51 protein-coding genes, 1 tRNA gene and 5 pseudogenes (1 of these 57 only partly in view) are annotated in these 57,198 nt (G+C 56.8%); 33 read left to right on the forward strand and 24 right to left on the reverse strand.

Annotation, left to right across the window (positions count from 1 at the left end):
- Positions 1–103: 103 nt before the first annotated feature.
- From GV764_RS01135 to GV764_RS01155, 5 genes and pseudogenes are all read right to left on the reverse strand, one after another.
- Complete coding sequence (locus GV764_RS01135) at positions 104–520, reverse strand: hypothetical protein (RefSeq protein ID WP_161658722.1); 417 nt, start codon at positions 518–520, stop codon at positions 104–106.
- A gap of 68 nt (positions 521–588) precedes the next feature.
- Positions 589–747 (reverse strand): annotated as a pseudogene (locus GV764_RS22315) (RHS repeat-associated core domain-containing protein); the annotation flags it as partial.
- 28 nt (positions 748–775) lie between these two features.
- On the reverse strand, positions 776–1,084 hold the full coding sequence (locus tag GV764_RS01145; RefSeq protein WP_161658723.1) for an Imm58 family immunity protein: 309 nt from the start codon (positions 1,082–1,084) through the stop codon (positions 776–778).
- Between the two features lie 2 nt (positions 1,085–1,086).
- Entirely contained in the window at positions 1,087–1,347 is a 261-nt protein-coding gene (locus GV764_RS01150; protein ID WP_201743015.1) for a hypothetical protein, read from the reverse strand.
- Positions 1,328–2,752: pseudogene (locus GV764_RS01155) on the reverse strand (DUF6531 domain-containing protein); the annotation flags it as partial. The gene GV764_RS01150 and the pseudogene GV764_RS01155, both read right to left, overlap by 20 nt.
- Positions 2,753–3,314: 562 nt before the next feature.
- Here GV764_RS01155 and lldP point away from each other — a divergent pair.
- Genes lldP through lldD form a run of 3 tightly spaced genes read left to right on the forward strand, consistent with a single transcriptional unit; the run spans position 3,315 to position 6,957 of the window.
- Positions 3,315–4,970: an L-lactate permease gene (gene lldP / locus GV764_RS01160; RefSeq protein ID WP_161658724.1), complete on the forward strand. Its 1,656-nt coding sequence runs from the start codon at positions 3,315–3,317 to the stop codon at positions 4,968–4,970.
- Positions 4,967–5,749: a transcriptional regulator LldR gene (gene lldR, locus GV764_RS01165; RefSeq protein WP_161658725.1), complete on the forward strand. Its 783-nt coding sequence runs from the start codon at positions 4,967–4,969 to the stop codon at positions 5,747–5,749. Before lldP ends, lldR begins: the two co-directional genes overlap by 4 nt.
- Positions 5,749–6,957: an FMN-dependent L-lactate dehydrogenase LldD gene (lldD, locus tag GV764_RS01170; RefSeq protein WP_161658813.1), complete on the forward strand. Its 1,209-nt coding sequence runs from the start codon at positions 5,749–5,751 to the stop codon at positions 6,955–6,957. Before lldR ends, lldD begins: the two co-directional genes overlap by 1 nt.
- A 35-nt stretch (positions 6,958–6,992) precedes the next feature.
- Here lldD and yiiM read toward each other — a convergent pair whose 3' ends face one another.
- Positions 6,993–7,682, reverse strand: coding sequence for a 6-hydroxyaminopurine reductase (gene yiiM, locus GV764_RS01175; RefSeq protein WP_201743016.1), 690 nt, complete (start codon positions 7,680–7,682; stop codon positions 6,993–6,995).
- Between the two features lie 69 nt (positions 7,683–7,751).
- Complete coding sequence (sodA, locus tag GV764_RS01180) at positions 7,752–8,372, reverse strand: superoxide dismutase [Mn] (protein WP_161658727.1); 621 nt, start codon at positions 8,370–8,372, stop codon at positions 7,752–7,754.
- A gap of 285 nt (positions 8,373–8,657) precedes the next feature.
- Between sodA and GV764_RS01185 the strand changes: the two genes are divergently transcribed.
- Positions 8,658–10,079: an L-fucose/L-arabinose isomerase family protein gene (locus tag GV764_RS01185; protein ID WP_161658728.1), complete on the forward strand. Its 1,422-nt coding sequence runs from the start codon at positions 8,658–8,660 to the stop codon at positions 10,077–10,079.
- A gap of 197 nt (positions 10,080–10,276) precedes the next feature.
- Positions 10,277–11,311 carry an L-rhamnose/proton symporter RhaT gene (rhaT, locus tag GV764_RS01190; RefSeq protein ID WP_161658729.1) on the forward strand — a complete coding sequence of 345 codons (1,035 nt, stop codon included), beginning with the start codon at positions 10,277–10,279 and terminating at the stop codon, positions 11,309–11,311.
- On the opposite strand, the gene rhaR is transcribed toward rhaT, so the two are convergent.
- Positions 11,308–12,171: an HTH-type transcriptional activator RhaR gene (rhaR, locus tag GV764_RS01195; RefSeq protein ID WP_161658730.1), complete on the reverse strand. Its 864-nt coding sequence runs from the start codon at positions 12,169–12,171 to the stop codon at positions 11,308–11,310. The two genes, rhaT and rhaR, sit on opposite strands and share 4 nt — an antisense overlap.
- Positions 12,172–12,307: 136 nt before the next feature.
- Positions 12,308–13,144 (reverse strand): HTH-type transcriptional activator RhaS, encoded by an 837-nt coding sequence (gene rhaS, locus GV764_RS01200; protein ID WP_161658731.1) that lies wholly within the window; start codon positions 13,142–13,144, stop codon positions 12,308–12,310.
- 289 nt (positions 13,145–13,433) lie between these two features.
- Here rhaS and rhaB point away from each other — a divergent pair, with 289 nt between their 5' ends.
- Genes rhaB through rhaM form a run of 5 tightly spaced genes read left to right on the forward strand, consistent with a single transcriptional unit; the run spans position 13,434 to position 18,514 of the window.
- The gene (rhaB, locus tag GV764_RS01205; protein ID WP_161658732.1) at positions 13,434–14,903 is read left to right on the forward strand and encodes a rhamnulokinase; all 1,470 of its coding nucleotides are present in this window, start codon (positions 13,434–13,436) and stop codon (positions 14,901–14,903) included.
- Positions 14,900–16,159, forward strand: a complete 1,260-nt coding sequence (rhaA, locus tag GV764_RS01210; RefSeq protein WP_161658733.1) for an L-rhamnose isomerase — start codon at positions 14,900–14,902, stop codon at positions 16,157–16,159. Before rhaB ends, rhaA begins: the two co-directional genes overlap by 4 nt.
- Positions 16,160–16,217: 58 nt before the next feature.
- Entirely contained in the window at positions 16,218–17,042 is an 825-nt protein-coding gene (gene rhaD / locus GV764_RS01215) for a rhamnulose-1-phosphate aldolase (protein WP_161658734.1), read from the forward strand.
- A 12-nt stretch (positions 17,043–17,054) separates the two neighbouring features.
- Positions 17,055–18,203: a lactaldehyde reductase gene (gene fucO / locus GV764_RS01220; protein ID WP_161658735.1), complete on the forward strand. Its 1,149-nt coding sequence runs from the start codon at positions 17,055–17,057 to the stop codon at positions 18,201–18,203.
- Complete coding sequence (gene rhaM, locus GV764_RS01225) at positions 18,200–18,514, forward strand: L-rhamnose mutarotase (RefSeq protein ID WP_161658736.1); 315 nt, start codon at positions 18,200–18,202, stop codon at positions 18,512–18,514. The genes fucO and rhaM overlap by 4 nt, the downstream gene beginning before the upstream one ends.
- Before the next feature lie 33 nt (positions 18,515–18,547).
- Here the strand turns inward: rhaM and GV764_RS01230 are convergent, their stop codons facing one another.
- Positions 18,548–19,096 (reverse strand): helix-turn-helix domain-containing protein, encoded by a 549-nt coding sequence (locus tag GV764_RS01230; RefSeq protein WP_161658737.1) that lies wholly within the window; start codon positions 19,094–19,096, stop codon positions 18,548–18,550.
- 101 nt (positions 19,097–19,197) lie between these two features.
- Between GV764_RS01230 and GV764_RS01235 the strand changes: the two genes are divergently transcribed.
- Complete coding sequence (locus GV764_RS01235) at positions 19,198–19,857, forward strand: AzlC family ABC transporter permease (protein WP_161658738.1); 660 nt, start codon at positions 19,198–19,200, stop codon at positions 19,855–19,857.
- On the forward strand, positions 19,857–20,180 hold the full coding sequence (locus GV764_RS01240) for an AzlD domain-containing protein (protein ID WP_161658739.1): 324 nt from the start codon (positions 19,857–19,859) through the stop codon (positions 20,178–20,180). The genes GV764_RS01235 and GV764_RS01240 overlap by 1 nt, the downstream gene beginning before the upstream one ends.
- 31 nt (positions 20,181–20,211) lie before the next feature.
- Here the strand turns inward: GV764_RS01240 and fdhD are convergent, their stop codons facing one another.
- Positions 20,212–21,042 (reverse strand): formate dehydrogenase accessory sulfurtransferase FdhD, encoded by an 831-nt coding sequence (fdhD, locus tag GV764_RS01245; RefSeq protein WP_161658740.1) that lies wholly within the window; start codon positions 21,040–21,042, stop codon positions 20,212–20,214.
- Between the two features lie 200 nt (positions 21,043–21,242).
- Here fdhD and fdnG point away from each other — a divergent pair, with 200 nt between their 5' ends.
- The 5 genes and pseudogenes from fdnG to GV764_RS01270 form a co-directional block, all read left to right on the forward strand.
- Positions 21,243–24,293: a formate dehydrogenase-N subunit alpha gene (gene fdnG / locus GV764_RS01250; protein ID WP_161658741.1), complete on the forward strand. Its 3,051-nt coding sequence runs from the start codon at positions 21,243–21,245 to the stop codon at positions 24,291–24,293.
- 12 nt (positions 24,294–24,305) lie between these two features.
- Complete coding sequence (gene fdxH, locus GV764_RS01255; protein ID WP_125292846.1) at positions 24,306–25,229, forward strand: formate dehydrogenase subunit beta; 924 nt, start codon at positions 24,306–24,308, stop codon at positions 25,227–25,229.
- Positions 25,226–25,861, forward strand: a complete 636-nt coding sequence (gene fdoI, locus GV764_RS01260; protein WP_002435439.1) for a formate dehydrogenase cytochrome b556 subunit — start codon at positions 25,226–25,228, stop codon at positions 25,859–25,861. The genes fdxH and fdoI overlap by 4 nt, the downstream gene beginning before the upstream one ends.
- Positions 25,858–26,787, forward strand: coding sequence for a formate dehydrogenase accessory protein FdhE (fdhE, locus tag GV764_RS01265; RefSeq protein WP_161658742.1), 930 nt, complete (start codon positions 25,858–25,860; stop codon positions 26,785–26,787). The genes fdoI and fdhE overlap by 4 nt, the downstream gene beginning before the upstream one ends.
- 565 nt (positions 26,788–27,352) lie before the next feature.
- Positions 27,353–27,643, forward strand: a pseudogene (locus GV764_RS01270) (alpha/beta hydrolase fold domain-containing protein); the annotation flags it as partial.
- Between the two features lie 34 nt (positions 27,644–27,677).
- On the opposite strand, the gene yicI reads toward GV764_RS01270, so the two are convergent.
- Together yicI and GV764_RS01280 are read right to left on the reverse strand one after the other, a co-directional pair.
- On the reverse strand, positions 27,678–30,002 hold the full coding sequence (gene yicI / locus GV764_RS01275) for an alpha-xylosidase (protein WP_161658744.1): 2,325 nt from the start codon (positions 30,000–30,002) through the stop codon (positions 27,678–27,680).
- 3 nt (positions 30,003–30,005) lie between these two features.
- On the reverse strand, positions 30,006–31,409 hold the full coding sequence (locus GV764_RS01280) for a glycoside-pentoside-hexuronide family transporter (RefSeq protein WP_161658745.1): 1,404 nt from the start codon (positions 31,407–31,409) through the stop codon (positions 30,006–30,008).
- Positions 31,410–31,699: 290 nt separating this feature from the next.
- Here GV764_RS01280 and GV764_RS01285 point away from each other — a divergent pair.
- A tRNA-Sec gene (locus tag GV764_RS01285) sits at positions 31,700–31,794 on the forward strand.
- Positions 31,795–31,943: 149 nt separating this feature from the next.
- Positions 31,944–32,150: pseudogene (locus GV764_RS01290) on the forward strand (virulence RhuM family protein); the annotation flags it as partial.
- 463 nt (positions 32,151–32,613) lie between these two features.
- Here GV764_RS01290 and GV764_RS01295 read toward each other — a convergent pair.
- Genes GV764_RS01295 through GV764_RS01300 form a run of 3 tightly spaced genes read right to left on the reverse strand, consistent with a single transcriptional unit; the run spans position 32,614 to position 36,294 of the window.
- Positions 32,614–35,196 (reverse strand): EAL domain-containing protein, encoded by a 2,583-nt coding sequence (locus GV764_RS01295; RefSeq protein ID WP_161658746.1) that lies wholly within the window; start codon positions 35,194–35,196, stop codon positions 32,614–32,616.
- Complete coding sequence (locus GV764_RS21930) at positions 35,177–35,317, reverse strand: hypothetical protein (protein WP_201743027.1); 141 nt, start codon at positions 35,315–35,317, stop codon at positions 35,177–35,179. The genes GV764_RS01295 and GV764_RS21930 overlap by 20 nt, the downstream gene beginning before the upstream one ends.
- Before the next feature lie 11 nt (positions 35,318–35,328).
- Positions 35,329–36,294: a diguanylate cyclase domain-containing protein gene (locus tag GV764_RS01300; protein WP_161658747.1), complete on the reverse strand. Its 966-nt coding sequence runs from the start codon at positions 36,292–36,294 to the stop codon at positions 35,329–35,331.
- A gap of 521 nt (positions 36,295–36,815) precedes the next feature.
- Here GV764_RS01300 and GV764_RS01305 point away from each other — a divergent pair.
- On the forward strand, positions 36,816–37,349 hold the full coding sequence (locus tag GV764_RS01305) for a hypothetical protein (RefSeq protein ID WP_161658748.1): 534 nt from the start codon (positions 36,816–36,818) through the stop codon (positions 37,347–37,349).
- 34 nt (positions 37,350–37,383) lie between these two features.
- On the opposite strand, the gene GV764_RS01310 is transcribed toward GV764_RS01305, so the two are convergent.
- Entirely contained in the window at positions 37,384–37,863 is a 480-nt protein-coding gene (locus GV764_RS01310; protein WP_125292856.1) for a YciE/YciF ferroxidase family protein, read from the reverse strand.
- A gap of 221 nt (positions 37,864–38,084) precedes the next feature.
- Entirely contained in the window at positions 38,085–38,252 is a 168-nt protein-coding gene (locus tag GV764_RS01315) for a con-10 family general stress protein (protein WP_125292946.1), read from the reverse strand.
- A 396-nt stretch (positions 38,253–38,648) separates the two neighbouring features.
- Between GV764_RS01315 and GV764_RS01320 the strand changes: the two genes are divergently transcribed.
- The gene (locus tag GV764_RS01320; RefSeq protein ID WP_125292857.1) at positions 38,649–38,897 is read left to right on the forward strand and encodes a ParD-like family protein; all 249 of its coding nucleotides are present in this window, start codon (positions 38,649–38,651) and stop codon (positions 38,895–38,897) included.
- A complete protein-coding gene (gene map / locus GV764_RS01325) occupies positions 38,894–39,676 on the forward strand; it encodes a type I methionyl aminopeptidase (protein WP_161658749.1) in 783 nt (260 codons plus the stop codon). The genes GV764_RS01320 and map overlap by 4 nt, the downstream gene beginning before the upstream one ends.
- 27 nt (positions 39,677–39,703) lie before the next feature.
- On the opposite strand, the gene GV764_RS01330 is transcribed toward map, so the two are convergent.
- The 4 genes from GV764_RS01330 to GV764_RS01345 are packed head-to-tail and all read right to left on the reverse strand — an operon-like array spanning position 39,704 to position 42,809.
- Complete coding sequence (locus tag GV764_RS01330) at positions 39,704–40,333, reverse strand: amino acid ABC transporter permease (RefSeq protein WP_201743020.1); 630 nt, start codon at positions 40,331–40,333, stop codon at positions 39,704–39,706.
- Positions 40,334–40,379: 46 nt separating this feature from the next.
- Positions 40,380–41,159 (reverse strand): amino acid ABC transporter permease, encoded by a 780-nt coding sequence (locus tag GV764_RS01335; protein WP_161658751.1) that lies wholly within the window; start codon positions 41,157–41,159, stop codon positions 40,380–40,382.
- On the reverse strand, positions 41,159–41,977 hold the full coding sequence (locus GV764_RS01340) for an amino acid ABC transporter ATP-binding protein (protein WP_161658752.1): 819 nt from the start codon (positions 41,975–41,977) through the stop codon (positions 41,159–41,161). The genes GV764_RS01335 and GV764_RS01340 overlap by 1 nt, the downstream gene beginning before the upstream one ends.
- Position 41,978: 1 nt before the next feature.
- Entirely contained in the window at positions 41,979–42,809 is an 831-nt protein-coding gene (locus tag GV764_RS01345) for an ABC transporter substrate-binding protein (protein ID WP_161658753.1), read from the reverse strand.
- Between the two features lie 664 nt (positions 42,810–43,473).
- Here GV764_RS01345 and nrfA point away from each other — a divergent pair.
- The 7 genes and pseudogenes from nrfA to GV764_RS22325 all read left to right on the forward strand — a co-directional run bounded on the left by nrfA (position 43,474) and on the right by GV764_RS22325 (position 50,259).
- Entirely contained in the window at positions 43,474–44,919 is a 1,446-nt protein-coding gene (gene nrfA, locus GV764_RS01350) for an ammonia-forming nitrite reductase cytochrome c552 subunit (RefSeq protein WP_161658754.1), read from the forward strand.
- 169 nt (positions 44,920–45,088) lie between these two features.
- Positions 45,089–45,655 (forward strand): cytochrome c nitrite reductase pentaheme subunit, encoded by a 567-nt coding sequence (gene nrfB, locus GV764_RS01355; protein WP_161658755.1) that lies wholly within the window; start codon positions 45,089–45,091, stop codon positions 45,653–45,655.
- A complete protein-coding gene (gene nrfC, locus GV764_RS01360; RefSeq protein ID WP_161658756.1) occupies positions 45,652–46,323 on the forward strand; it encodes a cytochrome c nitrite reductase Fe-S protein in 672 nt (223 codons plus the stop codon). Before nrfB ends, nrfC begins: the two co-directional genes overlap by 4 nt.
- A complete protein-coding gene (gene nrfD, locus GV764_RS01365) occupies positions 46,320–47,270 on the forward strand; it encodes a cytochrome c nitrite reductase subunit NrfD (RefSeq protein WP_161658757.1) in 951 nt (316 codons plus the stop codon). The genes nrfC and nrfD overlap by 4 nt, the downstream gene beginning before the upstream one ends.
- 21 nt (positions 47,271–47,291) lie before the next feature.
- Entirely contained in the window at positions 47,292–49,160 is a 1,869-nt protein-coding gene (locus tag GV764_RS01370) for a heme lyase CcmF/NrfE family subunit (RefSeq protein WP_161658814.1), read from the forward strand.
- Positions 49,153–49,488, forward strand: a pseudogene (gene nrfF, locus GV764_RS22320) (heme lyase NrfEFG subunit NrfF); the annotation flags it as partial. The gene GV764_RS01370 and the pseudogene nrfF, both read left to right, overlap by 8 nt.
- 150 nt (positions 49,489–49,638) lie before the next feature.
- Entirely contained in the window at positions 49,639–50,259 is a 621-nt protein-coding gene (locus tag GV764_RS22325) for a TPR domain-containing protein (RefSeq protein ID WP_476561202.1), read from the forward strand.
- On the opposite strand, the gene hypF is transcribed toward GV764_RS22325, so the two are convergent.
- Positions 50,250–52,487, reverse strand: coding sequence for a carbamoyltransferase HypF (hypF, locus tag GV764_RS01380; protein ID WP_161658759.1), 2,238 nt, complete (start codon positions 52,485–52,487; stop codon positions 50,250–50,252). The two genes, GV764_RS22325 and hypF, sit on opposite strands and share 10 nt — an antisense overlap.
- Entirely contained in the window at positions 52,484–52,825 is a 342-nt protein-coding gene (gene hypA, locus GV764_RS01385; RefSeq protein ID WP_161658760.1) for a hydrogenase maturation nickel metallochaperone HypA, read from the reverse strand. The genes hypF and hypA overlap by 4 nt, the downstream gene beginning before the upstream one ends.
- Before the next feature lie 475 nt (positions 52,826–53,300).
- On the opposite strand from hypA, the gene hybO reads away from it, so the two are divergent.
- The 4 genes in view from hybO to hybC are tightly spaced (each overlapping or abutting the next) and all read left to right on the forward strand, a layout consistent with a single transcriptional unit that may run on beyond the window.
- Positions 53,301–54,431, forward strand: coding sequence for a hydrogenase 2 small subunit (gene hybO / locus GV764_RS01390; protein ID WP_125292870.1), 1,131 nt, complete (start codon positions 53,301–53,303; stop codon positions 54,429–54,431).
- Positions 54,428–55,432 (forward strand): hydrogenase 2 operon protein HybA, encoded by a 1,005-nt coding sequence (gene hybA / locus GV764_RS01395; RefSeq protein WP_161658761.1) that lies wholly within the window; start codon positions 54,428–54,430, stop codon positions 55,430–55,432. Before hybO ends, hybA begins: the two co-directional genes overlap by 4 nt.
- Positions 55,425–56,600 carry a Ni/Fe-hydrogenase cytochrome b subunit gene (gene hybB, locus GV764_RS01400; RefSeq protein WP_161658762.1) on the forward strand — a complete coding sequence of 392 codons (1,176 nt, stop codon included), beginning with the start codon at positions 55,425–55,427 and terminating at the stop codon, positions 56,598–56,600. The genes hybA and hybB overlap by 8 nt, the downstream gene beginning before the upstream one ends.
- Positions 56,597–57,198 carry the 5' end (the start) of a hydrogenase 2 large subunit gene (hybC, locus tag GV764_RS01405; protein WP_161658763.1) on the forward strand. Its footprint extends 1,099 nt past the window's final position, so only the first 602 of its 1,701 coding nucleotides appear in the window; its start codon is at positions 56,597–56,599; its stop codon lies beyond the right edge, outside the window. Before hybB ends, hybC begins: the two co-directional genes overlap by 4 nt.

The raw sequence follows: 57,198 nt of genomic DNA on the forward strand, positions 1-57,198 counted from the left end.
TTGTTTATGTGTTCGATATCACATGTTTTATAAATATCATTAAGCTGTGCTCCATTACATTTTTCTATAAACAAAAATACAAGAGCTATTAAGGCTAGTCTTTTCATAGATTATCCAGCGGCCCATTAACAGGATAAGATATCCCCTTATGATTTTTCCTTATACATTGTTTCAGAGATTTGGCTGCATGTGTTTCGACACCAGTAATCACTCTCTTTTCCTCAGCATTATCATATATTGGATCTATGGTATTTTTCCTTGCCATATAATTCTTGTATGTTTCTGTCGAGAAAGCATATGCATGTGCTATTTCATGACCGAGAGCTAATGCTGGCACCTGCGTCCCATTTTTAAAATCATAGTGTCCACCTTTCGGATTCTCATCACAAAGTAAAGCTGAATGAGGATCCCAATGAATCCTTCCAGTCCAGGGACTAAAAGAGTTATCTTTTCCATTATTGCAACTAACAGTTATTGTTACTTTCTTGTTGTTCTCTAATGCAGTAATGATTTTTGCCATCTCAGTATTTTTTTCAGAAAATTTATCGCAGTATCAAAATCTTTTCTGTCTCCCTCGACCGAAAATTTTAATCCTCGTTGATCACTAAACTGTATAGGATTTAACGGATACTGATACAAGTTCCATCCCCCTGCCAGACCTGTCGGGTCCTGCGTGATATACCGCCCCTGCTCCGGGTTATAGTACCGGTGGCGGTTGTAGTACAGTCCCGATTCCTCATCGTACTGCTACCCTGGCAACCGGCATATAAAAACATTATTCGACATCAACTAAAGAATTATTATTAAAGATAAACTCAGTATTTCCAAGATATACTCCCCCCTCTTTAATTAACAAATCATCGTTTAATCCACTCTTCTTTACATCCTCTATAATAGATATTTTACTTCTCCCTTTAAGTTCATACTTTACTATCAGCTTCAGTTTTAATAGATCGTCATTGCAGCTTTCAAATGATTGATTTGAATAATCTAGGCTAATCGAACGATCAATCCATCCATATAAAAAAAACACATTAGATAATGTAAGCATAAGGATTGTAAATGAAATAATATATTTACGCATTATTATTCCCCACCAGCATTGAAAGCATCATCTGCAAAGCTACGACATTGATTTGGTGAAAATGGATTCCATGCATACTTATCTCTTTTTTCATTATTGGCTATACCATTAATATAATCGTATATTTTTTTCTCATCGACATCTTTACTGCAAGCCAACTCTGCGGCTGTATTTTTCCCAGCTCTTTTCGACAATGCAGACTTAAGATTTTCAAGTGACTTTTTTGTAGGATTACCATCTTTAGCGCACCTTCCGCCCGTCATGGCCCGTCACTTCCGTCACCACCCCCGACGCCACATGCAGGCGGTACTCCGTCTTCCGCCCCGCCGCATCCGTCTGCGCCACCAGACGTCCTGCCGGGTCGTACTGACTGTGCGTTGTGCTGCCGTCTGCAGACTCTTTTTTCACCACCCGCTTCAGGCCACCCTCACCCTCCGTGTGCAGCACCTCCCGCCGCCCCAGGCTGTCCGTGATGGTGACGCGGTTCTTCTCATACCCGTAACGGTAACTCAGCCCCGCCGGGTTCACCTGCTCCGTCACCCGCCCTTCGCTGTCATACACATAGCGCATCGCCGGTCTGCCCGCGTAATGATGGCCCGTCATCCGCCCCGTATGATGCGGATCATACGTGAAGTGGCGCACCTGTACCCCGCCACGGTCGTACACCGCCGCCAGCTCCCCCCGTGGCGTATAGTCGTACCGCGCCAGCATCACCGGCGCCTGCTCCTGCACGGCAACGCCCGGTTCGCTGGCCAGCCACACCTCCGACAGCCGGATACCCTCATCCCTGCCGTACTCCGTGTAAGCGGGCAGTGAGTCAGGGAATACCGGGGAAGGGGAGGAAGAAGGGTTGATGGAGGTCGTGGCGGAGGCAGTCTGCCGCTGCCTCCGCGCGGCTTCCGCACGCTGCGCCTGCGTGCTCAGCACCAGCCGGAACCGCCGCCCCGCGCCGTCCGTGACGCCCGTCACCTGCCCGCTGAATACCCCGGCTGCATCCCGGTGATACGTGAGCGTCCTGCCGTATCCGTCCGCCAGCCCCGTCAGCACCCGGTACGGCGGCAGCGGGGCAGGCAGCACCTCATCTGCCCCCGGCACCCGTTCACTCCACCCCAGTATCCACCACGGACCCTGCGCGCTGTTCGTCGCCAGGTAAATATGCGGACTCAGCCGGATGTCCTCCGGCAGTCGCTCCCACAGTGATGCCAGCGGGCTGCCCTCATTCAGCTTCAGCACCCCGCCGCGCGCCAGCCAGAATGACTCACTGCGGCTGTACGTCACCTCTCCCGGCGTCAGCGGCTCAAAGTGAATGCTCCTGCCGCCGTTATCATTCAGTATCAGTGCATTATCACGCAGTTGTAACCGCATGTCGGCAGCCATCTTCCAGCCGGGACCGTACACCCCCGACGGCGCGGGCGTCTTCGTCCGGTAACTGCTGTACGCGCGGGAAAGGACAAACGGCAGCGGGCCGGGCAGCGCCACATCCGTCTCCCCCGGCAGCACCTTCGCCCCCGGCAGCGGGTTCACCGGCGGGCCGTACGTCACCCCGCCCGGACACACCGAGCAGGCCACGCCCGTTGGCGCACCTATCAGTACCCCCGCCGAACCCTGCACAATATCCAGTCCCCTGCGGGTCATGTCACCCTGCCGCGCCGCCGGTTTTCCGCTCACAATACCTCCATGTATATAGAAAAATATAAAACCCTTGCCGGAAATTTATTATTATCTTGTAATGAAAACACTCTGTGCTAAAACAGTAAATGACAAATGATGTGTAAATAAAGAGAGACCTGCCATAAAAAATAATCATACTAATCAATGAAATACTTTAAATCATCAATAAATTTAATATCAGATAAATTTAATCAATAAGATCGCATCTTAAATTTTTCTACAATGAGTACTTATTCATACTGCTTATAAAATAAAGAATTTGGTCTGCCTTTTTATTTATAAAAATATCTGAGAGATATATTAACCTCTTTCAAATGCTCTTGAAGCGTGAGTAAACCATAAAACTGGCCCAACCAATTCGCAAAAATTTCCCCTCAAAAATCACAAATCAACAAAACACCTGTTACCACCACATTGCATACAAGCAACATTTGGTTAACCATTCATCGACACCAACCCTACATCACACTATTGGTAGGACCACATTTACAAATAACGTGACGCAAAGCCGAGCGGAGACTCCTTGCGTAAGCGTATTTGCGGTCCTCGGGAGAATGGCATGAGCCTCTGGCAACAAAACTACGATCCGGCTGGCAACATTTGGCTTTCCAGCCTTATCGCATCGTTACCGATCCTGTTTTTTTTCTTCGCGCTGATTAAGCTGAAGCTGAAAGGCTATATCGCCGCCTCGTGGACCGTGGCGATCGCGCTGGCGGTTGCGCTGTTCTTCTACAAGATGCCTGCGGATAACGCGTTTGCATCGGTGATTTACGGTTTCTTTTACGGCCTGTGGCCGATTGCCTGGATCATCATCGCGGCGGTGTTTGTATACAAAATTTCGGTGAAAACCGGGCAATTCGACATCATCCGGTCATCAATACTGTCGATTACTCCGGATCAGCGCCTGCAAATGCTGATCGTCGGCTTCTGCTTCGGGGCCTTCCTCGAAGGGGCTGCGGGGTTCGGGGCACCGGTGGCGATTACCGCCGCGCTGCTGGTGGGTCTCGGCTTTAATCCGCTGTATGCCGCCGGACTGTGCCTGATTGTTAACACCGCGCCGGTGGCGTTTGGCGCGATGGGCATCCCGATTCTGGTGGCGGGCCAGGTGACCGGTCTGGACAGCTTTGAAATCGGCCAGATGGTGGGCCGCCAGTTACCGTTCCTGACCATCATCGTGCTGTTCTGGATCATGGGCATTATGGACGGCTGGCGCGGTATTAAAGAGACCTGGCCTGCGGTGATGGTCGCTGGCGGCTCGTTCGCTATCGCCCAGTATCTCAGCTCCAACTTTATCGGCCCGGAACTGCCGGACATCATCTCCTCGCTGGTTTCGCTGGTGTGCCTGACGCTGTTCCTGAAGCGCTGGCAGCCGACGCGCATCTTCCGCTTCGGTGATATGGGCGCATCGGTGGTCGATCAGACTCTGGCTCGTAAAAATTACACCGCTCGCCAGGTGATTCGCGCGTGGTCGCCGTTCCTGTTCCTCACCGCGACCGTCACGCTGTGGAGCATCCCGCCGTTCAAAGCGCTGTTCGCCCCTGGCGGCGCGCTGTACGACATGGTGATTAACGTTTCCGTGCCGTATCTGGATAAACTTGTGGCCCGTATGCCGCCGGTGGTCAGCGCCGCCACGCCATACGCCGCGGTGTACAAATTCGACTGGTTTTCCGCCACCGGCACCGCGATCCTGTTCGCCGGGCTGATCTCTATCGTCTGGCTGAAAATGAAACCCGCTGCCGCCATCAAAACCTTCGGCGAGACGCTGAAAGAACTGGCGCTGCCGATTTACTCCATCGGGATGGTTCTGGCTTTCGCCTTTATCTCCAACTATTCGGGGCTGTCGTCTACGCTTGCCTTAGCGCTGGCGCACACCGGTTCGGCGTTTACTTTCTTCTCGCCATTCCTCGGCTGGCTGGGGGTATTCCTGACCGGGTCGGACACCTCGTCTAACGCCCTGTTCGCCGCGCTTCAGGCCACCGCCGCGCAGCAGATTGGCGTATCGGATGTATTGATGGTCGCCGCCAACACCACCGGCGGGGTCACCGGCAAAATGATTTCGCCGCAGTCCATCGCCATCGCCTGCGCCGCCGTAGGGCTGGTAGGCAAAGAATCGGACCTGTTCCGCTTCACGGTGAAACACAGCCTGATCTTTACCTGCATGGTGGGCGTGATCACCACGCTTCAGGCCTATGTCTTAACCTGGATGATCCCATGACGATAACCACGCTGCGCCTGGCTGACCAACTGGTCGAGCGTATTCAGGCGCTGATCGCGGACCAGCAGCTCGACGGCGGGATGCGCCTGCCGTCCGAGCGCCAGCTGGCGGTGATCCTCGGCGTCTCGCGCAACAGCGTGCGCGAGGCGATACAAATTTTGATTCGCGAAGGCACACTGGTCAGCCGCCGGGGTGGCGGCACTTTTGTGCGCTATCAACTTGAGCCCTGGTCGGAGCAACGCATCGTCCAGCCGATTAAAACGCTGCTGGCGGACGATCCGGGCTATCGCTATGACATTCTGGAAGCCCGCCACGCCATTGAGGCCAGCACCGCCTGGCACGCGGCGTTGCGCGCCACCGAAGCGGATAAAGAGAAACTGCGCTACTGCTTTGACGCCACGCTGAAGTTCACCGAGCGCGATGACCCGGATCTCGCGGCCCAGGCCGACGTGCGTTTCCATCTGGCCGTGGCGGAGGCCTCGCATAACGTGGTACTGCTCCAGACCATGCGCGGCTTTTTCGATCTGCTGCAATCCTCGGTGATGCAGAGCCGCCAGCGCATGTACCTCGAACCGCCGATTTTTTCACAGCTCACCGAACAGCACCGCGAGGTGCTGGACGCCATTTTAGCCGGGGATGCCGAGCGGGCGCGCAAAGCCGTCACCCATCACCTCGGCTTTGTCCACTCCACCATTAAACGTCTTGATGAAGATGTGGCGCGCCAGGCGCGAGTCACCCGCCTGCCCGACATCGACGACAATCCCAGGGAGAACGAATGATGATTATTTCCGCCGCCAGCGACTACCGCGCCGCCGCTCAACGTATCCTGCCACCGTTCCTGTTCCACTACATCGACGGCGGGGCCTACGCCGAATATACCCTGCGCCGCAACGTGGAAGATCTGTCGCAAGTCGCACTGCGCCAGCGGGTGCTGAAAAATATGGCCGATCTGAGCCTCGAAACGACGCTGTTCGACGAAACCCTGTCGATGCCGGTCGCGCTGGCACCGGTCGGGCTGTGCGGCATGTACGCCCGGCGCGGCGAAGTGCAGGCGGCGAAAGCGGCAGATGCCAAAGGAATTCCGTTTACGCTGTCCACCGTATCGGTCTGCCCGATTGAAGAGGTCGCGCCGAAAATTCAGCGTCCGATGTGGTTCCAGCTGTATGTCCTGCGCGATCGCGGGTTTATGCGCAACGCGCTGGAGCGCGCCAAAGCGGCGGGCTGCTCAACGCTGGTGTTTACCGTGGATATGCCGACCCCAGGCGCGCGTTATCGCGACGCGCATTCCGGGATGAGCGGCGCCAACGCGGCGATGCGCCGTTACTGGCAGGCGGCGACCCATCCGCAGTGGGCGTGGGACGTAGGCCTGCACGGCCGCCCGCACGATTTAGGCAATATCTCCGCCTATCTCGGCAAGCCGACCGGGCTGGAAGATTACATCGGCTGGCTGGCGAACAACTTCGACCCGTCGATTTCCTGGAAAGACCTGGAGTGGATCCGCGAATTCTGGGACGGTCCGATGGTGATTAAAGGCATTCTTGACCCGGAAGACGCCAAAGACGCGGTGCGCTTCGGCGCAGACGGGATTGTGGTGTCTAACCACGGCGGCCGCCAGCTGGACGGCGTGCTCTCCTCGGCGCGCGCGCTGCCCGCCATTGCCGATGCGGTGAAAGGCGATATCGCTATTCTGGCCGATAGCGGTATTCGCAGCGGTCTGGATGTGGTGCGGATGATCGCCCTGGGCGCGGATACCGTACTGCTGGGCCGTGCGTATCTCTACGCGCTGGCGACTCACGGCCAGGCGGGCGTGGCGAACCTGCTGAATCTGATTGAGAAAGAGATGCGGGTCGCGATGACCCTGACCGGCGCAAAATCGATTAAAGACATCAGCCGCGATTCGCTGGTGCCTGACCCGGAATTTACCTCGGTGCTGGCGTCGTTGCCGGCCTCCAGCGCCAGCGTGTCGAAGCGCGTGGATGCGGCGTAAACCGGAACTGCCCTCAGGGATGAGGGCGGTATCACTCATGCGCCGGGTTTCGCACTCCCCCACAGCCGACGTGAATAATCCTCGATCTGCCCGGAAATACGGCGCTTCTGCAGGGTTCGGGTCCAACTCACCGATAACCCTGCCGCGCTTAGCAGGCGATGATACTGTTCATCGTCAAACGGCATATGCCAGGCGATAGCGGCGGCGTCGCGGATGCTGACGTCACTGGTGCGGGACGCCAGTTCCAGCGGCGCATCGGCGCTCACAACACCGGCCTGGATCACGCGATATAACCAGCCGGTGCGCGCGGTTTGTTGCATCAGCAGTGACAAATCGCTGATGGCCAAATGAAAATTCACCTTGAAGCACGGCGAGCGCGGCTGGGTGACCTGAATCAGCGCCTCGCCCCAGCGGAATATATCGCCGATAAACACGTTCTCTTCGGTTAACCCGATGGTTGAAATGTTTTCGCCAAACGCCGGGGCGACAAACCGATCCGCCTGCGCCGGGAATTCGCGCGCCCACTGGGCGTAATGCTCGCGGGGATAATGACAAAGCGCGCGATCCGGGCCGCCGTGGATCACTTTTTCCGCCTGCTGATCGCCTTCCAGACCCAGATCGGTCAGGGTTAATGCGCCTTCGACCTGAATCCTGCCGATGGCGCTGGGGCGGCTGCCGGGGTAATCACGCACCTGGCCGATGTAAATATCTGCGGGGTAATGCATCTGCTGCTCCTTATGCGGATACAAAAAAAGCGAGCCTCAGGCTCGCTTTATCACTGCAATATTGCAACCTTATTTTTTGGCAGCAAAACGTGCAGCGGCTTCGTCCCAGTTCACTACTTCCCAGAAGGCTTTGATGTAGTCAGGACGTTTGTTCTGATATTTCAGGTAGTAAGCGTGTTCCCACACGTCCAGGCCCAGGATTGGGAAGCCGGATGCGCCGGAAATTGCTTCACCCATCAGCGGGCTGTCCTGGTTTGCGGTAGAAACCACAGCCAGTTTGTCGCCCTGCAGCACCAGCCACGCCCAGCCGGAGCCGAAACGCGTTGCCGCTGCTTTCTCGAATTCTTCTTTAAATTTTTCCACGGAACCGAAATCGCGCTCGATGGCCGCTTTCAGATCGCCCTGCAGGGTAGTGCCGGTTTTCAGGCCTTTCCAGAACAGGCTGTGGTTAGCGTGGCCGCCTGCGTTGTTGCGCAGTACGGTTTTCTTGTCAGCCGGAACCTGATCCAGTTTAGCGATCAGTTCTTCTACCGGCAGGTTAGCGAATTCCGGCAGGGATTCCAGTGCGGCATTAGCGTTGTTGACGTAAGTCTGGTGGTGTTTGGTGTGATGGATTTCCATCGTTTGCTTATCGAAATGGGGTTCCAGGGCGTCGTAAGCGTAAGGCAGGGATGGCAGTGTATAGCTCATTTTTCATCTCCATTATTGTCGGGCGGCAAACGGACTTTTCAGCACCGGTGTGTTAACGCCGCGTAATCAGTGGGATCATTATAGTTAATTAAATGATATTGAAAATGTTTATCAATGCCGCATTTATTATAAGGTTATTCGCAGCAGGAATAAGCCAGTTTGCGAGGCCCTTCACAGCAATAACGGTTTTTCTGCCAGGTCCTTACTGTTGTGGCAAAAATACGAAGGTAGCGCCCAACCAAACGGGCCATAGTCGATGCTCCTCATGTTTCCTGGAGCAAAAAAATGACGATAAATATCGCACTTTTTGGCATTGGTCTGGACACCTACTGGCCGCAGTTTCACGGTCTCGAACAGCGTCTGACGGGTTATCTGTCGCGCATCCACCAACGCCTTTCCTCCCCTGAACGCCATATCATCAATGGTGGTCTGATCGACAGCGTTGATAAAGCCGACGCCTTCGCGGCTGAACTCAGCAGCCAACCGGTTGATGTCATTTGCCTCTATATCAGTACTTATGCGCTCAGCGCTACGGTGCTGCCGCTGGTACAGCGCATCAACAAGCCGGTGATAATTCTGGCGCTTCAACCCGAACCCGGCCTTCCTTATAGCGCCATTCGCGCCCTTGCCGATCGCGGCGCCCGCACCGGTGAATGGCTGGCGCACTGCCAGGCATGCAGCGCGCCGGAGCTGGCGAACGTATTCAATCGCGCCGGTATTCGCTATCAACTGTTAGTCGGCGCGCTGGAAGGCGACGACGCCGTGTGGCAGGAAACCGACGCGTGGCTTGACGCGGTGAAAGCGCAGCGGGCGCTGGCGGCTACGCAAGTGGGCGTGCTGGGGCATTACTACGACGGCATGGTCGATGTGTACAGCAATATGACCAATCTGTCGGCCCGGCTCGGCGTGCGCTTCAAGCCGCTGGAGATGTGCGAAGTCGCCGAATACCGGGAAAAGGTCACGCCGGCACAAACCCAGGCCAAATGGCAGGAGCTGGAGCAGGCGATGCATATCGATCCGGCCTGCGAACAGACGGAGCTCGATCGCGCGGTGCAGACCGCCTGCGCGCTGGATGCGCTGGTGGAAAATAACCAGCTGGCGGCGCTGGCCTATTACTACGAAGGGCGCAACGGCAACGCCTACGAAAACATTATTACGTCCGTGATCATGGGAACCACGCTGCTCACCGGGCGCGGCATCCCGGTGGCGGGCGAGTACGAAATCAAAAACGTACTGGCGATGAAAATTATGCAGTTGCTGGGTGCCGGCGGTTCGTTCTCCGAGCCCTACGGGATCGAATTCCATGATGATGTGGTGCTGTGGGGCCATGACGGCCCGGCGCATCCGCTCATGGCCGACGGCGAGGTTCGTCTGGTGCCGCTGCCGGTATATCACGGTAAACCCGGCAAGGGCGTGTCGATTCAGATGACGGTCAAGCCCGGCCCGGTAACGTTTCTGTCGGTGGTGGAGGACGCGGATAACCGGGTGATCCTGCAGTATGCCCAAGGCGAAGCCGTAGCGGGCGAAACGCTCGATATCGGCAATACCAATAGCCGCTACCGCTTCCCCGTCAGCGCCCGGGAATTCACTGCCCGCTGGAGTCTTGGCGGCCCGTCGCACCACTGTGCCATTGGCATCGGCCACCAGGGCGCGCTGCTGGAAAAACTCGCCTGGCTGCTGGCCATCCCGGCGGTGAAAATCGCCTGATCCACCCGCCTCCCGGCCTGCGCCGGGAGGAGAAAATTCGAACTGTGATCCCGGTCTTACCCACCCGCTGTTTTTTGCCATTTATGATGTGCGCGCGGCAGTTGCCCGAAGGTAGCGCTTTCCCTGGATCCCTAAACTCGTCGTCATTGGGGGTGTGCTCGAACCCCTGGCCATTCGACAAAATGAGGAATTAAAGAATGAGTAACGCAATAACGATGGGGATCCTCTGGCACCTTATCGGCGCGGCCAGCGCCGCCTGTTTTTACGCCCCTTTTAAGCAGGTAAAAAACTGGTCATGGGAAACCATGTGGTCAGTGGGCGGGTTGGTTTCGTGGATCGTGCTGCCCTGGGCAGTCAGCGCCGCGCTGCTGCCCGACTTCTGGTCCTACTACGGTTCGTTTAGCGCCTCCACGCTGCTGCCGGTATTCCTGTTCGGTGCAATGTGGGGCATCGGTAACATCAACTACGGCCTGACCATGCGCTATCTCGGCATGTCGATGGGCATCGGGATCGCCATCGGTATCACCTTAATCGTCGGCACTCTGATGACGCCCATCCTTAACGGCAAGTTCGGCGTACTGGTCGGGACCCCTGGCGGCCAGATGACGCTGCTCGGTGTGTTTGTGGCGCTGATTGGCGTCGCGATCGTCACCCGTGCGGGCCAGCTCAAAGAGCGCCAGATGGGCATCAAAGCCGAAGAGTTCAACCTCAAAAAGGGGCTGATTCTGGCGGTGATGTGCGGCATTTTCTCTGCCGGGATGTCGTTTGCGATGGATGCGGCCAAACCGATGCATGAAGCCGCTGCGGCGTTAGGCGTCGATCCGCTGTATGTCGCCCTGCCGAGCTACGTGGTAATCATGGGCGGCGGCGCGGTGATTAACCTCGGCTTCTGCTTTATCCGCCTGGCGAAAGTGCAGAACCTGTCGGTCCGCGCAGACTTCTCGCTGGCTAAGCCGTTAATTATCAGCAACGTGCTGTTCTCAATGCTGGCCGGTTTGATGTGGTATTTGCAGTTCTTCTTCTACGCCTGGGGCCATGCCAGAATCCCGGCGCAGTACGACTATATGAGCTGGATGCTGCACATGAGCTTCTATGTACTGTGCGGCGGCCTGGTCGGGCTGATTATGAAAGAGTGGAAATCGGCGGGACGCCGTCCGGTGGGCGTACTGAGCATCGGTTGTGTGGTGATTATCATCGCCGCCAATATCGTTGGTCTGGGGATGGCGAACTAACCCTCCCGCACGTCCTCGCGCTTTAACCATTCATGACACTGCTGACGCCACAACCGTGGCGTCACACCCGTTTCACGGGTAAACACCACCGAAAAATAGTTACTGTCTTCAAAGCCGCAGCGCGAAGCGATATCGCTAATCAGCATCTCAGTATGGCGCAGCAGATATTGCGCCTGGCAGATCCGCAGCTGACGCAAATAATGGCTGATGGTCATCCCGGTTTGCTGGCGGAAGCGCTGGCGTAGCGGGCGCTCCTGCACCTGATGGCGCTGGCAAAATTCCTGCAAATCAAAGGCGTTATTCACGCTGTTATCCAGGGCGGCAATCAGCAAATCCAACACTTCACCCCGATCTGGCGAACCGGCGCTATCCGGCTGATAGCGATGGCGGCGCAGCGTAATGCACAGCTGGAGAAACAGGCTCTCGCTGAGAGTACGCGACAGCGCATCGTCTTTCGGGCTTTCATGTTCGAGCTGGCTGATAATCTGTCGCGCCTGGGCGATGCCCTGGCTGTTCAGCCGCCAGCGCGGGTTAAGTTCCTGCGGCGTCAGTAACGCGTCCCAGTCCACATTGAGCGTGAGCCGTTCCGGGCAGTAGATGATGTTGTGCAGCACCAGATCGTTTACCGACTCATAGCTGTGGCGATCTTCCGCTTTGATATAAAACAGATCGCCGCAGGTGATGCGCCAGGGCCGATCGTTCAGAACGTGTAAACCGTTGCCACGCCACACCATCACCAGTTCGCAAAAATCGTGAGTATGTTCGGCGAACACGTTCTGCGGATAGCGGTCCGCCACCGCCACCGGCTGCATGGGCGAAGCGAAAAAATCGGCTTTTTTGAGGATCAACTGAGCGGCCAATGTTTGCCCCCGGAGTGAGTCAGCTTAGAAGTACGCAAGTCGCCCGCCGCGTAGCCTGTCAGGGCGGCGCGGCGGACCTGGTCGCAATCGGAAATTATTGAATGTCCAGAAGCAAAAAACGGTGATGCTGTTCGCGTTACTGGAGCTGGCGATCGCGGCCCTGTCGAATATCGCGCGGAGAGAAGCAAAACTCACGCTTAAAGAGTGTAGAAAAGTGATTACTGTCGCCGAAACCGCACTGATATGCGATATCCGTGACGCTTTCCTCGCTGTGGCGCAGCAGGTGGCGGGCGCGCATCAAACGCAGCCGATTCAGGTAACGCTGGGGCGTGAGCCCGGTTTGCTGCTTGAGCTGGCGATGCAGAGTACGCAGCGACAGGTCAAACTGTTCGGCCAACGTCTCCCAGCAGACTTCGCTGGCAAAATGCTCCTCCAGCCAGCCGATCATCATATTTAACCGGTTATCTGCGCCCGTCGACGAGTCGGCCAGACTGCCCTTGCGGATCAGAATCAGCAGTTGCATAAACAGGATTTCACGCTGAGCCAGGCTGTGGGTATCGCTGGCGTTTCCTAATATCTCCAGATCGGCCAGTAAATTTTTCACCTGCGCCAGCACCTGCGACGGCACGCGCCAGTGCGACGGGTAAATGCCGTCCTGCTCCTGAGGCAGCAGTTTATCCAGCCCGGCGAGGAAGCTGAACGCGTCAGGCGCGCGATACAGGACGTTGGTCAGGCATAAATTCTCGGTATGTTCGAACAGATGCCTGTCGTGATCGCGCACAAAGCACACCGAGCCGCCGCTCAGGGTATAGGGCTGACCATTAAAGATATGCGCCCCGGTGCCGTGCTCGACAATAACGATTTCATAAAAATCATGGTGATGTTCCGGGAAAGCCGACTGCGGCAAACGAGGCTCAATCGCCACGGTCGCGGCGCTACACGGGAAAAAATCGCTGCATGTTAAGACGGTCATTTTCACCTCCCACCAATGAAATTTCGCTTGATAGTAGATAACCGCCCCCCGCCGCACCTTAACTTTTCGACGCTAAACGGCGCAAATTGTGTTCGTTTTTTAAGAATCCACGGGAAAGATCGGGAATTGCGGCAAGGCTCACAACACGCCTGAAATACAAACTGTGAATTCCCTCACGTTCACCTTTGGCTTCTTGCCAGTGCGGGTTTGACGTTGTCAGTAGCGAGAAGGTGACGCGCCAGGCTTCTTTTTAGACTGATGGGCAATGATTCAGATAAGGATTACCATCATGTCTATTCGACATAGCGTTGCGGTCGACCTGGGCGCCTCAAGCGGCCGCGTGATGCTGGCGCGCTTCGACACCGGCAGCCGCGATCTGCAATTAACAGAGATCCACCGTTTCACCAACGCGCTCATTCGCGACGGGGAGTTTGACTGCTGGGACGTGGACGCGCTGGAAAGCGAAATTCGTTTCGGCCTGCAAAAAGCCTGCGAACAGGGCGTCGCCATCGACAGCATTGGTATTGATACCTGGGGCGTTGACGTGGTGCTGCTGGATGGGCAGGGCCAGCGCGTCGGCCCGGCGGTGGCCTATCGCGACAGCCGCACCGACGGCATTATGCAGCAGGCGTGCGAATCTCTGGGCCGTGAAGAGATCTATCGCCGCACCGGTATTCAGTTTTTGCCCTTTAATACCCTGTACCAGCTGCGCGCGCTGACCCAACAGCAGCCGGAACGGGTGGATAGCGTGGCGCATGCCCTGCTGATGCCTGATTACCTGTGCTATCGCCTGACCGGGGTGATGAACTGGGAATACACCAACGCCACCACGACCCAACTGGTCAATATCAATACGGATAGCTGGGACGAAACGCTGCTGGAATGGGCGGGCGTACCGGCGCGCTGGTTCGGCACACCGAGCCATCCGGGCAGCGTGGTCGGCCATTGGGTGTGCGCCCAGGGGAATGCTATCCCGGTGGTTGCCGTCGCGACCCATGACACCGCCAGCGCCGTCATCGCCGCGCCGCTGGAAGGCAACGACGCCGCGTATCTCTCTTCCGGCACCTGGTCGTTGATGGGCTTTGAGAGCAAAACCCCTTATGCCCACGCCGACGCGCTGGCTGCCAATATCACCAATGAAGGCGGCGCGGAAGGCCGCTACCGGGTGTTAAAAAATATCATGGGGCTGTGGCTGCTCCAGCGCGTCACCAAAGAGCATAACATCACCGATCTGCCCGCGCTGATTGAACAGGCCCGCCAGCTGCCAGCCTGCCGCTGCGTGATCAACCCGAACGACGATCGGTTTATCAATCCGCATAACATGAGCCAGGAAATCCAGGCCGCATGCCGGGAGAGCAATCAGCCCGTCCCGCAAACCGGGGCGGAGCTGGCACGCACTATTTTCGATAGCCTGGCGCTGCTGTATGCCGACGTGCTGCACGAACTGGCGCGGCTGCGCGGCAAACCGTTTACCCGCCTGCATATTGTCGGCGGCGGCAGCCAGAATCATTTTCTCAACCAGCTGTGCGCCGATGCCTGCGGGCTGCCGGTTTCCGCCGGGCCCATCGAGGCCTCGACCCTCGGCAACATCGGCTGCCAGCTGATGGCGCTGGACGATATCTTTGACGTCGACGACTTCCGCCGCGTCATCAAACAGACCCACTCACTCACCACTTTTACGCCCAATCAACATAGCGAAATTGCCCGCGTTGCTGCGCAGTTTCAGCAAACCCATCAAACAAAGGAGCTTTGCGCATGACTACTTCTATTAATCAGGCATGGGAACTGGCTAAACAGCGTTTTGCCGCCGTTGGTGTTGATGCCGAACAGGCTCTTGCGGCCCTCGATCGTCTGCCGGTCTCGATGCACTGCTGGCAGGGCGACGACGTCGCCGGTTTCGAAAACCCGGAAGGTTCTCTGACCGGCGGCATCCAGGCCACCGGCAACTATCCGGGCAAAGCGCGTAACGCCACCGAGCTGCGCGCCGATCTGGAGCAGGCGATGAGCCTGATCCCTGGCCCGAAACGCCTGAATCTGCACGCGATCTATCTGGAATCCGATACGCCGGTAGAGCGCAACGCCATCAAACCGGAACACTTCAAAAACTGGGTGGAATGGGCCAAAAAACAGCACATTGGCCTCGATTTTAACCCGTCCTGCTTCTCGCATCCGCTGAGCGCCGACGGTTTTACCTTGTCCCACGCTAACGATGACATTCGGCAGTTCTGGATCGACCACTGCAAAGCCAGCCGCCGCATTTCCGCTTATTTCGGCGAACAGCTGGGCACCCCGTCAGTCATGAACATCTGGATCCCGGACGGCATGAAAGATGTGCCGGTGGATCGTCTTGGCCCGCGTCAGCGCCTGATCGCCGCGCTGGATGAGGTGATCAGCGAGAAGTTCGACGATGCCCACCATATCGACGCCGTTGAAAGCAAACTGTTCGGCATTGGCGCAGAAAGCTACACCGTCGGCTCCAATGAGTTTTATATGGGCTACGCCGCCAGCCGCCAGACCGCGCTGTGCCTGGACGCAGGCCACTTCCACCCGACCGAAGTCATTTCTGACAAGATTTCCGCCGCCATGCTGTATGTGCCGCGTCTGCTGCTGCACGTCAGCCGCCCGGTGCGCTGGGACAGCGACCACGTAGTGCTGCTGGATGATGAAACCCAGGCCATCGCCAGCGAAATCATTCGCCATGACCTGTTCGACCGCGTGCATATCGGCCTCGACTTCTTCGACGCCTCGATTAACCGCATCGCGGCGTGGGTTATCGGCACACGCAACATGAAAAAAGCCCTGTTGCGCGCCCTGCTGGAACCGACCGATCACCTGCGCAAGCTGGAGCTGAACGGCGATTACACCGCCCGTCTGGCGCTGCTGGAAGAGCAGAAATCCCTGCCGTGGCAGGCGGTGTGGGAAATGTACTGCCAGCGCAACGATACCCCGGCGGGCAGCGAATGGCTGGAAAGCGTCCGCGCCTACGAAGAAAGCGTTCTGCGCAAACGCGCGTAACGCACAACGACTCAGGTTCACAGGGGCCGCTGGCTGGCCCCGTAAAGGAAACAACACTATGCAGACTATTATTCATTCCTGGTTCGTTCAGGGCATGATCAAAGCCACCACCGACGCCTGGCTGAAGGGTTGGGACGAGCGCAACGGCGGTAACTTAACGCTGCGCCTGGATGAGGCGGATATCGCGGATTATCAGGCCGATTTTCACGCACAACCGCGCTATATCGCCCTCAGCCAGCCGATGCCGCTGCTGGCGAACACCCCGTTTATCGTCACCGGATCCGGCAAATTCTTCCGCAACGTGCAACTGGCCCCGGCGGCCAACCTTGGCATCGTTAAAGTCGACAGCGACGGCGCGGGTTATCACATTCTGTGGGGGCTGGAAGAGAGCGCGGTGCCGACCTCTGAGCTTCCGGCGCACTTCCTCTCCCACTGCGAGCGCATCAACGCGACCCAGGGCAAAGACCGCGTGATTATGCACTGCCATGCCACCAACCTGATTGCGCTGACCTATGTGCTGGAAAACCGCACCGACGTCATTACCCGCAAACTGTGGGAAGGCAGCACCGAGTGTTTAGTGGTATTCCCGGATGGCGTGGGCATTCTGCCGTGGATGGTGCCGGGTACAGATGAAATCGGCCAGGCCACCGCGCACGAAATGGGTAAACATTCTCTGGTGCTGTGGCCGTTCCACGGGGTATTCGGCAGCGGACCGACCCTTGATGAAGCCTTCGGCCTGATTGACACCGCCGAGAAATCCGCCGAAATCCTGGTGAAAGTGATCTCCATGGGCGGCATGAAACAAACCATCTCCCGCGATGAACTGATCGCGCTGGGCAAACGCTTTGGCGTTACCCCGCTCGCCAGCGCGCTGGAACTGTAAAGGAAGACAACCATGAGCTTTTTATTAGCATTGCCGAAAATCAGCCTGCATGGCGCAGGTGCGATTGGCGATATGGTCAAACTGATCGCCGGGAAAAAATGGGGCAAAGCGCTGATCGTCACTGACGGGCAGCTGGTGAAAATGGGCCTGCTGGACAGCCTGTTTACCGCGCTGGACGCCCATCAGCTTTCGTACCAGCTGTTCGATAACGTCTTCCCTAATCCGACGGAAGCCCTGGTGCAGCAGGGGTTCGCGGCGTTTAACGAGGCGCAGTGCGATTACATCATCGCTTTCGGCGGCGGCAGCCCGATTGATACCGCCAAAGCGGTGAAGATTCTGACCGCCAATCCGGGGCCATCCACTGCTTACTCCGGCGTCGGCAAAGTGACCCATCCGGGCGTGCCGCTGGTGGCGATTAACACCACCGCCGGAACGGCGGCGGAGATGACCAGCAATGCGGTGATCATCGACAGCGAGCGCCAGGTAAAAGAGGTGATTATCGACCCGAATATCATCCCGGATATCGCCGTAGATGACGCCAGCGTAATGCTGGATATCCCGGCTGCCGTCACCGCCGCAACCGGTATGGACGCCCTGACCCACGCGGTAGAAGCCTATGTCTCGGTGGGCGCGCATCCGCTGACCGACGCCAACGCGCTGGAAGCCATCCGTTTAATCAGCCAGTGGCTGCCGCAGGCGGTGGACAACGGTCACAATCTGCAAGCGCGCGAAATGATGGCGTATGGGCAGTATCTGGCGGGAATGGCGTTTAACAGCGCCGGGCTTGGCCTGGTGCACGCGCTGGCGCATCAGCCAGGCGCGACGCATAACCTGCCGCACGGCGTCTGCAACGCGATCCTGCTGCCGGTGATTGAAAACTTTAACCGCCCGAACGCCGTGGCGCGTTTTGCGCGAATCGCTCAGGCGATGGGCGTGGATATTCACGGATTAACCGACGAGCAAGCCAGCCATCAGGCCATCGAGGCAATCCGCGCGCTGTCTGCCCGCGTCGGCATTCCGTCAGGTTTCGCCGCGCTGGGCGTGACCAAAACGGATATCGAAGGCTGGCTGGATAAAGCGCTCGCCGATCCGTGCGCGCCGTGCAACCCGCGTACCGCCTCCCGTGACGAGGTGCGGGCGCTGTACCTGGAGGCATTATGATCCGCAAAGCCTTTGTGATGCAGGTGAACCCCGATGCCCATGAAGAGTATCAACGCCGCCATTCGCCGATTTGGCCAGAGCTGGAGGCGGTTCTTAAGCAGCACGGTGCTCATCACTATGCTATTTATCTCGATGCACAGCGTAACCTGCTTTTTGCAACCGTAGAGATCGAGTCAGAAGCCCGCTGGAATGCGGTGGCGGAGACCGAGGTATGCCAGCGCTGGTGGAAACACATGCGTGAAGTGATGCCGAGCAACCCGGATAACAGCCCGGTAAGCCAAGAACTAAAAGAAGTGTTTTACCTGAAGTAAGTCAATCAGCCCGGCAAACAAAGCCGGGCTTTTTTAATTCTGTTCCGCCACCAGCAGGGCCTGGGTATCCGGCTCCAGCGCCTTAAAGATGTGCTGGCGATCGGCGGGGTAGCAGATGTAATCCCCCTCGCCCAACTCCTCCGGCGCTTCCGTCAGCCCCACCATCGCGCGCCCCTTCGTCACGATAATATGCTCCACCGACCCCGGCGGATGCGGCTGAGAAATGCGATCGGCTCCCGGCTGCGTCAGCAGCAGATATACGTCGCGCCGCGCTCCAGGCGGGCAGGCGGCCAGCAGGGTCGCCTGATAGTTGGCTTCCCCGGCGATCACTTTCATCCCCTCGCCACGACGGATCACCTGCGTGGCAGGCAACTGCGGCTCCAGCAGGCGGGCAAACGGAATATCCAGCGCCACGCACAACGCCCACAGGGTCTCCAGGCTGGGGTTGCCGTTGCCGGACTCCAGCTGCGACAGGGTGGATTTGGCGATCCCGGCGCGGCGGGCGATTTCCGCCAGCGACAGCCCGGTGCGCAGGCGTTCCCGCACCAGGCTTTTGGCAATAACGCTGATTGGCTGCGTCATAAAGGGCCCCTTGTTCGATAAAACGAACGAATCGTTCATCTTGATAAACTGTTCGGATGCGTTCATTATAATGGATAAACGTTCGATATGGCTAAAGACACATGAAACACGCGTTCTCCTCCCTCAAAGGCGACACCATCAAAGCGATCCTGCTGGTTTGTCTGGCCGTCGGCGTCGTGGGCATGTCCTACGGCTCGCTGGCGATGGCATATGGCTTCCCGATTTGGGTGCCGTTTGTGTTGTCGGTATCGGTTTTAGCGGGCGCGTCGGAATTCCTGTTTATCGGCATCGTCGCCAGCGGCGGCAATCCGCTGGCCGCGGCAGCGGCGGGTTTGCTGGTTAACGCCCGGCATATTCCGTTCGGCGTAACGGTGCGCGATCTGGTGGGTAAACGCGCTGCCAGCTATCTGGGCTGCCATATCATGAATGATGAAAGCGTGGTGTTTGGCCTGTCGCAGCCTACCCCGGAACAGCGCAAAGCCGCCTACTGGCTGTGCGGCCTTGGCGTAGCGATTATCTGGCCGCTGGGGGCGCTGCTGGGTGCAGCCGTCGGCAAACTGTTGCCCGCGCCGGAAACCATCGGCCTGGACGCGGTCTTCCCCGCCATCCTGCTGGCGCTGGTGGTCCCAGCCTTTAAAAACCGCACGACCCTGATCCGCGCCTGTAGCGGCGCGGCGTTATCGCTTGCCGCCGTGCCTTTCGCCCCCGTCGGGTTACCGGTTTTGCTGTCGCTGTTTGGCCTACTGACGAGGAAGAAATAATGGAAAACATGACGCTGTTCATCGTCGGGATTGCGGTGTTATCGGCAGGCACCTATCTGATGCGGCTCGGCGGGGCGAAGCTGGGCAGCCGGTTAGCGCTTTCCGCACGATCTCAGGCGCTGCTTTCCGACGCGGCAACGGTGCTGCTGTTTTCGGTCGCGCTGGCCACCACGTTTTATGAGGGCGAGCACTTTGCCGGAATGGCGCGGGTGCTGGGGGTGGCGTTTGCGGTGTTCCTCGCCTGGCGCAAGATGCCGTTAATCGTGGTGATTATCGCGGCGGCGGTGGTAACGGCGCTGCTGCGCCTGGCGGATGTACATTAGAAAGCCGCCCCTGTGAAGGCGGCCAAAAAAATCAGAGGGTGCTGATACGCTGCGGATGGGTATATACCGTGGCGCGGCCCTGTTTGGCGAAGCCCACCAGCGTCAGATTGCAGCGCTGCGCCACCTCTACCGCCAGCGTGGTTGCGGCCGACACCGCAATCAGGATCTCGACGCCGCACAGCGCCGATTTCTGCACCATCTCATAGCTGGCGCGGCTGGAAACCAGCACCGCCCCGTCGCGCCAGCCCTCGCGCGCCCGGCGGCCCATCAGTTTATCCAGCGCCACGTGGCGGCCAATATCTTCATGCCCGCCGAGCATATCGCCCTGCGGGTTTAACCACGCCGCCGCATGGGTGCAACCGGTGATCTGGCCGATGGGCTGCACGCTGCGCAACTGGCTGACCACGCTGTCGAGGTGATTAAGGTTAAAGGTCTGGGTAAACGGCAGCGGCGCAACCGGCCTGCCGATATCGTTAAGCTGTTCAACGCCGCAAACGCCGCACCCGGTGCGGCCCGCCAGCGCGCGGCGGCGTTCTTTCAGCCCCATAAAGCGGCGGCTGGACAGCTCGATTTGCACTTCGATGCCGTTGCAGCTGTTAACAATATCCATCCCGAAAATATCCTGGGGGGAGTCAATAATGCCTTCCGATAGTGAAAAGCCCAGCGCAAAAAGCTCAAGATCTTTCGGCGTCGCCATCATCACAACATGGGAAATGCCGTTGTACACCAGCGCAACGGGAACCTCTTCCGCCAGCCAGTCGCTTTTTGGGTGAGTTAAATCATCGTGCTTCCACAATTCACACTCGCGTACGCCGGTGAACCCGGTCACATTTTCAACACTATCAAGAGGATTGTTATTCACTTTTTGTTAACCGTATTGGAACACCCTTAACACTATTGTGGTATTCTGGGGGAACTTTCCCTCCTTGCAGGAGGGTTAATCCAGCAATTCTGAACCTTTGCGGATACAACCGCAAAATAAAAACAAAGACCCAATGAATTTCGTGCGCAGGATAGCGAAAAACGGCGGGGAAGTGACAATGTCAAAACAAGGAGCGATCCATGCAGGTCAGCAGAAGGCAGTTCTTTAAGATCTGCGCTGGCGGTATGGCAGGCACCACGGCAGCAGCGCTGGGCTTTGCCCCCAGCGTCGCGCTTGCGGAAACACGGCAATATAAATTGCTGCGCAGCCGCGAAACCCGTAACACCTGTACATACTGCTCCGTTGGTTGTGGGCTGTTGATGTACAGCCTCGGCGACGGCGCAAAAAACGCGAAAGAATCCATCTTTCACATTGAAGGCGACTCGGACCACCCGGTCAACCGTGGCGCACTGTGCCCGAAAGGCGCAGGTTTAGTCGATTTCATTCACTCAGAAAGCCGTCTCAAAGCCCCGCAGTATCGTGCGCCAGGCTCCGACAAATGGCAGGACATCAGCTGGGATGAGGCATTTGACCGCATCGCTAAGCTTATCAAGCAGGACCGCGACGCCAACTTTGTGGCGCAAAATGACAAAGGTGTGACGGTAAACCGCTGGCTCACCACCGGTATGCTGTGCGCCTCCGCCTCCAGTAACGAAACCGGTTATTTAACCCAGAAATTTTCCCGCGCCCTCGGCATGTTAGCCGTGGATAACCAGGCGCGCGTCTGACACGGACCAACGGTAGCAAGTCTTGCTCCAACATTTGGTCGCGGTGCGATGACCAACCACTGGGTAGATATGAAGAACGCCAACCTCATCATCGTGATGGGGGGAAACGCGGCAGAAGCGCATCCGGTGGGATTCCGCTGGGCGATGGAAGCCAAAATCCACAATGGCGCGAAGCTGATTGTTATTGACCCACGCTTTACGCGTACCGCATCGGTGGCCGATTTCTATACCCCGATCCGCTCCGGGACTGACATTGCTTTCCTGTCAGGCGTATTGCTGTACCTGTTAACCAACAACAAATTCAACCGTGAATACGTTGAGGCGTACACCAACGCCAGCCTGATCGTGCGTGAAGATTACGGCTTCGACGACGGTTTGTTTACCGGCTATGACGCCGAAAAACGCAAGTACGACAAAACCTCCTGGAACTACGAGCTGGATGAGAACGGCTTCGCGAAACGCGATACCACGCTGAGCCATCCGCGCTGCGTGTGGAACCTGCTGAAGACCCACGTTTCGCGCTATACGCCGGATGTAGTTGAAAACATCTGCGGTACGCCGAAGGCGGATTTCCTGAAGGTTTGCGAATACATCGCGGAAACCAGCGTTCATGACAAAACCGCGTCGTTCCTGTACGCGCTGGGCTGGACGCAGCACTCCGTGGGCGCGCAGAACATCCGCACCATGGCGATGATCCAGCTGCTGCTCGGCAACATGGGCATGGCAGGCGGCGGCGTGAACGCCCTGCGCGGCCACTCCAATATTCAGGGTCTGACCGACCTCGGCCTGCTGTCCCAGAGCCTGACCGGCTATATGTCGCTGCCGAACGAGAACCAGCCGGATATCCAGACCTATCTCGCCGCTAACACGCCGAAGCCGCTGCTGGAAGGCCAGGTGAACTACTGGGGCAACTACCCGAAATTCTTCGTCTCGCTGATGAAAGCCTTCTATGGCGACAAAGCGACGGCGGAGAACAGCTGGGGTTACGAGTGGCTGCCGAAGTGGGACAAAGGCTACGACGTGCTGCAGTACTTCGACATGATGCACCAGGGCAAAGTGAACGGTTACTTCTGCCAGGGCTTTAACCCGGTGGCCTCGTTCCCGAATAAGAACAAGGTTGTGGCAGCGCTGTCGAAGCTGAAGTTCCTGGTGACCATCGATCCGCTGAACACCGAAACGTCCACCTTCTGGCAAAACCACGGTGAGCAGAACGACGTGGATTCAGCAGCCATTCAGACCGAAGTCTTCCGTCTGCCGTCTACCTGCTTCGCCGAAGAGAACGGTTCTATCGTTAACTCCGGCCGCTGGCTGCAGTGGCACTGGAAAGGCCAGGACGCCCCGGGCATCGCGCTGAACGATGGCGAGATCCTGGCGGGTATCTTCCTGCGCCTGCGCAAAATGTACGCCGAAGAAGGCGGCGCGTGCCCGGAACAGGTGCTGAACATGACCTGGAACTTCCTGACGCCGCATAACCCGGCCCCGGAAGAAGTGGCGATGGAAAGCAACGGTAAAGCGCTGGCGGATATTACCGACCCGGCGACCGGCGCGGTGATCGTCAAGAAAGGCCAACAGCTCAGCAGCTTCGCGCAACTGCGCGATGACGGCACCACCTCCAGCGGATGCTGGATTTTCGCCGGGAGCTGGACGCCGGAAGGCAACATGATGGCGCGCCGCGATAACTCTGACCCTTCAGGTCTTGGCAATACGCTGGGCTGGGCATGGGCGTGGCCGCTTAACCGCCGCATTCTGTATAACCGCGCCTCCGCCGATCCGCAGGGTCAACCCTGGGATCCGAAGCGCCAGCTTCTGCGCTGGGACGGTGCGAAATGGGGCGGTGCGGATATTCCGGACTACAGCGCCGCGGCGCCAGGCAGCGATGTCGGGCCGTTCATTATGCAGCCGGAAGGCATGGGTCGCCTGTTCGCTATCGATAAGATGGCCGAAGGGCCGTTCCCGGAACACTACGAGCCGTTTGAAACGCCGCTCGGCACCAACCCGCTTCACCCGAATGTGGTCTCCAACCCTGCCGCCCGCGTCTTTAAACATGACCTGGAAGCGATGGGTAAAGCCGATAAATTCCCGTACGTCGGGACCACCTATCGTCTGACGGAGCACTTCCACTACTGGACCAAACACGCGCTGCTCAACAGCATCGCGCAGCCGGAGCAGTTTGTGGAGATCGGCGAGAAGCTGGCTAACAAGCTGGGCATCGCCCAGGGCGATACTGTGAAAGTCTCCTCCAGGCGCGGCTACATCAAAGCCAAGGCGGTGGTGACCAAGCGTATTCGCACCCTGAAAGTGAACAATCAGGACGTCGATACCATCGGCATTCCGATTCACTGGGGCTACGAGGGCGTGGCGAAAAAAGGCTTTATCGCGAACACGTTGACGCCGTTCGTGGGCGACGCCAATACCCAAACGCCGGAATTTAAGGCGTTCCTGGTGAACGTGGAAAAGGTGTAACGGAGACGACTTATGGCTTATCAATCGCAAGACATTATCCGTCGTTCCGCGACTAACGGTTTCACTCCCGCGCCTCACGCGCGGGAACACCAGCAAGAGGTGGCGAAACTTATCGACGTGACCACCTGCATCGGCTGCAAAGCCTGTCAGGTGGCCTGTTCCGAGTGGAATGACCTGCGTGACGAAGTGGGTCACAACGTCGGGGTGTATGACAACCCGGCGGATCTCACCGCGAAATCCTGGACGGTGATGCGCTTCTCGGAAGTGGAGCAGAACGACAAACTGGAGTGGCTGATCCGCAAGGACGGCTGTATGCACTGCGCCGACCCGGGCTGCCTGAAGGCCTGCCCGGCGGAAGGGGCAATCATTCAGTACGCCAACGGCATCGTCGATTTCCAGTCCGAGCAGTGCATCGGCTGCGGCTACTGCATCGCCGGCTGTCCGTTCGACGTGCCGCGCCTGAACCCGGAAGACAACCGCGTTTACAAATGCACCCTGTGCGTAGACCGCGTCACCGTGGGCCAGGAACCGGCGTGTGTGAAAACCTGTCCGACCGGGGCGATTCATTTCGGCTCGAAAGAGGACATGAAAGAGCTGGCCAGCGAGCGCGTGGCGGAACTGCAAACCCGTGGTTACGACAAAGCGGGCCTGTACGATCCGGCGGGCGTGGGCGGGACGCACGTGATGTACGTGCTGCATCACGCCGATAACCCGAATCTGTATCACGGGCTGCCGGAGAACCCGGAAATCAGCGACACCGTTAAATTCTGGAAAGGCGTCTGGAAGCCGCTGGCCGCGATTGGTTTTGCCGCGACCTTTGCTGCCAGCGTGTTCCACTATGTCGGCGTCGGTCCGAACCGTGCGGATGATGAAGAAGACAATCTTCACGAAGAGAAAGACCAGACTCGTGACGATCGTGAGGAGGGGCGCAAATGAGGAAACGTAATACTATCGTGCGCTACACCGCGCCCGAGCGCATCAACCACTGGGTCACCGCCTTCTGCTTCATCCTGGCGGCGGTGAGCGGGCTGGGGTTCCTGTTCCCCTCCTTCAACTGGTTGATGCACATCATGGGGACGCCGCAACTGGCGCGTATCGTCCACCCATTTGTCGGGGTGGTGATGTTTGCGTCGTTTATCATCATGTTTTTTAGATACTGGCACCACAATCTAATCAATCGTGAGGATATCTTTTGGGCGAAGAATATTCGTAAGATCATCGTTAACGACGAAGTAGGTGACACCGGACGTTATAACTTCGGCCAGAAGTGCGTTTTCTGGGCGGCGATTATCTTCCTGGTGTTGCTGTTGGTGAGCGGCGTCATCATCTGGCGCCCGTATTTCGCTCCCGTCTTCTCGATTCCGGTGATCCGCGTGGCGCTAATGGTACATTCGTTTGCCGCGGTCGCCCTTATTGTGGTTATTATGGTGCATATTTACGCCGCTCTGTGGGTGAAAGGCACCATCACCGCAATGGTCGAAGGCTGGGTCACCTCCGCATGGGCGAAGAAACATCACCCGCGCTGGTATCGCGAAGTGCGCGAAAAACAGGATAAATCGACTGAATGAGTATTCGCATCATCCCGCAAGATCAGCTGGAGAAGGGCGAAAAACAGACGGCGGATATGATTCCGCCGTTATTGTTCCCCAGGCTGAAAAACCTCTATAACCGCCGCGCGGAGCGTCTGCGCGAGCTGGCGGAAAGCAACCCGCTGGGCGACTACCTGCGCTTCGCCGCGCTGATCGCCCACGCCCAGGAGGTGGTGCTGTATGACCACCCGCTGGAGATGGACTTAACGGCGCGCATCAAAGAGGCCGCTGCACAGGGCAAACCGCCGCTGGATATCCATGTCCTGCCGCGTGACGCCCACTGGCAAAAGCTGCTGCACTCCATGATTGCCGAGCTGAAGCCAGAGATGAGCGGCACGGCGCTGGCCGTCATCGAAAATCTGGAAAAGGCTTCCGGTCCGGAACTGGAAGAGATGGCGAACGCGCTGTTTGCTGCCGATTTCAGTACCGTCAGCAGCGACAAAGCCCCGTTTATCTGGGCGGCGCTGTCGCTCTACTGGGCGCAAATGGCGAGCCTGATCCCCGGCAAAGCGCGTGCGGAATACGGCGAACAGCGCCAGTTCTGCCCGGTATGCGGTTCGATGCCGGTTTCCAGCATCGTGCAGATTGGCACCACTAACGGCCTGCGCTATTTGCACTGCAACCTGTGCGAAACCGAGTGGCACGTAGTGCGCGTCAAATGCAGCAACTGCGAGCAAACCCGCGACCTGCACTACTGGTCGCTCGATAGCGAACAGGCCGCGATTAAAGCGGAAAGCTGCGGCGACTGCGGCACTTACCTGAAGATTCTGTATCAGGAAAAAGACCCGAAAGTTGACGCCGTGGCGGACGATCTGGCCTCGCTGGTGCTGGACGCGCGTATGGAACAAGAGGGTTTTGCCCGCAGCTCCATCAACCCGTTCCTGTTCCCGGGTGAAGGCGAGTAATTCTCCTGTTACGTGGATTCCCGTCTTCGGCTGAGGGCGGGAATTAATTTAATCAGCAGGGAATCCCCACGCCGCCCAGACCGCCAACGTCTTTATGGTTCCGCGTAATAAGCTAACGAGCATTAACCTGCGCTGTTGCCAGCATAATCGCATCAGGCCACTTCATGTTGCGCTGCTGGCGGAGCATCACGCTACGTCCTGCAACTCATAGCACCCTCGAATGCCATGAGCATATATCACCCCGGCATATCATTTTCGCCTGTTTAGCAATCACCTTACCCTGTGTAAGCCTGACACGTTCAACAACCGAAATTAACCTTTCGCGCTGTAACAAATCATGTTTTGCGGGATGCATTCCAGAAGCTCTTTTTTTAGCAAAACAGACTTGTGATCCCACATTTTGCCGGACAAAATCTCTGTATATCCATACAGATTAACCGGGCAAAAATGGCGTTAGAGCATGGAATAGCAACCCTGGTTGAGGCGTTTATCGCTGCCGGAGGACCCTCGGTACGGGGGAAAACCATCGCTGAACGGCGCGCGGGCTAGATCGCCAGCGCCGCGGACGGGCTATGATGCCTACCTGACTATCTGGAATCGCCTCCACCCGGAAGCCAGCCCGCTATGGCGCGACGATTTTGCCGGTTTGCCACCCGTGCATATCGTCACCGCAGAATTCGATCCGCTATGCGATGAAGGCGAAGCGCTTTTTGCGCGTCTGGCGGAGCAAGGCGTTAGCTGCACCTGCCAGCGCTGGCCTGGCGTGATCCACGGTTTCTTTCAGCCTGGCGGCATCAGCCAGAGCGCCCGGGATCTGATGCGTGATGTGGCATGGCGTGTGGCAGACCGAAGATAACCGAACGCCGCCCGAAGGCGGCGGTGAAGAGGATTTACAGCGTGACGCTAAACGACAGTTCGCCGCTGATCGGCGTGATAACAATGCCCAACTCACCGGGACACGAACGGGCGTTCGCGACCTCTTTAAGCTGGTGAATATTACGCAGGCACAGCGTCCAGTTGGTGGCGTTGCCCTCACCGTACACCATCAGCTTATTGCCCTCGCGTTTCACGTGCAGGGTAAAGGCTACGCAGCCGTTCGCCATCGGCACGTCGCACTGCGCTTCCCGACCATCATCGAGATTAAACAGCTGGAACGCAGTCCCGTCATGCCAGGCGTAATCCGGTTTCTGGTCATTGTTGCCGAGGGCAATCAGCGTGTTGTCACGCACGTACACCGGCAGGCTCATGAAGTCGTGACGCTGTTTCAGCCAACGGCTGCCTGACTGTTCGTCGTTATGCCACAGATGCGTCCAGCGGCCTTCCGGTAGCCAGAACGCCACATCGCCCGCCTCGCTGAACACCGGAGCCACCAGCAGCGAATCGCCCAGCATATACTGGCGGTCGAGGTAATCGCAGGCCGGATCGTCCGGGAATTCGAGCATCATGGCGCGCATTATCGGCGTACCGCTGGCATTCGCCGTGACTGCCTGGCGATATAAATAGGGCATTAAGCGGCATTTTAGCTCGGTGAAGTGGCGCACCACGTCGCAGGCTTCGTCATCATACGCCCACGGCACCCGGTACGACTTGCTGCCATGCAGGCGGCTGTGGCTGGAGAGCAGCCCAAAGGCGCACCAGCGTTTGTAGACGTGCGCGGGCGCGGTGTTCTCGAAGCCGCCGATATCATGGCTCCAGAACCCAAAGCCGGACAGCCCGATAGACAGCCCGCCGCGCAGGCTCTCCGCCATGGACTCATAGTTGGCATAGCAATCGCCGCCCCAGTGGACCGGGAACTGCTGCGCGCCCACGGACGCCGAGCGAGCAAACAGCACCGCCTCTTCTTCACCGACGGTCTGTTTCAGCACATCCCACACCAGCGCGTTGTAAATAAAGGCGTAATGGTTATGCATTTTCTGCGGATCGGAACCGTCATGCCACACCACATCGGTAGGAATACGCTCGCCGAAGTCGGTTTTGAAGCAGTCCACGCCCATCTTCACCAGCCGTTTCAGATGGTTCGCATACCATGCGCTCGCCGCCGGGTTGGTGAAATCGACAATCGCCAGTCCGGGCTGCCATTTATCCCACTGCCACACCGCCCCGTTCGGGCGCTTCAGCAGATACCCCTTTTCCATGCCTTCACGGAACAGCGGCGATTTCTGACCGATATAAGGGTTAATCCACACACAAATTTTCAGGCCGCGGGCTTTCAGGCGCTTCAACATGCCCACCGGATCCGGGAACGTCGCCGGGTCCCATTCAAAATCGCACCACTGGAATGCCTTCATCCAGAAGCAGTCGAAATGGAACACGTGCAGCGGCAGCCGGCGCTCGGCCATTCCGTCGATAAAACGGTTCACGGTGGCTTCGTCGTAATTAGTGGTAAACGAGGTGGTGAGCCACAGCCCGAATGACCAGGCAGGCGGTAGCGCCGGGCGGCCCGTCAGGCGGGTATAGCGATCCAGCACCGCTTTCGGCGTCGGTCCGTCGATCACGAAATATTCGAGATACTCCCCCTCCACGCTGAACTGCACTTTTGAGACTTTCTCAGAGCCGATTTCAAACGACACGCATTCCGGGTGATTTACTAACACGCCGTAGCCGCGATTGGTCAGATAAAACGGGATATTCTTGTACGCCTGCTCGGTGCTGGTGCCGCCGTCGCGGTTCCAGGTTTCCACCGTCTGGCCGTTGCGCACCAGCGCGGTAAAGCGCTCGCCCAGGCCGTATACGGTTTCACCCACGCTGAGATCCAACCGCTCGAACATATACTGGCGCAAGGCATTGCCGTCCTGCACGTAGCCGTTGTTTTTTACCTGGCTGCCGGTGATGCGCACGCCGTCACGCAGGAAATCAAGCGCCCAGTTTTCACCTTTGATGACCCGCACGCTCAGGTTGCCGCTTTTCAGCTCGGCGAATTCCGGCGTGTTGCGCATCTCAACCTGCACATTACCCGGCACGTTAAGCGGGTAGTGAGGGCCGTTATTCACTGCGCCCTGAAAATGCTCGATGCGCACGCCAATAATGCCCTGCTGCGGCGAGGAAAACCGCAGCGTGAATAACGGCGTGTCGAGCTGCCAGGTGCGCTCGCGCACGTCGCGCGGCGCGGCATACACCACCATCTCGTTGCCATACTGCTCAACGTCAAACACCTGAAGCGGGTGAGTTAACGTTAAGCCGGGCTGGATTAGCCAGTTTCCATCGCTGATTTTCATCTGTTATCCCTCTGAATGATTCAGGTCGTTACTGACCGGTGACTTTTCAAATTCCCGCTGATGGTTGCGCGCGCTCTGCCCCAGCTCGTTGAGGATGTTGCGTAGCAGCGGCGTTTTCAGGGTGTAGAAGCGTTTGGCGATAATGGCGCTCAGCACGTAGCAGATGCCCGGCACCAGAGTGAACAGCGCGATGATAATGGTGAGGGTGGCGCTATTTTGCGTGTGTGCGGAGGCGTCATAACCGCCGCCTGCCAGCATCCAGCCGATCAGCGCGCCGCCCAGCGCCAGGCCCAGCTTCAGCACAAACAGCGTGCCCGCAAAGCTGATGCCGGTAAGGCGTTTGCCGTTGCGCCATTCGCCGTAGTCGACGGTATCGGACATCATCACCCACTGAATCGGCGTGACCAGCTGGTGCAGCACGCCAATGGCGAAGATAAAGACGAACATCAGCACGGTGGATCCCAGCGGCACAAAGAACATCGCGACGCTCAGCACCGCCAGCGCGGCGTTGGTCCACCAGAACACGCTGACTTTGCATTTCCAGTCGGTGAGGGGTTTAGCGAGAGCGCTGCCAATCAGGTTGCCGACGCAGTAAAGCCCGAGGAACCACGAGAACAGCGCCGCATCGCCCATAATCCAGGTGACGTAATACATCATCGCCCCGCCGCGCACGCACACCGCCAGGATATTGAGGATGGTGAGCAGCCCAACGATGCGCCACTGGTCGTTTTGCAGGATATCGCGCAAATCTTCGCGCATGGAGGCGTTGCCGGGCGGCGCTTCGACGCGCTCTTTGGTGGTAAAGAAACAGAACGCCAGCATCAGGAAAGCGACCACCGCCAGCACGGCGATACCGCCCTGGAACCCAAGCGCCTTATCGGCGCCGCCAATCCACTGCACCAGCGGCATCATCAATACCGTGGAGAGCATGCCGCCGAGGGTCGCCAGCACGAAGCGCCAGGATTGCAGGGAGATGCGCTGCTCCGGGTCGCTGGTGATGACGCCGCCCAGCGCACAGTACGGGATGTTAACCACCGTATACATCAGGGTCAGCAGCGTATAGGTGACGGCGGCGTAAATCATTTTTCCGCTTATACTCAGTTCCGGCGAACTGTAAGCAAACACGCACACCACACCGAAAGGCAATGCGCCGAAAAGCACCCACGGACGAAACTTGCCCCAGCGGCTGCGGGTGCGGTCGGCAATCAGGCCCATCGCCGGGTCGGAAATCGCATCCAGCGCGCGGGCCAGCAGGAACATGGTGCCGACAAACCCGGCGGGAATACCGAAAATATCGGTATAAAAAAACATCATATAAAGCATGACGTTATCAAACACGATACGGCTGGCGGCATCTCCCATGCCGTAACCAATCTTCTCTTTAACCGATAACACTTGATCGCTCATAGCAGCCATCCTTATCACACAGCGTAAATTTCGCTTAAGGTGTTTTAGTCCCGCACGACGCCGCGTGGAATTGTGTTTTCTGGTTATTTATTTATGTTAATTGTTTTCTGTGATCGGATTAACTCATTGATATTTAAATTAATTAGTTTTAATAACGGATAGATTTTTTATATTCATACGGTAGATGTTTTTTGTTTACGGGTAAGGTGAGAAAAAAGAACGCAGCGGGTATTGGTAAGCGCCTGAAACGCGCCTATAATGCGCCGGCCTCCATGTAGCAATGAAGGCTCGGAAGATCGTCGTCTCCGGTGAGGCGGCTGGACTTCAAATCCAGTTGGGGTCGCCAGCGATCCCGGGCAGGTTCGACTCCTGTGATCTTCCGCCACTTTTATCGCTTTCCGCTTGATTAATTCCTCCTGTTTTCAGAAAAGATTTCCAGCAAATAAACACATCACTGGCGATGAGTTTCATCCAGGTTCTCTGTCATATATTGCCACTATGACGTTTTTAGCCCGGATAACGCGGAGGCGGTACATGGAAGATAAACATTTAACGCAACCCCCAGCAGGTGAGTTTCTTATGTTTACCCGTGGTGACGGGAAAGTACGCATTGATTGCCGATTCGAAAGCGATACGCTGTGGCTCTCTCAGTCTATGATCTGCGAACTGTACGGCAAAGCCAAAGCAACGATCAGCGAGCATATTAAAAAAATCTTTGCAGAAGATGAACTCGACGAGAATTAAGCGGGACCAGTTTCTGCAACTTAATGATCGTAATGTTTGCAGGGAGCCGGAAACAGCAGCAAAAAGATAGCTGATAATAAGGTAAAGGCGGAATATTTTCTGTTTGCTGAACAGCGGCGGAAGTTAAAAGAGGCTAAAGGGGAAAAAGAGATTTCAAGGTTATCAGGCTGGGAAAATTAAGCCGCAGGGCGGAGACATCCACACACCGCAAATTACCCTTTCCGGTAAATAGCTCAGCGAGGCGGAGTGTGAACCCAACATTGCACTGTAAAAATCAGCGATGGCTGCCTGATGATTATGGCGATGAATTCGCGTGAAGAAGAATGACTCGCCGAGTGAGAAACCACACACGGCAAACTGACGGAAATGAAACGCTCGATCGGCAACGTATTTAAAGCCGCCTGATTAAGCCATAGGGCAGGCGGAAAGCCTGCCTTAATCTCCCCTCAGTTTTAAACATTTAAACACCAAGCTCTACATTAAAATCGATGTTATCCAGCGCCACAGGGCGTCCGATAAAATACCCCTGCGCCTCATCGCACTGGTACTCTTTTAGCCGTGTTAACTGCTCTGCCGTTTCCACGCCTTCGGCGGTTATCGCCAGTGAATAGGCTTTGCCGAGGCCAATAATATTCTCAACAATAATTTTGGCGTTGTCAGATTCCTCCATGGCGAAGACAAAGGATTTATCCAACTTAATCCCGTCAAACGGGAAACGTTTCAGATAGCTTAGCGCCGAGTACCCTGTGCCAAAATCATCAATCAAGAAACGCACGCCGATCTCTTTTAACGCCGTCATCGTTTCCAGCGTAGTATCCGGGTTGGATAGCGTAACGCTCTCGGTTATTTCCAGCTCCAGCCGTGACGGCTCAAGCCCGGTTTTTTGCAGAATGGCTTTTACCCGCTTCGCCAGGCCGCCGGTATTAAATTCCACCGCCGAAATATTTACCGAAATCTTTAAATCCGGCGCAAGGCGCAAACCATCGAGGCAGGCTTTTTCCAGCACCCTGTCGCTCATATCGATAATCAGGCCCGTCTCTTCCGCGAGCGGAATAAACTGATCGGGCATCAGCAATCCCAGGCGCGGATGCTGCCAGCGGACCAGCGCTTCTACGGCAGCGACACGCGAGGTTTTAATATCGTAACGCGGCTGATAAACCAGCTGGAATTGCCCTTCGCTCAACGCTTCGCGAAACTCCTTTTCCATTTCCCGACGCTGAATTAAATACTCGCCCATATCCGGCTTGTAAAATACCCAGTTATTACGTCCGGAATTTTTCGCTTTATATAATGCGATATCGGAATAACGAATCAGATCGCTGGCATCCATGGCATCCTGCGGCGCTAACGCAATACCCATGCTCACGCTAATATGCACGTCGTTGCCGTTAACCTGGAAAGGACGGCTTATTTCAGTGGTAATGCGCTGACAGAGCGTCTCAATATCTTTCTCAACATAAATATCCGGCAGGATCAGGATGAATTCATCGCCACCCTGCCGGGCGACAAGATCGACTTTACGGGTACAGGCGCGTAACCGGCTGGCGACCTCATTCAATAATTCATCACCGGCGTTATGCCCGAATAAGTCATTAACGGGCTTGAATTTATCGAGGTCGAGGCTAATCATGGCCAGCGGATGTGCCGGATCGGGCAGCGAGCGCAGCTTACCCTCTAAAAACTCTTTCATTCTTAACCGGTTAGGCAATCCCGTTAACTCATCATGACGCGATAAATATTCCACGCGTTCCTGCGCTTCGACTTCCAGCGTCACATCGGTGACCGTGCCGCGAAAGCCCATCGAACCGTCATCCATGATGGTGCGTTTCGCCACCAGGTTACAGTAACGTTGATGGCCCAGCGCGGAAAAATAGCGGGCCTTCTTGATGGTGAACGTCCCGCCAGCCTGCGGGTTAAGCAGCCATTGCGTAAACGCGATTTTATCTCTGGGGATAAAATCCAGCATGCTTCTCCCAAGCCAGCTTTCTGAATGATGGCCGGTAATGCCGGAAAAGCGGTCAGACAGCCACGTCAGGCGCGACTGGCTGTCCGCTTCCCAAATCCAGTCCGTGGTGGCTTCGATGACATCGCGAAAACGCCGTTCGCTTGCCGCCAGCGCCTGGCGGCTCTGCTCCAGGAGAAACACGTTCTCATCGTTTCTTTGCGCTTTGATTATCGCGTTGCGTCGCATTACCCAGGTGAACGTCACGGTCAACAGCATCAGCAGGAGGATTAACGGCAGCTCCCGGCTCATAAGCTCCCTGCCGGGATTATCGCTTCGCCATTCCACCAGTACATTACCGCGATCGATGGGCAGAATAATCTGCGCCTCCCGGTAATTTGGTTTGCTCTGCGACATGCTGCCGTAGGTATGCGCATCCTGGATGCCGTATTCATTACCCATTTGTCGCATTTTGGCGGGTGTCAGCACATCCACGAAGACCATCATCGAGGCATTGCCCACTACTGGCGTTATGCTTTCGTCATCCCCTGCCGTGATCCAGGCCGCCGCCAGTAAAGTCAGTTGACCGTTAGCCATCAGCAACCGTGAGACGGCTTTGCCCCGGCTTTGTGCGAGATCGTTGATTAACTCGGCGGTGACATTCCGATTCAGCCATTTCTCGAAAGCCTGGCTTACAAGACGCCCCTCAATCACGCTGTAGCGGGTTTCACCGGTCGGGGAAAGCACAAATACGCCTTCGTAGTGATAGTTAGTGTAAAGCGACTCGCCAAGGTTTTGGCTATCCCACGCCCATTGCACGTTAACCTGCTTATGAAGATGGTTATACGCCTCTCCCCAGTCGGCGTTATCGGTCAAATTGGAGCGAATTTTTTCCTGCCGATTGGCGAGGGCCTTTTGCAAAAGCACGCTGCTGCGGGCATCCGCCTTTTCGTTCAGATTGTCGGCAATATAAAAAAGACTCACAATCGCTGCCAGAAAAAGAGAACTCAGCAACGCCACGGTGATAATAAATGTCTTTTTTACTATCCCGCTGGTTTCCCCTGAAACACTGCTTACTTTATTAAGACGCTGCCAGTTCATTTTTCCATCGCTTAACGGGTGAGTATAAGTTTGCCCGCAAAATGACCTTAAAGGTAAAAACAGTATCGGCAAAACCTGGCATTTGTTTGGTGTCCGCTATCTGTTTTGCTAACTTGATCATCTCCTGACAGCTTACTGCGGCGGCCTTTTTCGTCTCTCGGCAAAGGTTGTTCTGCTGGAAAGCTCCAGCATCGCCATCAGTGAGCCATGCGTCGAGGGTTCATAAGGGGTCAGGCCATAGGCGTAGTTAATATGGTAGGATTTTTTTGATTTATTATTAAAATCATCCATAAAAGATAGCAGATTAAACAGGTAACGCTCCTCGGCATTGTTCACGTCATGTTCCAGCAATACAGCAAAGTCACCCCGCCCTAAATACGCTCCCGTATCATGCTTTTTCAGCGATGATTTTATATAGCCTGAAAAGACTTTCAGGATAGCGTCGGCTTCTTTATCGCCCAAAACATCCCGGATCGATTTAAGATTATCAATTTCCAAATAAATAAGGCTGAACGGAAGCTGGTATCGGGTAAATTGCTCAAACCGTTTTTGACCCAGTTTCAGAAAGCTTTGCTTATTCATAAGCTCGGTAACGTTATCCGCCATGGTCTTGCTGATAATAAGAAACTCATCTTCAACAATCGCAGCAAAATCAATCAGCGCATTCGCTTCTTCCATTGAAAAATCGCGAGGAACACTGTCAACGATACAGAGCGTGCCGGCAATCATGCCGTCCGGCAACCGTACCGTATATCCGGCATAGAAACGCACGTGCGGCTCGCCGGTTACGAAAGGATTATCGTGGAATCGTTGATCTTTCAGGGTATCTTTGACCACAAACACCCCTTCTGACAGGATGGCATGGGCGCAAAAAGAGGTGCTGCGCGGGGTTTCCCGTATATCGACACCCGCGCTGGACAGCACCCATTGCCGCTCCCTGTCGAGTAAACTTAGCGAGGCCACGGGCACATTAAAGGTTAATTTCATCAGACGCGTCAGTCTGTCGAATCTTTCATCGTTATTTTTATCCAGCAGATCAATTAAATAGAGTGACTTAAGGCGTTCTGCTTCATTGGGTGGCGTTTCAGGAAATATCATATTTTTTCTCGAGCATGGCATCTTTACTTTATTTATCTTAGGCGAGATATAAAGAGATGGGCAACTTGATTTCATTAACAGTGTGATAGTCGTGAATATTTAAACAAGAGAATAATAAGTGATCATAACTTATTTAGGATAGGGAGACAGAACCCGTTTTATTTTTGCTGCAACAAATAAAAACCATCATTACCAATGATAATAATTTACATTAGATTAGTTATATTTGATATATCTTCCCGTGCACATTACTCATCCTCTTATTACTGACTATATTATCCCACTCACGATGTCTGTCATCCTCTGATATTCACAACCTGTTTTAAATACAGTTGTTCACTGTTATATGAGCATTGTTTTGCTTACCCGCCACGCTGTCACCTGAATCTCAATGCGCCGGATCCACAATCAACGCTTTCGCCACTGCGCTCAGTTTATTTTCCTGAACATTCCAATAACTGATGCGAACCGACGCAGCTTTGCTACAGTTTTCTGATGTCGTTGAGTTTCAGGAACCGCACATGAAAATCGCTTGTCTGGGTTGGGGATCCCTTATCTGGAAACCAGAAAATTTACCCGTTGTCGGAGAATGGAAAACCGACGGTCCAATGCTGCCTGTGGAGTTCTCCCGGGTCAGCGACGGCGGTGAGCTGGCAACAGCGATCTGCGTTAATGCTGCGCCCGTTCAGGTGCTCTGGGCCTGGCTGGACATTGAAGATGTCACTGTCGCATGCGATGAACTGCGCCAGCGCGAGGGTATCGATGAAGATCGCGTAGACGGAATCGGGTTACTGATCATAGACGACGCGCCGGAAGGCGAGCTGGCGGAATGGGCGCAACAACGCGGGATCGAAGCCGTGGTCTGGACGGCGCTGCCGGTAAGAAGCGCGGAAATGGAAGGCCGGGCACCAACGGTTACGGAAGCCGTGGCGTATCTCGATAGCCTGACAGGCGATACGCGCGAGCACGCGCGGGAGTATATTCAACGCGTTCCTCAACAGATCGATACGGTCTATCGCCGGGCAATCGTCGAGGCGCTGGACTGGAAGCCATGACAAAACGGCCTGCTTACGCAGGCCCGCTTTGCTGCTATTTATTACCTTCCGCGATACCAGTCAGTTTGGTATCGGTGGCTTTCTCTTCATTGAGCGTCTCTTCCAGCAGCTTAGCTGCTTCTTTATAGCCCAGCTTCAGCGCCAGGGTACGCAGCGTACCGTAGGAAGCGATCTCGTAGTGCTCCACTTTCTGCGCGGCACCGATAAGCCCTTCATCACGCAGAGTACCCGCTTCCACCGATTCGATGATCTCCTGCGCCTCTTCAACCAGGCCTTCCAGCGCATGGCATTTCATGCGGCGGATACGAACGCCTTCTGTTAACTCAACCAGCTGGTCGATACGCTCAATCTGGCCGCGGGTCTCTTCAAGGTGCGCCTCAAACGCCGCTTTCAGATTTTTATCGGTTGCTGCACGAGCCATTTTAGGAAGCGCACGGGTAATCTGTTTTTCCGCGCTGTAAATATCTGACAGTTCGTGAATAAATAGATCTTCAAGTGTCTTAACTGAAGGCATAATATATTCCTCGTCTCGTCATCTTTGCCGTTACGGTTAATTATGGTGCATAAAAAACGGCACCCCTTTTCACTGAACGCACACTTTCTGCGTAAGGGATACCGTTTGTATGCTTCGCTTAATAAACAATTAAGCAGATAATAGAAATAACCTTCATTTAATTATGTAATTAAACGACTGCTCATTTCAAAGATGGGTTAACTCACCCAACGGTATCAGGCCTAACGGCTGCCGCCGCTGCTTTTACCGCCTTTTTTCCCCGCTTCGGATGCTTTCTGCGGGTCATTTTTGAAATTACCGCCGCTGTTTTGACCGCCTTTTTTACCGGCGTCAGAAGCACGCTGTTTATCTTCTGCAAAATTACCTGAACCGCCACGATGCTGAGTCATAATAATTTCCTCATTATGTTTTGGTGAAAGTTTTAATAAAGTGGGAAGCGTTATTCCCGTCAAGCAGTGTTAACTATAGCCTGCATCACACTTCGCGCAAGAATAAAATCCACTGCCGTCAGGTAATATATCCTGCAAATAAGATTTATCTCAGCATTAAATATGTGGACAAAAAATCTAACTCCTTAGAATTGGGTGATTTTAATAATTTTTAATATTTCTGGAGATCATATTTCGATAAAATCAATCTAAATATTCGTTCTTAAAAAAATCATCTATCAGTATTTCTTATAGTTTCCAGAAATATATCCTGTATCCGTTCTCTCTAAACGGCTGTCGCCAGTCGTCCGATCCCATGGTAATATACGAAACGTATATGATTCGTATAGGTGACCTATGGGTATCGTTAAGATCTCTGATCTGATGCATGAAAATCTGCGTGTCGCCAGCAACGCCATGAGCCGCTCCATCAACGCCCAGGCGGAACACTGGATGAAAATCGGCATGCTGGCGGAACTCTATCCGCATCTTACCCACCAGCAGCTGGCCCGCGCGCTGGTGCAGGCGGAACTAAAAGGCGGTGTGGATATCACCGCGTTACTGGATGACACGCTTCCCGAAACCAAAGAGGGTGCCGCGCAATGACTATCGTTTTGCATACCCAGCAGGAAATTGAAATGGCGCGCGCCGCAGGCCATGCCGCCGCGAAGGTGCTGGAGATGATCGCACCCTATGTGCGCCCGGGCATCTCCACCGATGAGATTGACCGGATCTGCCATGACTATCTGGTTAACGAGCTAAAAGTGATCCCGGCGAATATCGGCTACCACGGCTACACCAAAACGGTGTGTACCTCGGTCAATCATGTGGTGTGCCACGGCATTCCCTCCGACAAACTGCTGAAGGCGGGCGATATCGTCAATATCGATGTGGCGATTATCAAAGAGGGCTGGTACGGCGATACCAGCCGCATGTACTTTGTGGGCGAACCGTCGATCCGGGCGCGTCGCCTGGTGGATGTCACCTACGATTCCATGGTGGCGGGCATTAAAACCGTGCGTCCGGGCGCCACGCTCGGCGATATCGGCGCGGCGATCCAGCGCGTGGCGGAAGACGCCGGTTTCTCAGTGGTACGTGAATATTGCGGGCACGGCGTGGGGCGTGAATACCACGATGAACCGCAGATCCTGCATTACGGCACGCCAGGCACCGGCATTGTGCTGGAGCCGGGGATGATTTTTACTATCGAACCGATGATCAACGCCGGTAAACCCGCCACCAGCGTGCTGAGCGACGGCTGGACGGTGGTGACCAAGGACCGTTCGCTGTCGGCCCAGTGGGAGCATACCGTGGCGGTGACCGACACCGGGTATGACCTGCTCACCCCCTGGCCGGACGGCGTCGGCAACTACGCGCCGCTGTAAAAAAGCGCGCCCGGGGCGCGCTTTGCTTTATGGCTGAAGGGCCCGCCGCTGCCAGCGTCGGGCCAGTACGCCCAGCCCGCTGCACAACAGGTAATAAACCACGCCAACGAAGATAAAAATCGCCGCCGGGTATATCTGCACCCGGCTGTTTACCTGCCCGGCGACGGTGGTCAGCTCCGGCACGTTGACGATAAACGCCAGCGACGTGTCTTTCAGCAGGCCGATAAAAATCCCCACCAGCGACGGCAGCACATTGCGCAACACCTGAGGCAGCAGGATCATTCTTAGCGCCTGCCATGGGCTGAATCCCTGAGTCTGGGCCGCTTCATATTGCCCGGTCGGCAGCGCCTGAAGCCCGGCCAGCGTCGAGTGCATCACTGATGCCGAGGTAAACCAGGCCAGCGCCAGCGTCACGGTTACCGCACCAGGCAGGTCGATACCCATCATCATCGGCAGTAAATACCACAGCCAGAAGATAACGAAGATCAGCGGAATGCCGCGAATCAGCTCCGCCCAGGCAAACAGTACGCGCCGCACCACGCCGGAATAACGCCACGCCAGGCACGCCAGCGCTATCCCGCCGGGCAACGCCAGCACGCCCGCGCCGAATGCCATCATTAACGTTAACAGCACCCCGCCCGGCTCGCCCTGCGCCATCCGGCCCCACAGCAAATAATCGAGGTTATCGGTAATCACGGTGATATTAGCGATCACGTTGCACCTCGCTTTGCGCGATGGCGCGCTGAGTGACGGCTTTTCTCCGCGATCTTCCCGGCCCGATCCTGCCGAGCACCACCCCCATCGCTACGCCGAGTAATAAATAAAGCACGGTGCCCACGGCGAACGCCTCCAGCGCGTGGGCGTTGTAGCTTTCAATCTGGCGTACCTGATACGTCAGCTCGGCAAAACCGATGCCGCTGGCCAGCGATGACAGTTTCATCAGGTTCAGATACTGGCCGACAATCGGCTGCCAGGCGTTCGTCAGCCCCTGCGGCAACAACACGCAGCGAAACAACGCCCAGGTGGAAAACCCCTGAGACAGCGCCGCTTCGCGCTGGCCGTTGGGCACGGCGCTTAAGCCCGCTTCAATCTCCTCGATTAAAAACGCCGAGGTGAAAACGCCCAGCCCCCAGGCCGAGCAGAGAAATTCCGGCGTCAGCCACCAGACATCTCCCGGCAAAATCGACCAGGCGTGATCGGCATTAATAAAATCGCGTACCGCCAGCGGCAGCAGGTTCCAGGCCGCGAAGTACCAGAACAGCAGTTGCACCAGCAGCGGCGTATTGCGGAATACCGATACCCAGCCCGCCACCACGGCGCGCCCTGCACCGCCGCCCGCCAGCCGCAGCGCCAGAAACAACACCGCCAGCACGGTGGCCAGCGCCATACCGATTAGCGACACCCACACCGTGGTCAGAAAGCCCGAAATAATCCATTGCCGGGGGAGCCCGGTCAGCACCCCCTGCCAGTCCAGATCAAACATCAGTCAGGCCGCTCCTGGTGTAAAGGGTCGAGCACTTTCTTCAGGAAGCGCTGGGCGCGAGGGTGTTGCGGCGCGGTGAAAAACTGCGCCGGGCTGGCGACTTCGAGAATGTCGCCGCCGTCGATAAACACCACGCGATCGGCGATTTCCCGGGCGAACTGCATTTCATGGGTCACCACAATCATGGTGATGCCGCTGTGCGCCAGGGATTTCATCACGTACAGCACTTCGCCGATCATTTCCGGGTCCAGCGCCGAGGTAGGCTCATCAAACAAAATGATTTGCGGCGAAGAGGCCAGCGCACGGGCAATCGCCACGCGCTGCTGCTGCCCGCCGGAAAGCTGCGCGGGCAGGTGATCGGCCTTATCGGCCAGGCCGACCTGCTGCAATAACTCGCGGGCGCGCTGGTCCGCTGCCGCCGGTTTCCAGCCGTGAACCTGCACCAGCGCCAGGGTGATATTCTGGCGCGCAGTGAGGTGGGCATACAGGTTGAATTGCTGGAACACAAACCCAACCCGGCTGCGCAGCTGGCGCAGCGCGCGCCCCTGAATGCCGTGGGTAGGTTTATTGTCGATCAGGATATCGCCGCCGCTCAGCGGCTCAAGCTGGTTGATCAGGCGGATCAGCGTGGATTTACCCGAGCCCGACGGCCCGAGGATCGCCACCACTTCACCCTGATTGATCGTCAGGTTGATGCCGTTCAGTACCCGGTGATCGCCGTACTGTTTCACGACATCGCGAAACTCCACGCTCGCCTGCTCCAGATGTGAAAAATCCGCGGACGATGCCGCGGAGCGTGTGATGAGGCCAGACAGCATATTACTTCGCTTCTATGGTAAAGGAACGCGGCTGCGGAGTCTGGGTAGACGGGCCAAACCAGGTGTCGTAGATACGGCTGGCTTCGCCACTCTTCTCGAGGTTAACCAGTCCATCATTCACCGCTTTCAGCAGCGCGGTTTCACCTTTCTTCACGCCGACGCCGATCTCTTCTTTACTCAGCAGGTCCGGCAAAATTTTGAAGTTGGCTTTATCCGGCGCGCCTGCCAGCAGGCCAGCCAGAATGGTGCTGTCCTGGGTGATCGCCTGCACGTTGCCGTTACGCAGCGCGGTCAGCGCCAGCGGGATATCGTCATACGCCAGCACCCGCGCCTGCGGATAGCGCTGGTGCAGCGCCTGCTCGCCGGTGGTGCCTTTTACTGCGCCAATGCGCGCGCGGCTGTAATCATCCAGCTTGTCCGGGGATGTGGCCGGGACCAGGAATTGCTGGCCGGTAACAAAATACGGGGTGGAGAAATCGATCACCTGGGCGCGCTCCGGGGTGATGGTGATATCCGCCACAATCAGATCCGCTTTGCCGGACTGCAATAAAGGAATACGGTTCGCCGGGTTGGTGGCCACCAGTTCCAGCTTCACGCCGAGCGATTTCGCCAGCGCTTTAGCGAAGTCCACATCGTAGCCGACGATTTCATGGCTTTTTGGGTCCACGGAGCCAAACGGCGGGTTAGCGTCAAAGGTCGCCACTTTTACGACGCCCGCTTTTTTAATATCCGCTAATTGATCGGCCTGCGCGGATGCGGCGGTGAAACCGCCTAATGCCACCATTCCCAGAGCCAGCAGCGCTTTACGCTGTGCGCTAAATTGATGTGCCATAGTTTCCTCTGATTACCCTGTATTTATTAGTGTGTGGTATTACGCTCCCATAAGTTTTTCGCTTCGACAAATGCCAAAAATGACTTAACACATACAAAAAGGTTATTAGTAAACAGGCTGTTAACCATTACGGAAAGCCGTGTTATCGGGTGAGTGAAAAGCGGCAAAAATTTGCTTCAGGAAGGGAGATTCGTCGGCGCATGTCGCTCTCCGCATCTATACAGGATGTCATGCATTTAACGCCGTTAAATGATAATAAAATGACGGAACCCCCTATTTTTCTTTTCTAAAACCCGGCATGTTAAGTCTTATTAAATTAAATATCCGGCTAAACATGCATTTTTGATACAAATCATGTTCAATACCCCTTTGGGGGTATTTTAAATATTTCGTGATCGCCGATCCCGTCCTTTTATTAATTCTGCAATCACCGTCATTTATTTCACTGCAATAAATAAACGTTACTTAACTGCTTGTTATCAATACCCATTCTCATGGCTCTCATATATTTACTTACTCATCTTTACTCTTGATCGAAAACAATATTTTTAATGTGGTTTTTGCTAATTTACGCTCAGAGCAATGTCGAGATGGCAATTATTGCCATTCCCTTTAGTGAATTAAAATAACCGCACAGACGCGGCTTACTTTGGACGGAACGCTCATGGCCAGGATAAGCAAATTTCTTCCCTACTTCTGGAGCCTATTCGCCGGCTTATTGTTGTTAAGCCCGGCACACGCAGAACAAGCTCCTGCTGCAACCGCACCCGCGAAAATTGAAGCGCATAATGAAGTTTTCGCGAATAAACATCCCGATCAATTCAATTCATGGAAAGCCACCAGCGAGCAATCTGAACGTGAAGATGCGCTGGCGGAAGACCCGAATATGGTGATCCTGTGGGCGGGCTATCCGTTCTCGCGGGATTACAACAAACCGCGCGGCCACGCTTATGCGCTCACTGATGTCCGTGAAACCCTGCGCACCGGCGCGCCGAAAACCGCCGAGGACGGCCCGCTGCCGATGGCCTGCTGGAGCTGTAAAAGCCCGGACGTCGCCCGCCTGATCCAGAAAGAGGGCGAAGCGGGTTACTTCCACGGCAAATGGGCGCGCGGCGGGCCGGAAATCGTTAACGATTTAGGCTGTGCCGACTGCCACAACACCGCCTCTGAAGACTTTGCTAAAGGCAAACCGGCGTTAACCCTGTCCCGCCCTTATGCGGCGCGCGCCATGGAAACCATCGGCAAACCGTTCGACAAAGCCAGCCGTCTGGATCAGCAGGCCATGGTCTGCGGCCAGTGCCACGTTGAATACTATTTCGACGGTAAAGACAAAGCGGTGAAATTCCCGTGGGATAACGGCCCGAACGTTGACGGTATGGAAAAATACTACGACGACATCGCCTTCTCCGACTGGGTGAACCCGCTGTCTAAAACCCCGATGCTAAAGGCGCAGCACCCGGAATATGAAACCTGGAGCGCTGGTATTCACGGCAAGAATAACGTGACCTGTATCGACTGCCATATGCCGAAGATGCAGAACGCCGAAGGCAAAATGTTTACCAGCCACAAGATTGGCAACCCGTTCGATACCTTCGATCAGACCTGTAAAAACTGCCACACCCAGACCAAAGAAGCGTTGCAGTCCGTGGTCGCCGAGCGTAAAGCCGCGATTCAGGATCTAAAACGTAAAGTGGAAGTTCAGCTGGTTCACGCGCACTTTGAAGCCAAAGCCGCGCTGGATGCCGGCGCGACCGACGAAGAAATGAAGCCGATTCAGACCGATATCCGCCACGCGCAATGGCGCTGGGACCTGGCGATCGCGTCGCACGGCGTTCATATGCACGCGCCGGATGAAGCGCTGCGTATGCTCGGCACCGCGCTGAATAAAGCCGCCGATGCCCGCGCGAAGCTGATTCGTCTGCTGGCGACCAAAGGCATCACCGAAGAAGTGCAACTGCCGGATATCTCTACCAAAGCCAAAGCCCAGGCGGCGATTGGCCTGGATATGCAGAAAATCAACGCAGAGAAACAGGACTTCCTGAAAACCGTGGTACCGCAATGGGACGATCAGGCGCGTAAAAACGGATTGCTGGGAACCGAAGGCAAATAACCCCTGTAAACAGGAGCCGCTCCATTAGGCGTAATTGGTGCAGCCAGATTGGGCACGGACAGCGCGGAAAAACCGGAGCGTACACGTAGTACGCGAGGATTTTGAGCACTGCCCAGGCCCAATAAGGCAAACAAAATAGCCTGATGGGGTGGCGAGAAATGGAGTCAATATGAGCGTACTACGTTCGTTATTTACTGCTGGGGTGCTGGCGTTAGGCTGTTTATGGATATTACCCGTCCAGGCTGCGCCGTCTTCCCAGGCAGACACCGATTCGAGCTATACCGTGACGCAGCAGCGCAATCCCGATAAGGCTTGTCTGGATTGCCATAAGCCTGAAAAAGAGGGGATGCACGGAAAGCACGCGGAAGCCATCAACCCGAACAACAATTTGCCGGTCACCTGTACCAACTGCCACGGCAATATTTCGCCGGAACACCGCAACGGCGTGAAAGATGCGATGCGGTTTAACGATCCGATGTACACCGTCGAGCAGCAGAACAGCGTTTGTATGGCGTGCCACCTGCCGGAACAGCTGCAAAAAGCGTTCTGGCCGCATAACGTGCATGCCACCAAAGTCGCCTGCGCCAGCTGCCACAATCTGCATCCGAAGCAGGACACGATGCAGACCCTGAACGATAAGAGTCGGATCAAACTTTGCGTCGATTGCCACCGCGACCAGCGTGACAATCCCGCGTTCAATCCCTCCTCGGTTCATCTGGGTAAGGAGCATCCATGACATGCTCTCGTCGTCAATTCGTGACCAGAATGGGGGCATTGATCGCCGTGAGCGGAACGATGGGGGTTTCTATTGCTCAGGCGCTCACCATCAACGGCGTGCGCTACGGCATGATCCACGACGAGTCGAAGTGTATTGGCTGCACGGCCTGCATGGACGCCTGCCGCGAAGTGAACCATGTGCCTGAGGGGGTATCGCGTCTGACGATTATTCAGAGCGAACCCATCGGCGAGTTTCCGGATGTGAAATACCAATTTTTCCGGAAATCCTGCCAGCACTGCGATCACGCGCCGTGCGTGGACGTGTGCCCGACCGGCGCATCGTTCCGCGACGCGGCGACCGGCATCGTGGATGTGAATCCCGATCTGTGCGTCGGTTGCCAGTACTGTATCGCCTCCTGCCCTTACCGCGTGCGGTTTATCCATCCGGAAAACAAAACGGCGGATAAATGCGATTTTTGCCGCAAGACTAACCTCAAGGAAGGCAAACTGCCGGCCTGTGTGCTGTCATGCCCTACCAGCGCGCTGACCTTCGGCAATCTCGACGATCCTGACAGCGAGATTTCGTTGATGCTGGCGAAGAAACCGACCTACCGTTACAAGCTGGCGCTGGGCACCAAACCCAAGGTGTACCGCGTGCCGTTTAAATATGGGGAGGTCACCCAATGAACCCCGTGAATCCAACCCCGTTCCATTTTGAATCACTGGTCTGGGACTGGCCGATTGCCGTCTATCTGTTTCTGATTGGTATTTCGGCCGGGCTGGTTACGCTGTCGATTCTGCTGCGCCGTTATCACCCGACGCTGGGCGGTTCGCAAAGTACCCTCATCCGCACCACGCTGGTGCTGGCGCCGACCACCATTATTCTCGGCCTGCTGATCCTGATCCTGCATCTGACGCGGCCCTGGACCTTCTGGAAGCTGATGTTCCATTACAGCCTGACGTCGGTGATGTCGATGGGCGTGATGCTGTTCCAGGTTTATATGGCTGTGATGGTGGTGTGGCTGGCGAAAATCTTTGAAAGCGACGTGCTGAAGCTGCAACAGCGCTGGCTGCCGCGCTTTACGTTCGTGCGTACCGTGCTAGGCTGGCTGACGCCGTTTCAGCGCCCCATCGAAACGCTGATGCTGGTACTGGCGGTGCTGCTGGGCGCGTATACCGGCTTCCTGCTGTCGGCGCTGAAATCCTATCCGCTGCTGAACAACCCGATCCTTCCGGCGCTGTTTTTGTTCTCGGGAATTTCTTCCGGCGCGGCGGTGGCGCTGCTCGCCATGTTCCGCGACCCGCATAACAAAGAGGCGCATTTTCTCCACAAGCTGGAAACCCCGGTGATCTGGCTGGAAATCTTCCTGCTGGCGGCGTTTTTCGTCGGTCTGGCATTAGGGGATGACGGGAAAATGCGTTCGCTGGCGGCGGCGCTCGGCGGCGGATTCTGGACATGGTGGTTCTGGATCGGCGTGGTGGGCATCGGGCTGTTAATCCCGATGCTGCTGAAACGCCTGCTGCCGCAGGCGGCGACGCCCTCCGGCGTGCTGCTGATCAGCGGAGCCAGCCTGACCGGCGTGTTGCTGCTGCGCTTTTTTATTCTCTATGCGGGGCAATTAACCGTTGTGTGAGCAGGGTGAAGCGTGGAACTGATGTTGCCCGAAAGTGGGTTTATAGCCCTGCTTCTTGCCTGCGGTATCTCGGCGGCGACAGCCTGGCTGGCGCTTGCCGGATACCGATCTCGCTGGTCCGGCGTTTCTCGCCTGGCCAGCTCTCTTACCCTCGCCCAGTTCGGCCTGCTACTGCTGGCGTTTGGGCTGCTGATCCTGGCGTTCCTCTCTGACGATTTCACCCTGGTGTATGCGGCGCAGCACGGCCACCGCCAGTTGCCGTTTGGCCTCAAGCTCGCCGCCGTCTGGGGCGGTCATGAAGGATCTTTGCTGCTGTGGGTGTTGTGCTTGTCCGGCTGGAGCGCCCTGTTCGCCTGGCGCTATCGCCACGCGCAGGACCCGTTTTTCGCGCTGACGCTCGCCCTGCTCGGGATCATCACCGCCGCGTTGCTGATCTTCGTGCTGCTGTACTCCGACCCGTTTACCCGTATTTTCCCGCCCGCCATCGAAGGGCGAGATTTAAACCCGATGCTGCAACATATCGGGCTGATCCTGCACCCGCCGTTGCTGTATCTGGGCTACGGCGGCCTGACCGTTGCCGCCGCCGTATCGCTTGCCGCCCTGCTGCGCGGAGAATTTAACGCGGCGATGGCCGGGCTGTGCTGGCGCTGGACGGTGCCCGCCTGGAGTGCGTTAACCGCCGGTATCGTGCTCGGCTCCTGGTGGGCGTACAGCGAGCTGGGCTGGGGCGGCTGGTGGTTCTGGGATCCGGTGGAAAACGCCTCGTTGCTGCCGTGGCTCACCGCCAGCGCGTTGATGCACAGCCTGTACGCCACCCGCGCGCGCGGCGTATTCCGCCACTGGTCGCTGCTGCTGGCGATTTTTGGCTTTATTTTCAGCCTGCTGGGCACGCTGATTGTGCGCTCTGGCGTGCTGATGTCGGTCCACGCCTTCGCGCTGGATAACGAACGCGCCGCGCCGCTGTTCACCCTGTTTATCGCCCTGAGCGCCGGCGCGCTGGCGCTGTACGGCTGGCGCGCCAGAGAGTGGAAACCGGCGGCGCGTTTCGCGGGCTGGTCGCGGGAAACCTGGCTGCTGCTGTGCCTGCTGTTGTTTACCGCCGTGGTAGTGATTGTGCTGTTAGGCACCCTGTATCCGATGCTGTATACCCTGTTCGGCTGGGGCAAGATTTCAGTCGGCGCGCCCTACTTCAATACCGTGCTGCTGCCGTTTGGTCTGGCGATGTTATTGGTGATCGGGCTGGCAGCGGGAAGTGCCTGGAAACGCAGCCCGCGCTGGACGCGCCTGCGCCTGTTCGGCTCACTCGCCATCGCCGTGCTGGCCGCCGTTGCCCTGCATTCTCACGGAATCATCGTCGCCTCCGCCACCGCGCTGGTGTGCTGGGTATTGAGCGCCCAGTGGCTGACCTCACCCACCTTGTTAAAGCGCCAGTTGCCGATGCTGCTGGCCCACACCGGCGTCGGGATTTTCGCCCTGGGGATAGTGTTTTCCTCCGGCGAAAAACAGGAAATGAGCCTTAACGTCACCCAAGGCGAGCAGGTCAGCGTGGCGGGCTACCAGTTCCGCTTCCACACCCTGAATCTGCTGGCCGAAAAAAACTACACCGCCGAGCAGGCGCTTATCGACATCAGCCGGGATAATCAGCCGATTGCCCATGTCGCTCCGGAACGGCGTTTTTACACTGCCCGCGGCCAGCTGATGATCGAGCCGGGTATCGCCTGGGATCTGCTGAGCGAGTGGTATGTGGTGATGGGCGAGAAAACCGGCGACAACCGCTACGCCATGCGCTTTTACGTACAGAGCGGCATCCGCTGGATATGGTTTGGCGCCGGGATCATGATGGCCGGCGCCCTGCTGGGCTGGTGGCGCGGGAGAAAAGCCTATGCGTAAGCTGATCGTTCTGCTGTGGGCGCTGCTCGCGCCGCTGTGCCAGGCGCAACTGGTGGATACCTGGGCATTCCACAGCCCGGAACAGCAGCAACAGGCGTTGAAAGTCGCCGGGCAGCTGCGTTGCCCACAGTGCCAGAACCAGAGCCTGCTGGAATCCAATTCCCCGGTGGCGGTCAGTATGCGCCATGAAGTCTACGCCCTGACCGAAGCGGGCAAATCCGAAGCGGAAATCATGACCTTTATGACATCGCGCTACGGGGAGTTTGTTCGCTATAAGCCACGGCTGCAGCGTGAAACCAGCGTTCTGTGGTTTACGCCGCTGGCCCTGCTGCTGGGCATTGGCCTGGCGATGGTGTGGATGCGGCGGCGCGGCGCGCGCGGGCAGGCCGATGTGATCCACCGCGCCCAGGGTGCCATTGCCCGCCATGCGCAGTCGCAAACTCAGGACGAGGCGTTAAAACAGGAGCTGACGCAGGACATTCCCGATACGCCAGCGGATATCTGGCAGCCGCAGCGCGCGCTGCCTGCCCGCGCGGTGTGGTTATCGCTTGCCGCGGTACTGCTTATCAGCGGGGGAATTTACGCGTTAACGGGCCGCGTCCCGGCGGTAATGACTGAGCACAAACGGCTTGCCGATCCGCTACTGAATTTCACCGACGAAGAAATGGTCGAGCAGCAACTCGCGGCGCTCCAGCAAAAAATCCGCGCTAATCCGCAGGACAGCACGCTGTGGGCGGAGCTGGGCGAATATTACCTTTACCGCAACAGCTACCAGAACGCGTACCTGGCATATCAGCGCGCGATGGTATTGCGCGGCGAAAATGCCGAGCTGTGGTCGGCGCTCGCCACGGTGCGTTATTACCAGGCCGGGCAGAAGATGACCGACGAAACCCGCCAGCTTATCGACAACGCCCTGGCGCTGGACGGCAACGAAGTGACCGCCCGGATGTTGCTGGCGTCCGACGCCTTTATGCATGCCGATTACGCCGAAGCCATTAGCCAGTGGCAACGCCTGCTCGATCTCAACTCACCGCGCGTTAACCGGGCGAAGCTGATCGAAGCCATCAACATGGCGAAGTTGCTGCAAAATCAGGGCTGATTGCGCAACCAGCGCGCCGCTGCCACCACCGCCTGGCCGAATGATACCGCGCCGTCTCCTGCCGGAAGCTGCATCGGAAAGCGCAGATCGAAATCCGTCAGATAGTGGGCAAAGCGCGCCTTCAGTAACCGGTTATGCAGCACGCCGCCGGAAAAAACGATGGTGTTAATGCCCCGCAGCCGGGCTTGATGGCGCGCCATCTCCGCAAATCCCTGCGCCAGCGCGTCGTGGAACGCATACGCCCGCTCGGCATCCGGCGCTTGCCAGGCCAGCCACTGTTGCCAGAACGCAGCCATATCCAGTTCATCATTGATAAACGGCAGTGTGACCGGATGCGCGGTCTTCACCGCCTGTATAGCCAGCGCTTCCAGCCGACAGGCGGCTTCGCCTTCATAGCTTTGCGCGCCCGGCACAAGGCCCAGCGCGCAGGCCACCGCGTCAAACAGTCGCCCGGTCGACGAGGCCAGCGGCGCATTAATTTGCCGTGTGATGGCGCGCGTCAGCACTTCACAGGCGTGTGAATGCAATACTTTAGCTTCTGGATAGCTCTGCCAGTCAGGAACAAACGCCAGCCACTGCGCCAGCAGATTACGCCACGGCTGGCGCGCCGCCAGATCGCCGCCAGGCAGCGCCACCGCCGGTAATCCGCCTAACCGCTCGCAGTGGACATAATCCACCAGCAGGCATTCACCGCCCCACAGCTGGTCATCCGCGCCGTAGCCGATACCGTCGAGCGTCAGCGCGATCGCCGCGCCGCCGTCCAGCGGCCACTGGTGTTCCGCCAGACATGCGGCGGCGTGAGCGTGGTGATGCAACACCACGTCCGCAGACGGGTCCATTTCGCGCCCCATCTGGCTGCTGATATAGCCGGGATGGGCATCCACCGCGATCCGCGCCGGGGTAAAGTCATACAGGTCACGCATGATTTTCAGCGCCAGTTGCCACTGCGCCGGGACGCGCTCTTCAGTGAGATCCCCCAGATGTTGGCTGAGCACGGCGCTGTTGCCGCGCAGCAAACAAAAGGTGTTTTTCAGATCCGCGCCCACCGCCAGTATCGGCGGCAGCCCCTCAAAACCCGGCGGCAGCGTAATGGCGTCGGGCACATAGCCCCGGGCGCGGCGCATCACTTCGCCGCTCTGACGCACCACGGAATCATCCATCCGCTGGTTGATATCGCGATTGTGCAGCAGCCAGCCGTCGGCGATCTCCGCCAGCTCGTCCAGCGCCTGCTGATTGGTGATGGCGGGCGGTCTGCCATTCAGATTGCCCGAGGTCATCACCAGCGGCGCGCCAAACGCCTGCAACAGCAGATGCTGTAACGGGTTGGCGGGCAGCATCACGCCGATTTCGCCGAGGCCGGGGGCGATATAGCGGCTCAGGCCGGAAACGGATGTCGCCTCCACCAGCACCACCGGCGCGGCGGGAGAACGCAGCAGAGACAGCGCCGCATCAGGGAGACCTGCGCCATCCGGCAGCATCACCGCCAGCGGTTTCGCGGGGCGCTGTTTGCGTTCACGCAGGCGTAATACGGCGTGGTCGCTGCGCGCGTCCACCGCCAGGTGCATCCCGCCCAGCCCTTTGATGGCAACGATCTCGCCGCGCCGCAACGCCGCTACGGCAGCCTCCAGCGCATCATCGCGATAAAAAGTTTCTTCGCCCTGCCGCCAGAAAAGCTGCGGGCCGCAAACCGGGCAGGCCAGCGGCTGGGCATGGAATCGGCGGTCCAGCGGGTTGCGGTATTCACGCTCGCAGTCCGGGCAGAGCGGAAACGCCGCCATCACGGTATACGCCCGGTCATAAGGCATCGCCTTAATAATGGTGAGCCGGGGGCCACAGTGGGTGCAGTTAGTGAACGGGTAGCGGTAACGCCGGTTGCCGGGCGTGTTGATCTCTTCCAGGCATGCCGGACAGGTGGCGGCATCCGGGACGATTTGCGTATCCATGGCGCACTGCTGGCTTTGCACGATAACGAAATCCTGCGGCGCGGCATCCCAGACAAATTCGCTGCGCGCCACGGAATGGATAGCGGCCAGCGGCGGGCACTGCGCGTATAGCTGCGCGACAAAATCCCCTTCGCTGCCCGCAATACGCACCACCACGCCGTTACCGGTATTGCAGACGTCACCTTTAAGATCCAACCGCTGCGCCAGCTGCCAGACAAAGGGCCGAAACCCGACGCCCTGGACTTTACCGCGAATATGCAGCTGAACGCCGGAAGTCTGCGTCATTCGACCTCCATTTCACGCACCCGCATCGCGTTGCCTTTATCAATCTGGATCTCCCAGGAGCCGCAGTGCGGGCAGGGCGAGGCATGTTGCTCGACGCTAAACGCGCTGTCGCAGGCAAAACACCAGCCTTTCGCCGGCACAATATCAATATGAAACTGCGCTTCCGACGCCACGGTTCCCCGGCGCGCCACTTCAAGGCCAAACTGTAGTGAGGAGAGTTCGACGCACGCCAGCGCGCCGACATCCAGCCAGACATGGGTAATGCGCTGGAAATGTCCGGTCGCGGCCTGATCTTCCAGCAACTGAATAACGCCCTGGGCTAACGATAATTCATGCATATTTTAAGTGTGGATTTAAAATTAAGAATTTACAAATATACTCTGCCTGACATCCATTTATTTTTCATTGATGGATAACAAGGTGGAATTACTGAAAGCCAATAACATTATTTAACCAGGTTATCATCAACCCCCGTGATAAGCCGCCCGGCGTACGTTATCAATAATTCTTCTCAATTATTCGATTATTATTTTTGGATACCCCTTACGGGTTATATTTTGCGCAGGATTAACTTTTTTATTCATCGGAATATTCATCTAACAGGATGACTGAAACGTTCAGTCTCACAATATTGTTCATCTCGCGGAATCAATTAAAGTTTCGTTGATAAGTGTCAAAAAAATAATTATCAAAAGTTTCACTGTATAGCCCACAACGAAAACAAGGACTTTATGCTCGTGAAACCTCACGTCGCAGGGACGATAGCTTGCCTGCATCCGGGGATTTCAGAGCAGAGGCTTTCGGGAGAACAGCATGTCCGAAGGACAACAGGCTTTTTATCATAATGGTATTTCACGTCGTGATTTCATGACGCTATGTGCAGCATTGTCGGCAACGATGGGGTTAACAGGCACCGCATCCGCGGAGATGGTTGAGGCGATGTCTTCGCCGTCCCGTCCGCCGGTGGTCTGGATTGGCGCGCAGGAATGTACCGGTTGTACGGAATCACTTTTACGCTCAACGCATCCCACGGTAGAAAATCTGGTGCTGGATGTGATTTCCCTTGAGTACCACGAGGTGCTTTCCGCCGCCTTTGGTCACCAGGTGGAAGAAAACAAACACCGCGCCCTGGAACAGTACAAAGGCAAATTTGTGCTGGTCGTGGATGGGTCAATTCCGCTGAAAGACGGCGGCATTTACTGCATGGTGGCAGGTAAACCTATTGTCGAGCACATCCGCGAAGCGGCGGCCAATGCGGCGGCGGTGATTGCGATCGGCTCCTGCGCGGCCTGGGGCGGCGTCCCGGCGACGGGCGTGAACCCGACCGGCGCGGTTTCGCTACAGGATGTGATCCCCAACATTCCGGTCATCAATATTCCCGGCTGCCCGCCGAACCCGCATAACTTCCTGGCGACCGTGGCGCATGTGATCACTTTTAACCGTCCGCCGAAGCTGGATGCCAAAAACCGTCCGCTGTTCGCCTATGAACGTTTGATCCACGAAAACTGCGAGCGCCGCCCGCATTTCGACGCCGGGCGTTTTGCCCGTGAATTCGGCGATGAGGGCCACCGTCAGGGCTGGTGCCTGTACCATTTAGGCTGTAAAGGGCCGGAAACCTACGGCAACTGCTCGACGCTGGAATTTTGCGACGTGGGCGGCGGGATTTGGCCGGTCGGCATCGGGCACCCCTGCTACGGCTGTAACGAAGAAGGCATCGGCTTTAAAAAAGGCATCTTCCAGCTGGCCGAAGTGCACCAGCCCACGCCGCGCGCGCAGGTGCCGGAGGTGAATCGCCCGGAAGGCGGCGCGGTTTCCATGAGCGCGGTCGGGCTGCTGGGCGCGGTAGTCGGCGCAGTCGGCGGCGTCAGCGTGATGGCGGTGAAACAGCTTGGCCGTAAAAATCCAGCCGATAAATCCGCTGCGGATCGGGAGGAGAAGCATTGAACCGGCGTCACTTCTTTAAGCTGGCTTCCGGGGGCGCAGTATTAGCAGGGATGGCTCCCGCCGTACAAGCCGCAGCAGAAAACCGCCCACCGATCCCCGGTGCGCTCGGCATGTTGTTTGACTCGACCCTGTGCGTGGGTTGCCAGGCCTGCGTCAGCAAATGCCAGGAAATTAACCATCCGCAAACCAGCGAATACCGTGGGGATACCTATGCCCACGGCGATAACACCTGGTCGGTGAACGATAAGCTCAGCCCCTACACCAATAACATCATCCAGATTTGGCGCAGCGGCGACGGCACCCACAAAAATCAGGAAAAAGACGGTTACGCGTTTATCAAGAAACAGTGCATGCACTGCGTCGACCCGAACTGCGTCTCCGCCTGCCCGGTCTCGGCGCTGACCAAAAACCCGAAGACCGGCATCGTGCAATATGACAAAGACATTTGCACCGGCTGCCGCTACTGCATGGTGGCCTGCCCGTTCAACGTGCCGAAATACGATTACGATCATCCGTTCGGCTATATCCACAAGTGCGAACTGTGCAATCAGAAAGGCGTTGAGCGCCTCGATAAAGGCGGTCTGCCCGGCTGTACCGAGGTCTGCCCCACCGGCGCGGTGATTTTCGGCACCCGCGAGGAGCTGCTGGCGGAGGCCAAAAAACGCCTCGCCCAGCAGCCTGGCAGCGAGTACCCCTATCCACGCCAGCGGGTGAATGGCCAGGATGTCTATCTGCATCCGGTTGCCCATTATCAGTCGCATATTTATGGCGAAATGGAAGGCGGCGGCACCCAGGTGCTGGTGCTGTCGGGCGTTCAGTTTGAGCACTTTGGGCTGCCTGCGCTCGATCCGCTGGCGACCGGGGCGCGTTCCGAGCACGTCCAGCACTCGCTGTATAAAGGCATGATTTTGCCGGTGGCGGCGCTGGCGGGCATCACTTTCCTGGTGCGCCGCAACTCCCGTATTCAGCATGAACAACACAAGGAGGATGGCCATGAGTGACCATGCGCTTCGTCCCCTCGGCGGTAAGCTGTTTAGCTTTAGCATCAAGGTGCTCGCGCCGCTGGTGATTATCTGTTTCCTGCTGGTCGCCAAACGTCTGGTGATGGGGATTGGCGATGTCTCCGATCTCAACGGCGGTTACCCGTGGGGCATCTGGATCGCCTTCGACCTGCTGATCGGCACCGGCTTCGCCTGCGGCGGCTGGGCGCTCGCCTGGGCGGTGTATGTGTTCAACCGCGGCGAATACCACGACCTGGTGCGCCCGGCGCTGCTGGCGAGTTTGTTCGGTTACTCCATGGGCGGGCTGTCGATCACTATCGACCTGGGCCGCTACTGGAATATGCCCAACTTCTTTATGCCCGCGCACTTCAACCCCAACTCGGTGCTGTTTGAAACCGCCGTCTGTATGACCATCTACATCGGCGTGATGAGCCTTGAGCTGCTGCCTGCGCTGCTGGAACGGCTGGGCTGGAAAGTGTCGCTGCGCCGTCTGAATAGCGTAATGTTTTTCATCATCGGCCTCGGCGCGCTGCTGCCGTCCATGCACCAGTCCTCTATGGGTTCGCTGATGATCGTGGCGGGCTATAAGGTGCATCCGCTGTGGCAAAGTTATGAGCTGCTGCCGCTGTTCTCGCTGTTAACGGCGTTCATCATGGGCTTCTCGATTGTGATTTTCGAAGGCTCGCTGCTGAAAGCCAGCAATACCATCCAACAGGATGAAACGCCGCTGTTCCGTAAGCTCACCAATGTGATCAAGGTATTCCTGTGCCTGTTCCTGGTGCTGCGCATCGGCGAAGTGGTGTGGCACGGCAAGCTGCCGCTGGTGTTTGCCGGCGATCGCTACGCCTGGCTGTTTATTGCCGAAATCGTGCTGCTGGCGTTACCGCTGGTGATGCTGCAAAGCGCCATGCGCCATAGCGCGCGCGGGCTGTTTATCAGCGCGGTCTGCCTGCTGCTCGGCGCGGCGCTGTGGCGTATGAACTATTCGCTGCTCGCTTACGACCCGGGCAATGGCTATCACTATTTCCCCACCGCCAGCGAAATCCTGATTTCCATCGGCTTTGTCGCCGTTGAAATCGCCGCATACGTATTACTTACCCGTTTACTGCCAATTTTACCTGCGCAACAGGCCCGGTCAGAACGCATTAAGGAAGAGATAAAATTATGAGTCAACGTATCACTATTGATCCCATTACTCGCATCGAAGGCCACTTGCGGATCGACTGTGAAATTGAGCAGGGTAAGGTGGTTAAGGCGTGGTCCTCCGGCACCATGTGGCGCGGCATGGAAGAGATTGTTAAAGGCCACGATCCACGCGATGCCTGGATTATCGTGCAGCGTATCTGCGGGGTGTGCACCACTATTCACGCTATCGCCTCGGTACGCGCGGTGGAAAACGCCCTGAAAATGGAGATCCCGGTTAACGCCCAGTACATCCGCAACCTGATCCTCGCCGCGCACCAGATCCACGACCATATCGTGCATTTCTATCAGCTTTCTGCGCTCGACTGGGTGGATATCACCTCGGCGCTGAAGGCCGACCCGGAAAAAGCCGAAGCGATGCTGAAAGGCGTTTCCAGCTGGTCGCTGAACAGCGCGGCGGAATTCACCAAAGTGAAGCAGAAAATTCAGGCGCTGGTGGACAGCGGTCAGTTGGGCATTTTCGCCAACGGCTACTGGGGCCACAGCGAAATGAAGCTGTCGCCGGAAGTAAACCTGATTGCCGTGGCGCACTATTTACAGGCGCTGGAGTGCCAGCGCGATGC

Source organism: Atlantibacter hermannii (genome assembly GCF_009907385.1).
GTDB lineage: Bacteria > Pseudomonadota > Gammaproteobacteria > Enterobacterales > Enterobacteriaceae > Atlantibacter > Atlantibacter hermannii_A.

What these genes read in the sequence shown, in the direction of transcription:
- GV764_RS01135 (WP_161658722.1), bottom strand. Translation starts at nt 520, where the DNA reads ATGGCAAAAATCATTACTGCATTAGAGAACAACAAGAAAGTAACAATA.
- GV764_RS01145 (WP_161658723.1), bottom strand. Translation starts at nt 1,084, where the DNA reads ATGCGTAAATATATTATTTCATTTACAATCCTTATGCTTACATTATCT.
- GV764_RS01150 (WP_201743015.1), bottom strand. Translation starts at nt 1,347, where the DNA reads ATGACGGGCGGAAGGTGCGCTAAAGATGGTAATCCTACAAAAAAGTCA.
- lldP (WP_161658724.1), top strand. Translation starts at nt 3,315, where the DNA reads ATGAGCCTCTGGCAACAAAACTACGATCCGGCTGGCAACATTTGGCTT.
- lldR (WP_161658725.1), top strand. Translation starts at nt 4,967, where the DNA reads ATGACGATAACCACGCTGCGCCTGGCTGACCAACTGGTCGAGCGTATT.
- lldD (WP_161658813.1), top strand. Translation starts at nt 5,749, where the DNA reads ATGATTATTTCCGCCGCCAGCGACTACCGCGCCGCCGCTCAACGTATC.
- yiiM (WP_201743016.1), bottom strand. Translation starts at nt 7,682, where the DNA reads ATGCATTACCCCGCAGATATTTACATCGGCCAGGTGCGTGATTACCCC.
- sodA (WP_161658727.1), bottom strand. Translation starts at nt 8,372, where the DNA reads ATGAGCTATACACTGCCATCCCTGCCTTACGCTTACGACGCCCTGGAA.
- GV764_RS01185 (WP_161658728.1), top strand. Translation starts at nt 8,658, where the DNA reads ATGACGATAAATATCGCACTTTTTGGCATTGGTCTGGACACCTACTGG.
- rhaT (WP_161658729.1), top strand. Translation starts at nt 10,277, where the DNA reads ATGAGTAACGCAATAACGATGGGGATCCTCTGGCACCTTATCGGCGCG.
- rhaS (WP_161658731.1), bottom strand. Translation starts at nt 13,144, where the DNA reads ATGACCGTCTTAACATGCAGCGATTTTTTCCCGTGTAGCGCCGCGACC.
- rhaB (WP_161658732.1), top strand. Translation starts at nt 13,434, where the DNA reads ATGTCTATTCGACATAGCGTTGCGGTCGACCTGGGCGCCTCAAGCGGC.
- rhaA (WP_161658733.1), top strand. Translation starts at nt 14,900, where the DNA reads ATGACTACTTCTATTAATCAGGCATGGGAACTGGCTAAACAGCGTTTT.
- rhaD (WP_161658734.1), top strand. Translation starts at nt 16,218, where the DNA reads ATGCAGACTATTATTCATTCCTGGTTCGTTCAGGGCATGATCAAAGCC.
- fucO (WP_161658735.1), top strand. Translation starts at nt 17,055, where the DNA reads ATGAGCTTTTTATTAGCATTGCCGAAAATCAGCCTGCATGGCGCAGGT.
- rhaM (WP_161658736.1), top strand. Translation starts at nt 18,200, where the DNA reads ATGATCCGCAAAGCCTTTGTGATGCAGGTGAACCCCGATGCCCATGAA.
- GV764_RS01230 (WP_161658737.1), bottom strand. Translation starts at nt 19,096, where the DNA reads ATGACGCAGCCAATCAGCGTTATTGCCAAAAGCCTGGTGCGGGAACGC.
- GV764_RS01235 (WP_161658738.1), top strand. Translation starts at nt 19,198, where the DNA reads ATGAAACACGCGTTCTCCTCCCTCAAAGGCGACACCATCAAAGCGATC.
- GV764_RS01240 (WP_161658739.1), top strand. Translation starts at nt 19,857, where the DNA reads ATGGAAAACATGACGCTGTTCATCGTCGGGATTGCGGTGTTATCGGCA.
- fdxH (WP_125292846.1), top strand. Translation starts at nt 24,306, where the DNA reads ATGGCTTATCAATCGCAAGACATTATCCGTCGTTCCGCGACTAACGGT.
- fdoI (WP_002435439.1), top strand. Translation starts at nt 25,226, where the DNA reads ATGAGGAAACGTAATACTATCGTGCGCTACACCGCGCCCGAGCGCATC.
- fdhE (WP_161658742.1), top strand. Translation starts at nt 25,858, where the DNA reads ATGAGTATTCGCATCATCCCGCAAGATCAGCTGGAGAAGGGCGAAAAA.
- yicI (WP_161658744.1), bottom strand. Translation starts at nt 30,002, where the DNA reads ATGAAAATCAGCGATGGAAACTGGCTAATCCAGCCCGGCTTAACGTTA.
- GV764_RS01280 (WP_161658745.1), bottom strand. Translation starts at nt 31,409, where the DNA reads ATGAGCGATCAAGTGTTATCGGTTAAAGAGAAGATTGGTTACGGCATG.
- GV764_RS01295 (WP_161658746.1), bottom strand. Translation starts at nt 35,196, where the DNA reads ATGAACTGGCAGCGTCTTAATAAAGTAAGCAGTGTTTCAGGGGAAACC.
- GV764_RS21930 (WP_201743027.1), bottom strand. Translation starts at nt 35,317, where the DNA reads ATGATCAAGTTAGCAAAACAGATAGCGGACACCAAACAAATGCCAGGT.
- GV764_RS01300 (WP_161658747.1), bottom strand. Translation starts at nt 36,294, where the DNA reads ATGATATTTCCTGAAACGCCACCCAATGAAGCAGAACGCCTTAAGTCA.
- GV764_RS01305 (WP_161658748.1), top strand. Translation starts at nt 36,816, where the DNA reads ATGAAAATCGCTTGTCTGGGTTGGGGATCCCTTATCTGGAAACCAGAA.
- GV764_RS01310 (WP_125292856.1), bottom strand. Translation starts at nt 37,863, where the DNA reads ATGCCTTCAGTTAAGACACTTGAAGATCTATTTATTCACGAACTGTCA.
- GV764_RS01315 (WP_125292946.1), bottom strand. Translation starts at nt 38,252, where the DNA reads ATGACTCAGCATCGTGGCGGTTCAGGTAATTTTGCAGAAGATAAACAG.
- GV764_RS01320 (WP_125292857.1), top strand. Translation starts at nt 38,649, where the DNA reads ATGGGTATCGTTAAGATCTCTGATCTGATGCATGAAAATCTGCGTGTC.
- map (WP_161658749.1), top strand. Translation starts at nt 38,894, where the DNA reads ATGACTATCGTTTTGCATACCCAGCAGGAAATTGAAATGGCGCGCGCC.
- GV764_RS01330 (WP_201743020.1), bottom strand. Translation starts at nt 40,333, where the DNA reads ATGGCGCAGGGCGAGCCGGGCGGGGTGCTGTTAACGTTAATGATGGCA.
- GV764_RS01335 (WP_161658751.1), bottom strand. Translation starts at nt 41,159, where the DNA reads ATGTTTGATCTGGACTGGCAGGGGGTGCTGACCGGGCTCCCCCGGCAA.
- GV764_RS01340 (WP_161658752.1), bottom strand. Translation starts at nt 41,977, where the DNA reads ATGCTGTCTGGCCTCATCACACGCTCCGCGGCATCGTCCGCGGATTTT.
- GV764_RS01345 (WP_161658753.1), bottom strand. Translation starts at nt 42,809, where the DNA reads ATGGCACATCAATTTAGCGCACAGCGTAAAGCGCTGCTGGCTCTGGGA.
- nrfA (WP_161658754.1), top strand. Translation starts at nt 43,474, where the DNA reads ATGGCCAGGATAAGCAAATTTCTTCCCTACTTCTGGAGCCTATTCGCC.
- nrfB (WP_161658755.1), top strand. Translation starts at nt 45,089, where the DNA reads ATGAGCGTACTACGTTCGTTATTTACTGCTGGGGTGCTGGCGTTAGGC.
- nrfC (WP_161658756.1), top strand. Translation starts at nt 45,652, where the DNA reads ATGACATGCTCTCGTCGTCAATTCGTGACCAGAATGGGGGCATTGATC.
- nrfD (WP_161658757.1), top strand. Translation starts at nt 46,320, where the DNA reads ATGAACCCCGTGAATCCAACCCCGTTCCATTTTGAATCACTGGTCTGG.
- GV764_RS01370 (WP_161658814.1), top strand. Translation starts at nt 47,292, where the DNA reads ATGTTGCCCGAAAGTGGGTTTATAGCCCTGCTTCTTGCCTGCGGTATC.
- hypF (WP_161658759.1), bottom strand. Translation starts at nt 52,487, where the DNA reads ATGACGCAGACTTCCGGCGTTCAGCTGCATATTCGCGGTAAAGTCCAG.
- hypA (WP_161658760.1), bottom strand. Translation starts at nt 52,825, where the DNA reads ATGCATGAATTATCGTTAGCCCAGGGCGTTATTCAGTTGCTGGAAGAT.
- hybO (WP_125292870.1), top strand. Translation starts at nt 53,301, where the DNA reads ATGTCCGAAGGACAACAGGCTTTTTATCATAATGGTATTTCACGTCGT.
- hybB (WP_161658762.1), top strand. Translation starts at nt 55,425, where the DNA reads ATGAGTGACCATGCGCTTCGTCCCCTCGGCGGTAAGCTGTTTAGCTTT.